39 protein-coding genes (2 of these 39 cut by a window edge) are annotated in these 57,671 nt (G+C 45.2%); 27 read left to right on the top strand and 12 right to left on the bottom strand.

Annotated features, from left to right (window positions below):
* A protein-coding gene (locus D0X99_RS15555; RefSeq protein ID WP_119478773.1) for an SDR family oxidoreductase crosses the window boundary here: on the bottom strand, nucleotides 1-364 show its start. 509 nt of this gene lie to the left of the window's left edge; the window shows 364 of its 873 coding nt (coding positions 1-364); its start codon is at nucleotides 362-364; the stop codon falls past the left edge of the window.
* 78 nt (nucleotides 365-442) lie between these two features.
* Between D0X99_RS15555 and D0X99_RS15550 the strand changes: the two genes are divergently transcribed.
* A complete protein-coding gene (locus D0X99_RS15550) occupies nucleotides 443-1,243 on the top strand; it encodes a hypothetical protein (RefSeq protein WP_119478772.1) in 801 nt (266 codons plus the stop codon).
* Nucleotides 1,244-1,292: 49 nt separating this feature from the next.
* Here D0X99_RS15550 and ahcY read toward each other — a convergent pair whose 3' ends face one another.
* Nucleotides 1,293-2,612: an adenosylhomocysteinase gene (ahcY, locus tag D0X99_RS15545; protein ID WP_119478771.1), complete on the bottom strand. Its 1,320-nt coding sequence runs from the start codon at nucleotides 2,610-2,612 to the stop codon at nucleotides 1,293-1,295.
* 76 nt (nucleotides 2,613-2,688) lie between these two features.
* Complete coding sequence (locus tag D0X99_RS15540) at nucleotides 2,689-3,453, bottom strand: biotin--[acetyl-CoA-carboxylase] ligase (protein WP_119478770.1); 765 nt, start codon at nucleotides 3,451-3,453, stop codon at nucleotides 2,689-2,691.
* A 58-nt stretch (nucleotides 3,454-3,511) separates the two neighbouring features.
* Here D0X99_RS15540 and rsfS point away from each other — a divergent pair, with 58 nt between their 5' ends.
* The 4 genes from rsfS to D0X99_RS15520 all read left to right on the top strand — a co-directional run bounded on the left by rsfS (nucleotide 3,512) and on the right by D0X99_RS15520 (nucleotide 7,665).
* Nucleotides 3,512-3,859, top strand: a complete 348-nt coding sequence (rsfS, locus tag D0X99_RS15535; RefSeq protein ID WP_119478769.1) for a ribosome silencing factor — start codon at nucleotides 3,512-3,514, stop codon at nucleotides 3,857-3,859.
* 66 nt (nucleotides 3,860-3,925) lie between these two features.
* Entirely contained in the window at nucleotides 3,926-5,986 is a 2,061-nt protein-coding gene (ftsH, locus tag D0X99_RS15530) for an ATP-dependent zinc metalloprotease FtsH (RefSeq protein WP_119478768.1), read from the top strand.
* Nucleotides 5,987-6,061: 75 nt separating this feature from the next.
* Nucleotides 6,062-6,838 carry a UDP-2,3-diacylglucosamine diphosphatase gene (locus D0X99_RS15525; protein ID WP_119478767.1) on the top strand — a complete coding sequence of 259 codons (777 nt, stop codon included), beginning with the start codon at nucleotides 6,062-6,064 and terminating at the stop codon, nucleotides 6,836-6,838.
* Nucleotides 6,835-7,665: a hypothetical protein gene (locus D0X99_RS15520; RefSeq protein WP_119478766.1), complete on the top strand. Its 831-nt coding sequence runs from the start codon at nucleotides 6,835-6,837 to the stop codon at nucleotides 7,663-7,665. The genes D0X99_RS15525 and D0X99_RS15520 overlap by 4 nt, the downstream gene beginning before the upstream one ends.
* Nucleotides 7,666-7,760: 95 nt before the next feature.
* On the opposite strand, the gene D0X99_RS15515 is transcribed toward D0X99_RS15520, so the two are convergent.
* The gene (locus tag D0X99_RS15515; protein ID WP_119478765.1) at nucleotides 7,761-8,186 is read right to left on the bottom strand and encodes an FKBP-type peptidyl-prolyl cis-trans isomerase; all 426 of its coding nucleotides are present in this window, start codon (nucleotides 8,184-8,186) and stop codon (nucleotides 7,761-7,763) included.
* A gap of 181 nt (nucleotides 8,187-8,367) precedes the next feature.
* On the opposite strand from D0X99_RS15515, the gene D0X99_RS15510 reads away from it, so the two are divergent.
* The 6 genes from D0X99_RS15510 to D0X99_RS15485 all read left to right on the top strand — a co-directional run bounded on the left by D0X99_RS15510 (nucleotide 8,368) and on the right by D0X99_RS15485 (nucleotide 25,397).
* Entirely contained in the window at nucleotides 8,368-9,750 is a 1,383-nt protein-coding gene (locus D0X99_RS15510; protein WP_119478764.1) for a sigma-54-dependent transcriptional regulator, read from the top strand.
* The gene (locus D0X99_RS15505) at nucleotides 9,740-11,083 is read left to right on the top strand and encodes a sensor histidine kinase (protein WP_119478763.1); all 1,344 of its coding nucleotides are present in this window, start codon (nucleotides 9,740-9,742) and stop codon (nucleotides 11,081-11,083) included. The genes D0X99_RS15510 and D0X99_RS15505 overlap by 11 nt, the downstream gene beginning before the upstream one ends.
* A gap of 110 nt (nucleotides 11,084-11,193) precedes the next feature.
* Nucleotides 11,194-12,726: a glycosyltransferase family 39 protein gene (locus tag D0X99_RS15500; RefSeq protein ID WP_119478762.1), complete on the top strand. Its 1,533-nt coding sequence runs from the start codon at nucleotides 11,194-11,196 to the stop codon at nucleotides 12,724-12,726.
* 60 nt (nucleotides 12,727-12,786) lie between these two features.
* Nucleotides 12,787-15,579 carry a formylglycine-generating enzyme family protein gene (locus D0X99_RS15495; protein WP_119478761.1) on the top strand — a complete coding sequence of 931 codons (2,793 nt, stop codon included), beginning with the start codon at nucleotides 12,787-12,789 and terminating at the stop codon, nucleotides 15,577-15,579.
* A gap of 566 nt (nucleotides 15,580-16,145) precedes the next feature.
* Nucleotides 16,146-22,778, top strand: a complete 6,633-nt coding sequence (locus tag D0X99_RS15490; protein ID WP_233553739.1) for a S8 family serine peptidase — start codon at nucleotides 16,146-16,148, stop codon at nucleotides 22,776-22,778.
* 432 nt (nucleotides 22,779-23,210) lie between these two features.
* A complete protein-coding gene (locus D0X99_RS15485; RefSeq protein WP_119478760.1) occupies nucleotides 23,211-25,397 on the top strand; it encodes a tetratricopeptide repeat protein in 2,187 nt (728 codons plus the stop codon).
* A 206-nt stretch (nucleotides 25,398-25,603) separates the two neighbouring features.
* On the opposite strand, the gene D0X99_RS15480 is transcribed toward D0X99_RS15485, so the two are convergent.
* Entirely contained in the window at nucleotides 25,604-28,045 is a 2,442-nt protein-coding gene (locus D0X99_RS15480) for a S9 family peptidase (RefSeq protein ID WP_394336584.1), read from the bottom strand.
* Between the two features lie 128 nt (nucleotides 28,046-28,173).
* Entirely contained in the window at nucleotides 28,174-29,133 is a 960-nt protein-coding gene (locus D0X99_RS15475) for a glycosyltransferase (RefSeq protein WP_119478758.1), read from the bottom strand.
* A 190-nt stretch (nucleotides 29,134-29,323) separates the two neighbouring features.
* Between D0X99_RS15475 and D0X99_RS15470 the strand changes: the two genes are divergently transcribed.
* The 4 genes from D0X99_RS15470 to D0X99_RS15455 all read left to right on the top strand — a co-directional run bounded on the left by D0X99_RS15470 (nucleotide 29,324) and on the right by D0X99_RS15455 (nucleotide 34,767).
* Nucleotides 29,324-30,193 (top strand): UDP-2,3-diacylglucosamine diphosphatase, encoded by an 870-nt coding sequence (locus D0X99_RS15470; protein WP_119478757.1) that lies wholly within the window; start codon nucleotides 29,324-29,326, stop codon nucleotides 30,191-30,193.
* A 92-nt stretch (nucleotides 30,194-30,285) separates the two neighbouring features.
* Nucleotides 30,286-31,401 carry a glycosyltransferase family protein gene (locus D0X99_RS15465; RefSeq protein ID WP_119478756.1) on the top strand — a complete coding sequence of 372 codons (1,116 nt, stop codon included), beginning with the start codon at nucleotides 30,286-30,288 and terminating at the stop codon, nucleotides 31,399-31,401.
* Between the two features lie 116 nt (nucleotides 31,402-31,517).
* Nucleotides 31,518-34,190 (top strand): MGH1-like glycoside hydrolase domain-containing protein, encoded by a 2,673-nt coding sequence (locus tag D0X99_RS15460; RefSeq protein WP_119478755.1) that lies wholly within the window; start codon nucleotides 31,518-31,520, stop codon nucleotides 34,188-34,190.
* The gene (locus D0X99_RS15455) at nucleotides 34,162-34,767 is read left to right on the top strand and encodes a ribonuclease HII (RefSeq protein ID WP_119478754.1); all 606 of its coding nucleotides are present in this window, start codon (nucleotides 34,162-34,164) and stop codon (nucleotides 34,765-34,767) included. Before D0X99_RS15460 ends, D0X99_RS15455 begins: the two co-directional genes overlap by 29 nt.
* 51 nt (nucleotides 34,768-34,818) lie before the next feature.
* Here D0X99_RS15455 and D0X99_RS15450 read toward each other — a convergent pair whose 3' ends face one another.
* The 4 genes from D0X99_RS15450 to D0X99_RS15435 form a co-directional block, all read right to left on the bottom strand.
* Entirely contained in the window at nucleotides 34,819-35,256 is a 438-nt protein-coding gene (locus tag D0X99_RS15450) for a hypothetical protein (protein ID WP_119478753.1), read from the bottom strand.
* Nucleotides 35,257-35,391: 135 nt separating this feature from the next.
* Nucleotides 35,392-36,780 (bottom strand): NAD(P)(+) transhydrogenase (Re/Si-specific) subunit beta, encoded by a 1,389-nt coding sequence (locus tag D0X99_RS15445; RefSeq protein ID WP_119478752.1) that lies wholly within the window; start codon nucleotides 36,778-36,780, stop codon nucleotides 35,392-35,394.
* A complete protein-coding gene (locus D0X99_RS15440; RefSeq protein WP_119478751.1) occupies nucleotides 36,777-37,064 on the bottom strand; it encodes an NAD(P) transhydrogenase subunit alpha in 288 nt (95 codons plus the stop codon). The genes D0X99_RS15445 and D0X99_RS15440 overlap by 4 nt, the downstream gene beginning before the upstream one ends.
* 11 nt (nucleotides 37,065-37,075) lie before the next feature.
* Nucleotides 37,076-38,200 carry a Re/Si-specific NAD(P)(+) transhydrogenase subunit alpha gene (locus tag D0X99_RS15435; RefSeq protein ID WP_119478750.1) on the bottom strand — a complete coding sequence of 375 codons (1,125 nt, stop codon included), beginning with the start codon at nucleotides 38,198-38,200 and terminating at the stop codon, nucleotides 37,076-37,078.
* A gap of 392 nt (nucleotides 38,201-38,592) precedes the next feature.
* Here D0X99_RS15435 and D0X99_RS15430 point away from each other — a divergent pair, with 392 nt between their 5' ends.
* A complete protein-coding gene (locus D0X99_RS15430; protein ID WP_119478749.1) occupies nucleotides 38,593-40,059 on the top strand; it encodes a Gfo/Idh/MocA family protein in 1,467 nt (488 codons plus the stop codon).
* Between the two features lie 388 nt (nucleotides 40,060-40,447).
* The gene (locus D0X99_RS15420) at nucleotides 40,448-44,824 is read left to right on the top strand and encodes a fibronectin type III domain-containing protein (protein WP_158587711.1); all 4,377 of its coding nucleotides are present in this window, start codon (nucleotides 40,448-40,450) and stop codon (nucleotides 44,822-44,824) included.
* 194 nt (nucleotides 44,825-45,018) lie between these two features.
* On the opposite strand, the gene D0X99_RS15415 is transcribed toward D0X99_RS15420, so the two are convergent.
* Entirely contained in the window at nucleotides 45,019-46,305 is a 1,287-nt protein-coding gene (locus tag D0X99_RS15415) for a DUF3472 domain-containing protein (RefSeq protein ID WP_119478746.1), read from the bottom strand.
* Between the two features lie 158 nt (nucleotides 46,306-46,463).
* Here D0X99_RS15415 and D0X99_RS15410 point away from each other — a divergent pair, with 158 nt between their 5' ends.
* From D0X99_RS15410 to D0X99_RS15370, 9 genes are all read left to right on the top strand, one after another.
* Nucleotides 46,464-47,504 carry a zinc-dependent alcohol dehydrogenase family protein gene (locus tag D0X99_RS15410; protein ID WP_119478745.1) on the top strand — a complete coding sequence of 347 codons (1,041 nt, stop codon included), beginning with the start codon at nucleotides 46,464-46,466 and terminating at the stop codon, nucleotides 47,502-47,504.
* A 12-nt stretch (nucleotides 47,505-47,516) separates the two neighbouring features.
* Entirely contained in the window at nucleotides 47,517-47,714 is a 198-nt protein-coding gene (locus tag D0X99_RS15405) for a hypothetical protein (protein WP_119478744.1), read from the top strand.
* Between the two features lie 136 nt (nucleotides 47,715-47,850).
* A complete protein-coding gene (locus D0X99_RS15400; protein WP_119478743.1) occupies nucleotides 47,851-48,357 on the top strand; it encodes a heme-binding domain-containing protein in 507 nt (168 codons plus the stop codon).
* 159 nt (nucleotides 48,358-48,516) lie between these two features.
* Complete coding sequence (locus D0X99_RS15395) at nucleotides 48,517-49,521, top strand: Gfo/Idh/MocA family protein (protein WP_119478742.1); 1,005 nt, start codon at nucleotides 48,517-48,519, stop codon at nucleotides 49,519-49,521.
* Between the two features lie 90 nt (nucleotides 49,522-49,611).
* Nucleotides 49,612-49,956, top strand: coding sequence for a hypothetical protein (locus D0X99_RS15390; protein WP_119478741.1), 345 nt, complete (start codon nucleotides 49,612-49,614; stop codon nucleotides 49,954-49,956).
* 31 nt (nucleotides 49,957-49,987) lie between these two features.
* Nucleotides 49,988-50,398, top strand: coding sequence for a DUF1801 domain-containing protein (locus D0X99_RS15385; protein ID WP_119478740.1), 411 nt, complete (start codon nucleotides 49,988-49,990; stop codon nucleotides 50,396-50,398).
* Between the two features lie 122 nt (nucleotides 50,399-50,520).
* Entirely contained in the window at nucleotides 50,521-51,720 is a 1,200-nt protein-coding gene (locus D0X99_RS15380) for a cation:proton antiporter (protein WP_119478739.1), read from the top strand.
* Between the two features lie 110 nt (nucleotides 51,721-51,830).
* A complete protein-coding gene (locus D0X99_RS15375) occupies nucleotides 51,831-52,724 on the top strand; it encodes a hypothetical protein (RefSeq protein ID WP_119478738.1) in 894 nt (297 codons plus the stop codon).
* Between the two features lie 374 nt (nucleotides 52,725-53,098).
* A complete protein-coding gene (locus D0X99_RS15370; RefSeq protein WP_119478737.1) occupies nucleotides 53,099-54,487 on the top strand; it encodes a DUF6600 domain-containing protein in 1,389 nt (462 codons plus the stop codon).
* Nucleotides 54,488-54,608: 121 nt separating this feature from the next.
* Here the strand turns inward: D0X99_RS15370 and D0X99_RS15365 are convergent, their stop codons facing one another.
* The gene (locus tag D0X99_RS15365; protein WP_119478736.1) at nucleotides 54,609-56,147 is read right to left on the bottom strand and encodes a sulfatase family protein; all 1,539 of its coding nucleotides are present in this window, start codon (nucleotides 56,145-56,147) and stop codon (nucleotides 54,609-54,611) included.
* Nucleotides 56,148-56,388: 241 nt separating this feature from the next.
* Here D0X99_RS15365 and D0X99_RS15360 point away from each other — a divergent pair, with 241 nt between their 5' ends.
* Nucleotides 56,389-57,671, top strand: partial view of a VPS10 domain-containing protein gene (locus D0X99_RS15360; RefSeq protein WP_119478876.1) — the 5' end (the start) only. The gene runs 1,852 nt beyond the window's last position; 1,283 of the gene's 3,135 nt are visible here — the first part of the coding sequence; the start codon lies at nucleotides 56,389-56,391; the stop codon falls past the right edge of the window.

Raw genomic sequence — 57,671 nt, 5'->3', positions numbered from 1 at the left:
CCAAAACTGTGTTGAACGCATTGGTAGAAAGTCGCTCTGTCGGACTGATAAAGTTCCCCGCTGCATTATTTAGCACCACATGGATCTGCCCTAATTCAGATTTAGCTTTTTCCCACATGGCTTCGACCTGTGCAATTTCCCGTACATCACAGGCTACTGGAATAACTTTACCTCCTTTAATGGCCATCATTTCTTTGGCAGTCTCCTCAAGGACATCAAGCTTTCTGGAAGTGATGACCAGATTGGCACCTAGAGATAAAAAATACTCGCCCATTGATCGTCCTAGTCCTGTACCTCCGCCTGTGACAAGAATGTTTTTACCTTTGAGGGCATCATCACGCAGCATTCCTTCTGTAAATTTCATTGCTTTGAATAGTTTCGTTAATGACCAAGTTAGCAATCAGGCCCGGTAATTGAAAGGAAACTCCCAGATGCTCTTCCCATGAAAAAAATTTATTTCCTTCTTTCTTTTTCAATACTCTTTTTTTCCTGTTCAGAGGATGTTGGCAGGGAAATCAATACTGAGTTGACTAAAGAAGCTTCCCAATTTTTTCAATTCTCTGAAGCGATGTGGGAAACAAATTACTTAGGGAATATTTCCTATCAGGACTATTTCAGAATTAGCTCTGCTGAGCTTCCGGGTTGTCCTACGATCATTCGGAGTCTCAACTCACGAATTGTACAATTGGACTACTCCAATCCTCTGGAATGTGAAAAAGAAAATAAAACACCTCGAAACGGAAAGATAATTTTGGATTTCACCTTGTCCAATTCCCCTACTCCAACCTGGTCCTTAACCTTCGAAAATTACACCTACGAAGGAATTAAAATTCAGGGATTCAAACAGTTTAAATCGCTTACATCCAATGAAAATGAAGAATTTTTTGAAAATGTTACAGTAGAACTGGATGGGAATTTGGGGTTTAGCTCCAAGGGAACACTCAAACATTCCGTGTCTCGCTCAAGTTTCAGACCATTCGGTCTAAGTTCTAGAGGAAGAATTGAAGGAAAAAATCCTGTCGGAAGAGATTTCTCCTTAGTGATAACAGAATCAAAAGAGCAACTTTTTTCCTGCTATCGAGATGGTTGGGAACTTCCACAAACCGGAAAAGAATCCTGGATTGTATCACGTGGAGCCACCAGCAGTTTGGAGTACAAGGTCAGTTTTCAGGCAAGTTCAGATTGCAATCCTGTGGTTATTTCAACCCTTCCCGACGGAAGAACTCTTCAACTCAATCCATAAAAAAAAAGGCCCGGATTTCTCCGAGGCCTCTCTTGGTAATTTATCTTTTTTAGTATCTGTAATATTCAGGCTTGAAAGGTCCTTGAACCTCCACACCGATATATTGAGCTTGATCTTTGGAAAGTGTATCTAGCTCCACGCCCAATTTTGCCAAGTGCAATGCGGCAACTTTTTCATCCAGGTGCTTTGGCAATACGTAAACACCAGGCTGATAGCTCTCATAATTCTTCCAAAGCTCCAATTGCGCCAAAGTTTGATTGGTGAAGGAATTGGACATCACAAAAGATGGGTGACCAGTGGCACAACCTAAGTTTACCAATCGGCCTTCAGCCAAAATCAGGATTTCCTTTCCGTCAATTTCGTACAAATCCACCTGAGGCTTGATCACATTCTTGGTGTGTCCATAGTTTTTGTTCAACCAAGCCATGTCGATTTCATTGTCAAAGTGGCCGATGTTACAAACAATAGCCTTGTCCTTCATGGATTTGAAGTGCTCCGCTGTGATGATGTCTTTGTTACCAGTCGCTGTTACTACGATATCAGCTTCCTTCACAGCATCGACCATCTTTTTTACCGCATAACCATCCATAGCAGCTTGCAGCGCACAGATTGGGTCAATTTCAGTCACAATTACTCGGGCACCTGCACCTCTCAAAGAAGCCGCGGAACCTTTTCCAACGTCTCCATATCCAGCGACAACAGCAACTTTACCGGCCATCATGACGTCAGTGGCTCGACGGATTGCATCTACCAAAGACTCCTTACAACCGTATTTATTGTCAAACTTCGATTTTGTTACGGAGTCATTGACGTTGATCGCAGGCATTGGAAGCGTGCCGTTTTTCATTCGCTCATACAATCTGTGAACACCAGTCGTGGTCTCTTCAGAAAGACCCCTTATTCCAGCAACCAACTCAGGGTACAGGTCCAATACCATATTGGTCAAGTCACCGCCGTCATCAAGAATCATATTCAAAGGCTGTCTTTCTTCACCGAAAAACAGAGTCTGCTCGATACACCAGTCGAATTCCTCGGCTGTCATGCCTTTCCAAGCATAAACCTGTATTCCTGCAGCAGCAATCGCAGCGGCAGCATGATCCTGAGTGGAGAAAATATTACAGGAAGACCAAGTCACCTCAGCTCCCAAAGCCACCAACGTTTCAATCAAAACTGCGGTCTGTATAGTCATGTGAAGACAACCAGCAATTCTGGCTCCCTTCAACGGTTGAGATGGGCCAAACTCCGCTCTCAAAGCCATCAAACCAGGCATTTCTGCTTCTGCTAGTCTGATCTCTTTTCTCCCCCACTCGGCCAGAGAGATGTCTTTTACCTTGTACTGAATGAATTTTTCAGATTTAATTTCTGACATGTTATTGATAGTTAAAGAATTAAAATCTTTTAATGGGCGCAAAGTTATCGCATTAAATTGGGAATAGAAAACCTACTTAAAGATTTGGGAAACTAATCTCCTTCAAATCAAAAAGCCGAAGAAAACCATTTCTGAGCTCCATTTGGAGCTTTCCATCCTTTGAAACGCCTAAAATTTTTCCTTCAAACGCTGTGGATTCATCCTTAAAAAAAGCCCATTCTTCCCTTAAATATAAGTGCAGCAGATAATCTCTTCGGATGTCTTCAATTTTGCCTTTTTTCAAAGAAATATAACCTTGCTCCAAATGAGCAATTAGCATCCTGAAAAGTTCCTCCAAATCAAATTGTCCTCCGGTGACCTTTGCCAAAGATGTTGCTTTGGAAATACCAAATTGGCGCTGATTGATATTTAAGCCGATACCTACTACTGCAAATTCCCAAGCAGAGGAACTCAGAATGTTCTCGATTAATATACCACCAATTTTCCCACTGCCTGGAATCACCAAATCGTTTGGCCATTTCACCTTGAGATCTGGGAGGTACTCCTGAAGCAATCTTCGGATACTGTTGGAAACCATCATATTAAGATTAAACTGTTCCGAGATATCCAAAAAATGGGGTTCAAGAATTAGTGAAAAAGTTAAATTTTGGCCTGACTCCACCTCCCAAGAGTTACCCCGCTGACCCTTACCCCGCGTCTGATTTGCACAGATGACTATCGAACCTTCTTTTGCCTTGCCAGAACGGATCAACTCCAAAGCCTTGTCATTGGTGGAGTGACACTCTGGCAGGAAAAGCACATCTTTCCCCAAAAAAATCGTGTTGGCAAGAATTTTATACATTATTTTTCGGTTGAGGTGGTAAGCAATATTTAACCACAGCGTAAAATTAAATCAATATATGACAGCAGAAGCGCTGAGCAAAGTGATCATAAAAGGGATGGAAGAAAAAAAGGCTTCTGATATTGTGGTAATGGATCTTCGGAAAATCAAAAATTCAGTAACTGACTTTTTTGTTATTTGCTCAGGCAGCTCCGACACGCAATTGGATGCAATCAGTAAATCAATTGAAGAAGAAGTACACAAAGCCGGGGAGACTCCTGCCTGGCGAATGGAAGGAAAAGCAAACGGGCAGTGGATTTTGATGGATTATGTCAATGTTGTGGCCCATATTTTCCTCAAAGACCAACGGGAATTTTACGGTCTTGAAGAACTCTGGGGAGATGCCAAAATCACCCGAATCAAGTAAAATCCGGATAAACTTTAGATAGGTTAATCCGTTTTAGCATAAGTTTACAGAATTACCATAAATGCGATGAGCGAAAAAAATAAGAATAAAAACTTTGTTCCTAAAGCACCTCAAAAGCCCAATTTTCAGCTTTGGCTGATCATTGCTGCGGTGTTGGTTCTTTTGGGATTGACATGGATTCAGCAAAGAGGAGCCGTTATAGACATTACCCAAAAGCGATTTGAGGACATGTACCTGGCAGGAGATGTAGCCAAGGTTGACATCATCCGCAATATGAATCGGGTGGATGTTACCCTAAAGCCGGCTGCCCTCCAAAATCCAAAATACAAAACTGAACTTGAAGCTAACTCAGCTTTTTCCAATCCGGCTGGTCCGCACTATTCCCTTCAGGTAACAACTTCAGATAAGTTCCAGACTGATTTTCAAGCGCTTGAAGAAAAAATGCCTGAAGATCAAAGAATTGGAGCTTCAGTCACCAATGAAGAAAACTGGAGCAGCTACTTTGGAAGCTTTGGCTTCCTGATCCTTTTGTTCGTATTCTTCTGGTTTATGATGCGGAGAATGGCCGGACCATCTGGACCGGGAGGACAGATTTTCAATGTCGGGAAATCAAAAGCTCAACTCTTTGATGCCGAAAACAAAGTCAAAATCACATTTGACAATGTCGCTGGCCTTGACGAAGCAAAAGAAGAAATCCAGGAAATCGTAGAGTTCCTGAAAAACCCAGGCAAGTTCACCAAACTGGGAGGTAAAATCCCGAAAGGCGCATTGCTGGTAGGACCTCCGGGTACCGGTAAAACTTTGCTTGCCAAAGCGGTTGCTGGCGAGGCAGGTGTACCGTTCTTCACACTTTCAGGTTCTGATTTCGTAGAAATGTTTGTCGGCGTAGGTGCTGCCCGAGTGCGTGACTTGTTTAAGCAAGCCAAGGAAAAAGCGCCATGTATCATCTTTATTGATGAAATCGATGCCATCGGTAGATCCAGAGGCAAAGGACAAATGCCTGGTTCGAATGACGAACGCGAAAACACCCTGAACTCCCTGTTAGTGGAAATGGATGGATTCGGGACCGATTCAGGAGTTATTGTTCTGGCTGCAACTAACCGACCAGATGTATTGGACAGCGCGCTGCTTAGACCGGGACGATTTGACCGACAGATTTCCATTGACAAGCCGGACATTGTGGGCCGTGAGGCAATATTCAAAGTTCATTTGAAGCCTATTAAGATCTCCGAAGATGTAGATGCCAAGAAATTAGCAGCCCAAACTCCAGGATTTGCAGGCGCCGAAATAGCCAACGTGTGTAACGAAGCGGCTTTGATTGCTGCCCGTAGAAATAAGACTGCTGTGGACATGCAGGACTTCCAGGATGCAGTGGACCGTGTCATTGGAGGTTTGGAGAAAAAGAACAAAATCATTTCTCCAGAGGAAAAGAAAATCGTAGCCTATCACGAAGCAGGCCACGCAGTGGCAGGTTGGTTCCTGGAGCACGCTGATCCTTTGGTCAAGGTGAGCATAGTTCCTCGTGGAGTTGCAGCCTTGGGTTACGCACAGTATTTGCCAAAAGAGCAATTCCTGTATCAAACCGAGCAGCTTATCGACGAAATGTGCATGACTTTGGGTGGACGTGCTGCCGAAGAAATCATCTTTGGAAAGATCTCCACGGGAGCGCTGAGCGATCTGGAGCGAGTGACCAAAATGGCCTATTCCATGGTTTCAGTGTATGGTATGAATGACAAAATCGGAAACGTTTCCTTCTACGATTCCAAAAGCGAAGGTTATCGAATGACCAAGCCATATTCAGAAACTACTGCAGAAACGATCGATGAGGAGGTAAGAAAACTCATTCTTTCTGCCTACCAGCGCACCAAGGAATTGCTGCGAAGCAAGCTTACCGAGTTGGAAACTTTGGCTAAAGAGCTTTTGGAAAAAGAGATTCTTTTCCAATCTGACTTGGAAAAACTGATCGGAAAGAGACCTTTTGAGAAAGAGACGACTTACGAAGCGTTTACCAAAAAGAAACCTTCCGAAAAGAAAGTGGAAGAGCCAATTGCAGATCTTTCCTCCGGCCATGATGCAACAGTGGAAGAGGCAAGTGATCAGGTTCCTTTTACCGAATCGAAAGAATAAAATTGAAATTCCCTCCTAAAGCCCCGAACGAATCGGGGCTTTATTATTTTTGCCCATTGATTTTATCTTTAGCGCATGCAAGCTGAGCCCCTGGACTTCCCCTTAAAAGGTAAAAAACTTTACTTTGCTTCTGACTTTCACTTGGGAGCACCCAATGCAGAGGAAAGCAAAATCAGGGAAAAGCGAATCATCCGCTGGCTGGATTCGGTCGCAGAAGATGCTGCAGCAATATTCCTGGTGGGCGACATTTTTGATTTTTGGTTTGAATATGGGGAAGTAATTCCGAAGGGTTTTATCCCCTTCATCTCCAAAATTTCACAGCTTCGTGACCAAAAAATCCCGATCTTTTTTTTCACCGGAAATCACGATCTCTGGATGAAAGATTACTTCACTAGTGAGCTCGGAATCCCGGTCTATCACCATCCGATAGCACTTTCTGTGGAAGGAAAAAAAATCCTCGTCGGGCACGGAGACGGACTTGGTCCTGGAGATCAATCCTACAAATTCCTGAAGAAAGTCTTTACCAATCCGGTTGCTAAATGGCTCTTTCGTTGGTTTCATCCTGACTTGGGTATCAAACTGGCCAAGGCTTGGTCTGGACACAGTCGGATCACCAATATCGCCAAAGACGAAAATCATTTTCTGAACGACGATGAATGGCTGTGGCAATATTGTAAAGAAATTGAGGCCCGATTCCATCACGATTTATACATATTTGGACATAGACACCTCCCTTTGGAACTACCTGTCGGAGTAAAGTCCACTTATTATAACCTTGGCGAATGGGTCACCCAAAACACGTATCTGAAACTGGATAGCAGTGGAACCCAACTTTTGACTTTTGAGAAATGAAGCGTTTTCTGGTATTTCTTTTTGTTTTGGTTTGCTCGGGTGTTGCAGCTCAGAACCAACTCGGATTGGAAAAACCATTGGGCGAAATCCAAGTGAAAAATCTGGACCTCATTTCGATTGACACCCGGGATCAGATATTTGCCAGTACCACTTCAGGAGACATTTACCTATTTGATCAAAACGGAAAGCAACTCAATCTTTTCTCTCCAACCCGGCAGGGAAGACTTCATCAACTCGAAGCCTCCTGGACGGTGAATATTTTCAGCTTTTCTTCCGACTTGCAAGAATACCGTATTCTGGATCGCTTTCTGAATCCATTGGCAGAAAACAGCTTTGTCCTGAATGATATCATTCTCCCCAAGGCGGCTACCCTCGGAAACAACAATGTGATCTGGGTGTGGGATGAATCGGATCTGTCGCTTAAAAGCCTGGATTATCAGCGAAATCTGGTCCTTCAGACCCAACCGCTCAATCTGATCCTTGATTCTGAAAATCTATCCGTCTCTGAAATCCGGGAATTTAAAAACCGGCTTTTTATGAATGTACCCCAAAGCGGAATTTTCATTTTTGACAATCAGGGGAATTTCCTTCAAAAAGTGGATTTGAAGCTGGATCAGCGATTGTGTTTTTTCAACGAACGCTTGTTTTGGACCGAAGATGGAACACTAAAAATGTATGAATTAACTTCCAAGACCAAGTTTGACCTCGGTCCACTCCCATCGCCAAACTCCAAATTGGTCCAAATCGGAAGGGAAATAATCGTCTTTGGGGAAAAGGACCTGGTTAAGGTATACTCGCTTCCTAAAGAATTGAAGGAACTTAAGTAATTCTTTTGGCTCTTGGAAGACTTGACCCCATCAAGTCGGCAACAAAAAAACCGACTAAGTTTCCCCAGTCGGTTTTATGTTATTTCAAGTTTCAATCAATTGATTGCAACCAATTCAATATCAAAGATCAAGTCCTTTCCAGCCAGCTGATGATTGGCATCGAGGATGATTTTTTCGTCGTCCACATGAATGATCACCACCGGCATCGGCTGTCCTCCGCCTCCCTCAAGAACCAGTTCCAAGCCGATTTCCGGCTGAATGTGAGGTGGCACCTGAGTACGTGGCACATCGATCATCATATCTTCTCTGCGCTCGCCATAGGCTTCCACTGCAGGAATTACTACCGTTTTTTTATCTCCTATGACCATACCATATACGGCAGCGTCAAACCCTTTAATCATATTTCCATCGCCAAGCGTGAAGCCCAGCGGTTGTCGGGATTCTGAGCTGTCAAATACGCTTCCATCATCCAGTCTTCCTGTATAATGAACCTTGACCGCATCCCCTTTTTTTGCTTGCATGAGTTTTCAAATTAGTGAACAGCAAAGGTAGGGATTAAAAATCGGACACCCAACCGGACAGTTATGTCCGAAAACAGTATATTTTCGTACAAAATCGGACACTTTTTCATGAAAATCCGTCCCAAAACCCCTTATTTGTACTTGGCATCATTTTCCCCCTGTAAAGGCAAAACAAGCAACCATGGAAGTTCAGACATTAGGCAAAATCCTCATCATCGACGACAACGAAGACTTGCTCTTCGCCGCCAAAATGCTTTTGAAGAAGCATGCCAAAGAGGTTATTATTGAAAAAGATCCCAGGAGAATCCCTTTTCTGATCAATAACAACAGCTTTGATGTGATTCTCTTGGACATGAATTTCCGTGAGGATACCACTTCCGGAAAAGAGGGATTCTATTGGCTTAGTCAGATTAAGGAAATCGATCCCAAAGCAGTGGTCATCCTAATCACGGCTTTTGGTGACGTGGAAATGGCCGTTCAGGCCCTCAAGGAAGGCGCAACCGACTTTATCCTTAAGCCTTGGCAAAACGAAAAGCTCCTGGCCACCCTCCACTCTGCGGTCAAACTCAAAGAAAGCTACAACGAAGTAGACAAGCTCCAGAAAAAGCAAAAGCAGCTTCAGACGGATCTGAAAAAGCCATATGCCGACATTATCGGAGCTTCTGCTTCTATGAAAAATATCTTCTCCATCATCGACAAGGTAGCCCAAACAGATGCAAACGTATTGATTTTGGGAGAAAACGGAACGGGTAAGGAACTCATCGCGCGAGCGATCCACGACCGATCTCTCCGTAAGGATGAGATTTTTGTTGGGGTTGACATGGGGGCGATCACCGAGACACTTTTTGAGTCAGAGCTGTTTGGACATAAGCGGGGAGCTTTTACAGACGCCAAAGACGACCGCGCAGGCCGTTTTGAAGTGGCCGACAAAGGCACGTTGTTTCTCGATGAAATCGGAAACCTGTCGATGCCGCTACAATCCAAGTTGTTGACGGTTTTGCAAAAAAGAGAAGTCACGCGGATCGGCACCAACAAAGCGATTCCGGTGGATATTCGTCTAATTTGTGCCACCAACATGCCTGTGCATGAAATGGTGCAAGACCACACTTTCCGTCAGGACTTACTTTACCGGATCAATACGGTGGAAATCTTTCTACCTCCGCTACGCGAAAGACAGGACGATATTCCGACTTTGGCCAATCATTTTCTGAAACAATATTCCCAAAAATACCGCAAGAACTTCACTGGGTTCAAACCGGCGGCCATGGAATTACTCCAGCGCTATCAATGGCCGGGAAATATTCGCGAACTCCAGCACGCCATAGAGCGGGCAATCATCATGGCCGAAGGGAATGAACTGGACACCCGCGATTTCTTTTTCCTGTCGGCAAAACCTGCTTCTGAAAAAGTCCCTGCTGCTGTCACCCTCAATCTCGATGACATGGAGCGCAGTACCATTCAGCGGGCCATTGACAAAAACGGCGGTAACATCTCCAAAGCGGCAAAGGAACTTGGCTTGACCCGGGCTTCGCTTTACCGAAGATTAGAAAAATATGGATTATAGGGTAGGATTGCTGGGCCGGATTGCTCTGGTAGCAGCATCACTTTTTTTGCTTTCTTACGGGATCATTGATTCCTGGGGAGTCTTTATGATCTCCCTATTCCTGATTTTGGTGATCTTTCAGATTATTTTTCTGATCCGTTACTCCGAAAGCTCCTTCAAAAAAGTCCGCCTTTTCCTCGACAACATCAAGCAGGACAAGTACACCCAGCTCTATCCAGTCAAGTTTGACGGGACGGAGACAGACGACTTGCACATTGAGTTCAATGCAATTTTGGCGAAGCTGAAAGAAGATCAAGCCGAGAAAGAGGCCAACTTCCAATATTTCCGCTCAGTCTTCAAGCACCTGAGCATCGGACTGATCACCTTTGGGGAGAACGGGGAAATCCAAATCCTCAACGTAGCTGCCAAACGAATCCTGAATGTGGATGAGCTCAAAAACATTTCCGAGATCGAGGGCATCAACAAGGAACTCCACCTCGCCATCCAAAACCTACGAACCGGTGGCAGCGAACTCATCAAAATCGCCCATCCCGATGGCATCATGCAGCTTTCCGTCTATGTGATCGAGCTGCTCATGCGCGGAGAGCGATTTAAGCTGGTGTCCCTTCAAAACATCCAATCCGAACTCGAAGAAAAGGAAATGGAAGCCTGGCAGAATCTGGTCAAGATCCTCACGCACGAGATCATGAACTCCATCGCTCCGATTTCTTCCCTTGCCGGCACGCTCAAAAACGAGCTGGAGGACAAGATAGAGCACAACGAACCGCTAAATCCTTCGGATATGGAGGACTGCATGATGGGCATCAGTACGATCGAAAAGCGAAGCGAAGGATTGATCAGCTTTGTGTCTGAGTTCCGCAGTCTGGCACATATCCCCGCTCCCAAGTTTGGCAGCATCGGGATTTCCAGACTTTTCGACCAATTGGAAATTTTGCTTCAAAATCAGCTGGAAGCACAGGGAATTACCCTGAAAAAGGTATTGAACCCCAATGAGCTGATCCTTTTTGGAGATCAAAACCAGATCGAGCAGGTCCTGATCAATCTCCTTCAAAATGCTATTCAGGCTTTGGAGGATTCCGAGGTAAAAACGATTACCCTACGTGCCTATATCGACGAGGCGGGAAAGATCATTCTGGAGGTCTCCGATACTGGCAAAGGCATCGAAGAAGAAGCTTTGGGCAAGATTTTCATCCCCTTCTTCACCACAAAAAAGAAAGGATCCGGCATCGGGCTCAGCATCTCCAAACAGATCATGCGTCGCCACAAAGGCAATATCCAAGTCCGCTCCAAACTCGGGGAAGGCACGACGTTTAAGTTGATTTTTAATGGGTAAGCGGAAGTAGGCAGTCCTCTGTGGATTGGCGAAGGGAGTGGGATGATTAGTTTTGTTTGAAGCTTTTAAATTGAAAATCCAACGATTCACATGATTTGAGAATTGCAAAGATGAATAAATCCCGATCCCTACTTTTGCTCTTCATCCTCCTAAAGTTTGCCTTCCAATACCTTGTCGTGCATCCGGACTTTGAGCTTCAGCGGGATGAGTTTTTGCATTTGGATCAGGCCGATCACCTGGCTTGGGGGTATTTGTCTGTTCCTCCCCTGACTTCCTGGATTTCCGTGTTGATCCGGGGATTGGGTAATTCCGAGTTTTGGGTGCGTTTTTTCCCGGCACTGGTTGGAGTGCTTACCCTCTGGGTGGTTTGGGATTTGGTCAAACGATTGGGCGGTAACCTCTTCGCCCAAAGCCTCGCTGCCATTGCCTTGCTTTTCTCAGCCCTGCTTCGCCTGAATATCCTTTTTCAGCCCAATTCCATTGATATCCTGGCTTGGACTTTGGTCTTTTACACCGCTGTCCGCTTTTTCCAAACCAACTATTCCCAATGGATTTACCTGCTGGGGATTAGTTTTGCGCTTGGGTTTCTGAACAAATACTCGATCGTATTTTTGGCATTGGGACTTTTTCTGGCCTTGCTGGCTACCCCTAAACGAAGCATTTTCCTTAACAAGCACCTCTATTTTTCACTTCTGCTTGGCTTGGCCTTGGTCACTCCCAATCTGATTTGGCAATGGCAAAACGGCTTTCCGGTGATGGCGCACATGAGTTTGCTGAGCAAGTACCAACTGGTCAACAACAGCCGTTTGGGCTTTCTGAACGAGCAAATCCTGTTTTTTTACCCTTCCCTCTTTATCTGGGTTCCCGGTCTTGTCGCCTTGTTGGCTTTTCCCCGGTTTAACCAATTCCGGTTTATCTTCTGGACTTTCGGCTTCACCCTCGCTATCCTCACCTACTTCCAATCCAAAGGCTACTATGCCATCGGGCTTTACCCGGTTTTGCTGGGATTTGGAGCCGTTTGGGTTGCTGATTTTTTGGAAATAGGCTGGAAAAGGAAACTAAAGCCCCTGGCCCTGATCCTTCCTCCGGCGCTTTTTCTTCCCGCCTTGCCATTGATTCATCCCTTTTATTCACCTCAAAGAATCCAGGAAAACCCACCGGCATATTCCAAACTGGGTCTCAACCGCTGGGAAGACGGAAAAGAACACCCCATCCCTCAGGATTTTGCCGACATGCTAGGCTGGAGTGAACTGGCACACTTGGTAGACTCGGCCTATTATCTGATGCCCAAGGATGGACGGACGCTGATCATCTGCGACAATTACGGGCAGGCGGGAGCGATCAATTACTACTCCAACATCCCGGAATTGGAAGCCCTGACCATGAATGCCGATTACCTGTATTGGTTTGATCTGAGGGAAAAAGTGGATAACCTGATTCTCGTCTGGGAAAAAGACGAACAGATCACAGATCGGGAAACCGGCTTTTTTGAGGAATACCGGGAAATCGGAAAAATCACCCATCCGCTCGCCCGGGAAAAAGGTACCACTGTTCACTTCCTTCGGAAAGCAAAAGCGGATATTAATGCAGTATTGAACGAAGAAATCGCAGAGGAGAAAAAGGTGTGGGAAGGCTCCCGCTGAAATAATGATTTTCTGATTAAGAGGGACTTTTTCTAACTTGGCTTTGAACCTCAGCCTCTCATGAAACGCTCCTTATTCTTCTTTTTCTGCTTCTTTTATTTCAATTCTGAATTGGTTTTTGCCCAAAAAACAGTCTCATCAATTTCCCTTGACCCCCAAAATCAACTCCGTTCGATTCGTATCGGACAACAGGATTACCAACCCCAGGAAGCTACGCCCATTATTTCCTTTCAGGTAAATGAAGAACATTTTTCAAGCACCAACCTTTCTCCTTCTATCGATTTATTTCTAAAAGAGCTGATTCGCCCCGACGGGGAACTGGAATGGATACTCACCTTCACCAATACCTCCCAAGACACCATCCAACTGCACAATGTGCATCCTTTTTCCCTTGAAGGAACGGAAGCGCTGATCACGGGACAAGGCAAACATCCGCTTTCCCGTACCCATCTTTTCCTGCCCAATCGAATTCCGGTGAATGTGATTGTTCCGGACAATGCGTGGGAATTGGGCTATGCAGGACTTACGCTTTCGGAAGGCCAAAAGATCGCTGCCCTCACCCGGCGTGATCGCGAAAGCATCCAAAACGGCACGCGAAGACGATTCGAAACTGTCCTTTTTCCGGGAGGAAAAGTGAATTACCATCTCTATGCGGTAAGTTATTCGGGGGAATGGCAGGCGGGGTTGACACGGATTTTTCAGGAGAAAATGCTCTTCGATCTGACGGATTTTGACAATTCACTTTTTGAGAGGGAAGATCTGAAGTGGATCCGTCACAGCTATGTGATGCACTTGATGTATGCCTGGGACAAATTCTATTACGATTTGGAGAAAGGAGAATACACGCTGCAGGACTTTCTGGAGCGGGGCAAAAAGCTGTACGGTGGAGACGAAGTGATCAGCATTTGGCCAACTTGGCCGACCCTCGGACTGGATCAGCGAAACCAGTTTGACCTCTTCAAGGACCTTCCCGGAGGATTGGATGCAATGAAAAACCAGGCAGCCTTGAGCCGGGCAAAGGGGACGAAATTCTTTGTTTGCTACAATCCCTGGGACGAAAGCACCAACAGCAAAAACCATTTTGAAGGATTGTATGATCTGATACTGGCCACGGATGCAGATGGAGTCGTGCTGGATACCAAAGCAGAAGCCGGAAGGGAATTTCAGGATGCAGCGGATCGGGTCAAGCCGGGCGTGGTAATGTACAGCGAAGGGATGGCGATTCCCAAGGCCATGCCGACCATCGTTTCCGGAAGGGTGCACAATGCGCTCTACTACCCGCCCATGCTCAACCTGAACAAGCTGATCAAACCGGAATTTGCCATCTTCCGGGTAGCTGAATTATTTAAGGAAAAGATTCGAAGGGAATTCGCCACGGCCTTTTTCAACGGCTACGGCACCGAACTCAACATCATGGCTCCTGGTCAGCCGGACTGGGTAGAGGAGCAATATGCCTTTTTGGGAAAAACCAGCCGAATCCTGCGGGAAAACACCTTCAATTTCACGGCCAGAGGCTTTACTCCCTTGATTCCTACCACTACCGACAGCCTTTGGGTAAATGAATGGAAAGGCGATGAAAAAACGATTTACACCATTTACAGCATCCGTCCTCAAGGTTTCAAGGGATTGCTTTTCGAAGTGGAGCCAAAGGAAGAAACGCACTTTGTGGATCTGTGGCATCACCGACTCGTGGAACCCACCGAAAAAGAGGGCAAATGGTGGATCGAAGCGATGACCGAATCATTTCCCATCTACGAACTCGGCACCAACAATGAAGGTGCGGTCGACTGTATCGCCCAATTTCCGGTAATCCTGGAGGCTAGTTTGGACGGGGATTTTATTGAGCTGAACAGTAAAAAATCAACCGGAGAAATTCGGGTTTGGGCAGGTCATCCAGCCTATGACAAATCACCTTTGCTCCTTTCCGCCAAGCAGCAGCGAATTGGAATTACCGAGCATTTTGGGCGGTATGAGGGGGATTTTGTGATTCAGTTTTTGGAAGATGGGATTCTGATGGACGAGACGATCGTCTATCTCAAACCCGGGACTCCGAGGAGGATTTCAATCGCAGAAAAAACAACCATAGCGAAAGATACTGCCGCAGGAATGGTCCGAGTAACCGCCGGAGCCTTCGAGTTCAAAACCACAAGCGGAGATGCCTTTATTCCTTATCCCAAGCAGGAGGAAGGGAAAGTCCTTCAATTCGAGTCCTTTTGGATAGACAAACATCCCGTGACCAATGCCCAATTCGAGGCTTTTTTGAAGTCAACCAAGTATGCTCCAATAGACTCAGCAAATTTCCTGAAGCATTGGGAAAACGGTAAAATCCCGGCAGGTCAGGAGAATTTTCCGGTCGTCTATGTCAGCCTGGAAGATGCACAAGCCTATGCCCGATGGGCTGTAAAAAGATTACCGACCGAAGCCGAATGGCAGTTTGCTGCTCAGGCCGGACAAAGCGGAAAGGAATGGCCTTGGGAGCAAACTACGCCTGTGACCCGAAGGCTGGAACCTGTGACCGAAACGTTGACTTTTGTGCATCTGGAGGGAATCGACTCCACCCTGGTCAATTTAGGGAATGGGCGAATGGATGCGGTCGGTAGCTATCCCAAAGGTGCCAATCCACTGGGAATCGAGGATTTGGTCGGTTCGGTCTGGCAACTCACCCAGGATGAATACCACTCCGGAAGTCACCGCTACATCATTTTGAAAGGTGGATCCTATTTCAAGCCGTCCGGCAGTTGGTGGTATGTGCAAGGCGGTCCAAGGGAATTGACTCATCGGCAACAACTGCTCCGGGTCAGTCCCGGTTTTGAGCGAAATGCAACGGTGGGATTTCGTTGCGTGAGGGATTGAGGATCCACAGCAGACCTGCGAACAGGAGATAGGGGCTCAGAGGACGCACAGACAAGGATATTTTCCTCACAGATCACACAGATTTTCACAGATAAATGAATCTGTGTCCATCTGTGAAATCTGTGAGGGATTGTTTTTTACCAGAAAGAAAAAATCGCCAAAAAAACCACGCTGCTTTAGGCCTTTGAGTTATTTTTCAGGCCACCAAGTCATCAAATCGAATCATTTCCCCCGAGGTTCATAAAAAGGCTATTATCCTCTCAGTGAATTTAGATTCTTCAGGCATTCGAATCCTCAAAACAATCTTTAATAATTCTTGAAAAAAGGGCTTAAATCCGAACTAATTCCCTGTGTTTCTTTACATTATTCCAAGTTTTTTTTTATTCTTAGAAATTAAACACAAAAAAAATCATATCTTTTTATTCGTCTTTCGAAGAAGCTATTCTGTATTTTATTCTTTTTCTGAGAAAGAAAATTTAAGTAAACGGGCGGGATTCTGAATACTGTCAAAGTCCTTTACATTTTAAAAGTTTTTATTACCCATTTTCATTTTAAACTAACTTTCAATGCGTAAATTCTTACTATTAGGCTCTAGCCTATTATTCGCATTCTTGCTAAGTGTGAATTTTTCTTACTCCCAATCAATAACGCTTGAGCAAGGACAAAACGGCGGAATTGACAAAGACCCCATAAGCCCGATCGTTTGGGCAACGGGAAATTCCAACTCCGGAAACAGTCATTTTTTAGAGGGGCAATCCATTCCTTACCGAATGACGATATCCAGATTACGACCTGGACCTAATACGGTAGTAATCGAATGGGATACCCGAACCGGTAGCAAAAGTGCTATAGACTACATCACGAGTTTTGACCGGATTTGTGAGACAGTAATCCCCAACTCCGGAAATCCTAGCTTCTTTCCGATACCAGCACCCTCGGGCATTCCGCAACCTGTTGGAAGTTTTAGCAAACTGAAAGATTCTGAAAAAAGAATGGCTATTTATGGTGGGACGATCACTGCCATTCAATATCTAATACAAGAGAGCACTAGTTCGGCAAGTGCAATCACCCGTGTAAGTATCACTTTTAACGTAGTTGGGGCTAACGGTCCAAATAATACGGCAGTTATTGCCTGGGGTGGACACATTGCCAGTGCACAAGACTGGGGCGATGGAAATTCTGCTTCCAGCATCAGTGGATCACCTTACCATACCCGAGTAGTTTCTATCAATGGAACTTCGGTAGGAAATCAAAACCGTTCTGTACAAGCTGCCTCTGGCATAATTGACCCTAACCCGGATTGTACAATCATTGGGGCATCGGATTTATGTTCCGGCACTTCGGCATCTTATTCTGTACCTGCTGGAGCATTCTCCTATAATTGGTCAGTTACAGGAGGTGGAGTGATCCTTTCAGGTCAAGGCACAAATTCCATTCAGATTAATTGGACTACTCCGGGGACTGTTTCAGTTTATGTAGATAACACAGGAGCCTGTTTGCCAACTCAATGTAGCCTAAATGTAAATGTAAATCCTGTACCCATTATCACTGTGACAGATGCTGTCCTCTGCAGTACTGTAAGTGGGGGAAATACAGCCATAGCCAATTTGACTGATTATGCATCAGTAGATTTTGGTAATCTGATTTTCAAAAAAGGCGGAGTACAAATAACCACACCTGATTCCATCCAAGTAACAAACGGCGACATAATTGAGGTTACTTCAGAAGGTAACTGTGGTGCACCAAAGACATTTACAGTAAGTGTGAGTCCTCTTCCCACTATTACTGTGACAGATGCAATCCTCTGCAGTACTGAACCCGGAGGAAATACAGCAATTGCCAATTTGAATGACTATGCATCAGTGAATACAGGAGGATTAATCTTCAAAAAAGCAGGAGTAGAAATTGCTACTCCTGGATCCATCCAAGTGTCAGACGGCGACATTATCGAAGTCATTCCAGTGGGTGATTGCGGTACTGCGAAGACTTTTACAGTAACTGTGAGTCCTCTACCCACTATTTCAGTGACAGATGCAGTCCTCTGCAGTATTGAAAACGGAGGAAATACAGCCATAGCCAATTTAAAGGACTATGTATCAGTCGTTGGTGGGGAATTGGTTTTCACCCGTGGAGGAATCACAATTGGTACACCTGATTCAGTTTTGGTAACCAATGGAGACATAATTGAAGTTTCTACCTCTGGAAATTGCAGTGTCTCTGGTACAATTAAAGTAACAGTCAATGACCGGCAAATTTTCGGCATCTGTTCTCAGGGAAAAATGTATGAGCCAATTGGATCTGAGCTAAAAGCACTTTATGAAATATTCCGAAGAGGCCAAACTGTTCAGTCCAATGAAATCTTTTACATAGATCCCGAAAGAAATGAAGTTTTGATCGAAGTGATCTATTTCAAGGATCAATTTAGTGCTGTCAAATCTTTACTTGAAAGTCTGGGATTTGTAACTCCTACCGAGGAAGAATTGAAGCAAGACCCCAATTCCTTGATCGTTGCTGGTTTTATCCCGATTGGTAATTTGTTGGAACTGAACAATAGTGCCTATAATGAAATAATCAATTACGTACGGCCTGCCATCCCCGGGATACCCAATAAAGGGGCAACTACCTCACAAGGGGATCTGGTGATGCGATCCAACTTGGTACGTGCTGGATACATTCATTCCGAAGGAGATCAAGCTATAGACGGAACCGGCATTAAAATCGGAGTTCTTTCAGACAGCTATAAGACGCGAACGGATGCAGGAGTCAATCCTATACAAACAGACATTGACAACGGAGACGTTCCCAATGACTTGTATTTCTTCCGGGATTTGCCAGGAAGATTTGGAAAAGGAACAGACGAAGGCCGTGCCATGCTGCAGATTGTTCATGATGTAGCTCCAGGCGCACAACTTGGGTTTAGAACAGGTGTGATCACAGCGGGAGATTTCGCACAGGGAATCCGCGACCTTGCGTTAGCAGGAAGTGACATCATTGTAGATGATATTACCTACATCACGGAGCCATTCTTTAGTGATGGAAAAGTCGCAAAAGCAGTCAATGAAGTTGCCGCAAAAGGAGTTTCCTATTTTACTGCTGCTGGAAATTTTGGTAATAAATCCTTCGAAGGAGTATTTAATCCGGTTCAAGACCCATCAATAAGTTTACCGTTGAAGTTTGGCGAATGGACTGATGGTGGACGGGTCCATCAGTTCAGCGATGGAAAAACCACACAATCCATTAAAGTTTTTCCAGGAAAAGATGGTCCTGCAGTCTATATGATCGCACTTCAATGGGATGATCCGCTCTATTCCATTGATCAGGTAGGTAGTGAATACGATCTGGACATCTACCTTAAGGATTATGGGGTGCCGCTTTTCGGATTTAACAGAAACAACTCAAATGGGGATCCGCTTGAAATTCTATCCTTCACTGTCACAGAAGAAACAACTATCAATCTGGTAATTGCCAGAGAATGTGGAACCTGCTCAGATCTGGATTCCAACAAAGGAATCAAATTTAAATATGTGGTATTCCGTGGAGAACTTGACCCCAACGATCAAAACGGCATCAACTCTTCTACTGTTGTAGGACACGCAAATGCCGAAGGAGCAATGACCGTAGGAGCTGTTCTATATGCTAACACCTCAGCTTTTGGATTTGATCCTGCCTTAGTTCCTGCTGGAACCGATCCTTTCACCGTAGCGACCTTCTCCTCAAGAGGGGGAACTATGACGAATGGTGATGTTCGTACCAAGCCGGATTTCACCGGTCCAAATGGGGTAAATACCACGGTAGATCTGTTTGCCCCCGAGTTGGAAGGGGATGATTTTCCAAACTTTTATGGTACATCTGCCGCAGCGCCGCATGTAGCTGCAGTTGCAGCATTAATTAAACAGGCACGACTCAAATACTATCCTACGACCAGTCCAGAAGGTTGGCAGAGCGAAGTAGGGGTAAGTTTGCCTGCAGACATCCGCAGGGTATTGAAGACAAGCGCTGAAGATATGCATGACCCTGGTGATGATTTCAAATCCGGTTCAGGACTTGTCCGGGCTGATCAGGCTTTACTTCAGCTTGCTGCACCAAAACCTGGAAATCTTGAACTGGTTTATGGCGCAGGCATCACTCCAGGGGATACCGAATTTACTCTGGTTATCAAAGGAACCAACCTATATGAAGGTTCCGAGGTACTTCTCAGGGATGAACCGGTCACCTCAACCTATAAGGAAGACGAGGAGGGTGTCGGATATTTGGAAGTAACAATTCCAGCCTTTGAAGGAAATCCTGGTGTCACTGTGGTAAATGATCCTATTTCCGAAACAGGCAAAGATGGAGGAACTGCAGGCCCTGCCTATTTCTTTGATCCGACCAAAAAGACTATCGCCATTCGCGCAGATGATCAGACCAAAAAGTATGGTCAAGTCTTTGATCCATTCACTGCGAGTATTTATGAACGCCAGGATAATGCTTGGGTAAAAAGCACACTAATGCTCGAGGACGTTGGGCTTACCTTGAATCCTGTGGATGAAAACAGTCCTTTGGTTCCTTTGACACTTTCAAGTACAGTCACTGGTTCATCAGCAGAAGTGGGAAATTATGTGATCACTGCTTCACATCCACAAACAGATGTAGCTTTCTCCGACTTCTTCAATTATGTAGGAGTGGTTCAAGGAGACGGCACTTTCCTCTATGATGGACTGAATAATGCTCTAGGAAACTATGGACCGGGTATCCTTAAAGTGGAACCCCTACCTATCACCATCAAACCGGTGGATTTGACTGGAGAATCCTCTTTGAAGTATGGGGAATCCATCAGCGAAAACTTGAAGTATGAAGTCATCATTCCTCAGGAATTCATCGAATCGGATGGAAAACAGCTAATCTCAGACTTGGATAAGCTTAAAAATGAAATCCTGGCAGATTACTTACAGCAACTTGAACTTGCCAAACAAACAGATGACACCACGCTTCCGTTGGGAATTTTCAACGGAAAGACGATTATCAATAAGGCAAGTCTCAACAACAAAAGCTTCATGGTGAGTGCCAAAACCATGATCAATGCCAGAACCATGGTCAATTCTAGGACTATAATAAATAGCAGACCAATCATCAATTCCGCATTTGACGTTCCTGCCAGCTCGTTTGCTGATTATTTGGAGAGCCAAGAGAACCAGGAACTCAAGCCTGTATCGATCAACGGCAGAACCATGATCAATGCCAGAACCATGATCAATGCGCGAACAATAGTGAATGGAAGAACCATTATCAATGGAAGAACCATTATCAATGCCCGCACGATGATCAATGGCAGGACCATTATCAACTCGAGAACAATCATCAACAGTACCGAAGGAGGCAGTGTAAACGAGGACAATACCCTGGTAATTTTTGGTGAAAAAGATCTCGAATTGGCAACTGAAGGAGAAAATCAATCAATTGGAAAGTTCTATGATTTCGGCGAAGAAGTAGGGGAAAATGACGAGTCCTTTAACCTCGAATTCTTCGCGATTAACATGGTCACAGGAACAGATGTTGGCAACCATTTCATCATTCCGGGAACTTATGAATCCAGAAACTTCAAGGCCACTTATTTGCCTGCCGAATTGTCCATCATTCCAGCTGAACTGACAGCAACTACTTCAGCCAATCCAGGTGAAATCACATTTGGTGATGCCACACCTGAATTTGCCACTGCAATTGCCGGGTTTGGATTGAGTACATCTTTCAAGGATGAAACTGGTAACCCAATAACTTTGAAGGACACTGTGGAATCTGTGGTGAGTTCCATCACTTATTCACTTCTAAAAGGAAGTACTTCAACCCCTGTGAGTGTACGAATACCGGGAGGTTCTTACCAGGTTGATCCTATAATCACCTTGGTCTCACCTTCAAACTACGAGGTAACTACCATCAACCGGGGCAATCTTATTGTGAAACAAGCAACTCCGACTGTCACCATAACGGTACCGGCTAGCCCAATCGAATTTACCGGAGAGCCAATTGCTGCCACTGCAACTGCCTTTGGAATAGGCGAACCTGCAGAATTGCTTGCTGCTGACCTGATCACATTTAGTTATGTAGGAACCGGAAAAACAAGTTATGGTCCAACTGCTTCAGCACCGATTTGGCCGGGAACATATAGTGTAACCGCAAAATTTGTGGGTAATGAAAATTACCTAGAGGCAACTTCAGAACCTGCTTCCATAACTATCGTGGGATGTATCAATGAAGCTCCGATAATAGGAAGTTCTGAAACTGCCAAGGGCAGTGGAAACACAAGCAATCCGGCTGTTATCAAAAAACCGATAAATACTACAGCTGGTGATCTTTTGATTGTTGGTTTAATGTTTGAAAAAGGTCAATCCCCTGCTGTGACACCACCTCAAGGCTGGAAAGAGATTCGACGAACTAACCAGCTCAATCAGGTTGCTATGATCACCTTCTATAAGGTCGCGACTGCCAGTGAACCTGCAACTTATGGATTCAGAATCAGTCAAAGTCCAAAATGGACAATGGGTATTTCGAGAATTAGTGGTGCAGATGTAACACACAAAGACGGGCCGATAGTTTCCCATAGCGGCGCATCGGGCTCATCTGCCATGGTAGCTACCGCACCATCCCTTACTACCGTAGACTGCAATACCCTAGTGATGGCATTCTTCACCAACAAGCAGAATGCAACTTGGACACCACCTTCAGGATTCACTGAGGTTTATGACGACCCAAATAATCAGCAAGGGCTTACCTCTAATATGATGGCCTTCACTATCCAAAATGATCCAGGACCAACAGGTAATCTTAGTGCTACCGCTAGTGCAGGAGAAAGCTGGGCTGCACAGGCTATTGCCATTAGACCTAAGGCAAAAACTTTGGCAAACCTAAGAACCGTGCCTTCTGAAAATCTTGAAATAAATTCTGCTACGTTTGGTGAAGAGGAATTGGGAGAAATTAAAGCATATCCTAACCCTGTGATAAACAGACTTAACATTACTCTGGAAGGACATTTGGATGTTGCACCTACTGAATCAACTTTGATCTTGTCTGATGCTTTAGGTAGAAATCTCCCTTGGAAAGGAACCTGGCATCAAGGCGAAAGCCGAATTGAATTGGATTTCTCTCAGTTGAATACCGGAATCTATTTCATCAGTATTCAAACCAGGGATGGAATTAAGACCATCAGAGTAATGAAGAAATACTAACGACTTCTTCAATCCTTAGAAAAAGAATGGACTAAACTCCATTCTTTTTTTTTGTCCTTACGGTTAATTCAAAGGCTTGGGAAAAATTAAAACTCAAAAAAATGGTAAGCTCATAATGTCAAATCCGAAGGCTGGACAAGACTGGGCTAAAAGAAAATTAATGGTAGAATTTGTTAAATTTGATCAATACCCTAATAAGAATTATTAGTTTTTGTTGGGCTTTGGCAGATGTCTGAATAAATGTTGATCTTGGATTCGGACAAAAAAAGATTGATAGCTCCGTGAAACACAGAAAAAATAAAATGCAAATCCAGTTATTTCATAATAAACCCTAGGCAATATTGATTATCCTTGAATCCATTCCTTTTTTTAGCAAGGCAAAAAAGAGCACGGTAGTGTTAAAAAAATAAAACCAAGCAGACTTTATCAGATATGAATTTTTTAAGACAATTACTCTTGTTGATTTTACTGGCTTCTTTTTTTTCAACGAAAGGTCTGGCTCAGATCTCCAGAACTGACAGCCTTTTGAATGACCTAGAGAAACTGGAAAAAGACAGTACCAAAGTATCACGCTATTTGGATTTAGGCCTTGAGTACCTTGGTTCTGATGTAAAGAAGGCACTTTTTTATTTTGATGAAGCAATCAAATTAGGAGAAGAAATAGAATACAGCCCCGGACTGGCTAAAGCTCATAATGCAAAAGGAAGAGCATTTGCCCAACAAGGTCAATTTCAGGATGCGATTCTAAGTTTTCAAGAGGCACTTAAATTATTTCAGGAGACCAACAATAAAACAGGAGAAGCAAATATTCTTAGTAATCTTGGCTCCATTTACTACATGCTGGGAAATAGCTCAAAAGCTTTAGAGCTCCACTTTGAGTCTTTGAAGATCTCGGAGGAACTGGATAACAAATTAAGAATTGGCACTTCCTTAAATAATATTGGAACGGTCTATCTCAAAAATAGAAACACGTTCAAGGAAGCTCTTTCATTCTTCAAAAAATCCCTGGCAGTATTTGAGGGCATAGCTGAAAAGCAGGGAATGGCGACGGCATCCATGAATATTGGGGAAGTTTATTTCATTGAATCCAAGTACGATTCCTCCATTTATTACCATGAAATTGCATTAAAATTATCGGAAGGGACAGTCGACGCAACCTTTCCCCTCACCCAACTAGGAGAAATCAATGCTTCCTTGGGCAATTTCCAAAAAGCATATAATTACCATACGCAGGCAATAGAACTGGCAGAAAAACAGGATGCAAAGTTTGAGCTGACTCAAAGCCTAATCGGACTGGCAAAAACCCAAAAAAAACAGCGGGTTTTTGAGAATGCAATCAGCACCTTGGAGCGGGCAAGGTTACTCGCCATTGAAACTGAGGCCAAAAATGAGTTATTGGACATTTATCAAAATCTTGCAGAGATCAACGCGCTAAGCGGTAATTACAAAGCTGCCTATGAGAGTGAAATCAATTCAAAAAATGTAAAGGAAGAAATCGAAAAATCCAGCACGGAACAAATGATCCAGCAGCTTCAATTCGAATTTGAATTGAACAAAAAGGAAGCTGAAATTGAATTGCTTCAAAAAGACACTGAGTTAAAAAATGCCGCCGTTTTCAATCAACGACTTATCATTTTTGCTTCCTTTTCAGGCTTGTTCATTTTCATATTAATCAGCATTTACCTCTTCCGCAACAACCTAAGTAAGCAAAAGGCAAATCAGATTCTTCAAGAACAAAAGGAAGAAATTAATGCCCAACGGGAGAAAGTGGAACTCGCGTTGGATCAATTAAAATCAACCCAGGCTCAATTGATCCAATCCGAAAAAATGGCCAGTCTCGGTGAACTCACAGCCGGAATTGCCCATGAAATAAAAAACCCGTTGAACTTCGTAAAAAACTTTTCAGAAGTCTCCATCGAGTTACTCGATGAAATGAAGCAAGAACTTGCAGAAGGGAACCTACTCGGTGCCAAGGACATCAGTGAGGATATTAAAATAAACTTGGAAAAAATCAACCAGCACGGCAGAAGAGCTGATTCAATAGTCCAAGGCATGCTGGAACACAGCCGTTCCAGTGTAGGTGACAAGGTAGATACTGACATCAACAATCTGGTTGAAGAATTTCTTCGACTGTCTTACCACGGGATACAAGCTAAAAACAAAGACTTCAATGCAATTTTTACGACTGAATTTGATCCTCATTTGCCAAAAGTTGAAGTAGTATCTCAAGACATTGGAAGAGTAGTGTTGAACCTAATCAACAATGCATTCTATGCAGTAAATGAAAGGAGTAAAAAAGGCGAAAAATCATACCAACCAACAGTTTCCGTATCGACAGCACTGTATTCCAGTGAGGTAAAAGAGGGAGACACAGGTAAAGGTAAAACCGCAGTACCTGATAGCATAAAAATCACGGTCAAGGATAATGGTTTAGGTATACCAGAGTCGATCAGAGAAAAAATCTTCCAGCCATTCTTTACCACAAAACCTACCGGACAGGGAACTGGATTGGGACTTAGCTTGGCATATGATATTGTGAAAGCTCACGGTGGGGTGATTGAGGTAAATTCAGAGGAAAACAAGGGAACTTCCTTCTCTGTCATCCTTCCTCTGGCTTAAGGATCTGCTTTTAATTTCAAAAGCAACGTTTGAATAGACCGAAATCTTGACAGGCTTAAAAATCCTTCGGTTACATCATGTGCAGTTGCCACTGCAATGGCATACAGTTACTCATCATTTGGAAAATTCAGCATAATTGGATTAAAATAAAGGAGCCTTTGAGGTAAAACCCCAAAGGCTCTTTTCAGAATACTGACTTGGCTTTCTTATTTGTCTTTCGGTTTATCCCGCTGCATCTCCACCATATCCACCGATGGCGGGGTATGATCTCCGAGTAGGTGCGCCACAAAGTAATCCCCCATTTTCCAGAAGAAATACTCCGTCATGTCTCCATAGCCGTGCCGTTGACCAGGAAGAATCACAAACTCAAATCGCTTACCTGCTTTGATGAGGGCATTGGCCATGCGGATGGTTCCGGCTGGATGTACGTTGTTGTCCACGTCACCGGTACTGAGCATGAGGTGACCTTTGAGGTTTTTGGCCAAGTCCGGATTTTTCTCAATCTGATACACAAAGGTGGTATCTCCACTTGGTAGGATCCGCTCCTGCACTCCGTGATGTTTTTCCGACCACCAGCGGTTGTAGATGTTGTTTTCGTGATTTCCGGCAGAGGATACGGCCACTTTGAACACATCCGGATAGACCAGCATCGCTGCGGTAGACATAAATCCACCTCCGGAATGTCCGTGAATCCCCACCTTGTTGCGATCGATAAAAGCATGGCGATCCGCCAACTGATCCACGGCTGCCTTTTTATCTGCCAAACCGTAATCTCTCAGGTCACCATAGCCATAGTTGTGATACCACTTGGACCGGGCAGGATGTCCTCCTCGGTTACCTAAGGTTACCACCACAAATCCAAATTGCGCCAGTCGATCGGTTCGGTCCATACCGCGACCAAATGACTTATTTACCGCCTCGGTTTGAGGACCAGGATACACGTACTGGATCAGCGGATACTTTCTTGTGGAATCAAAATCATATGGCTTGTACATCACTCCATAGAGGTCTGTGATGCCATCGTCCGCCTTGAACTTGAACGGCTCGGGAAACTTATACCCCGCTGCAAAAAGTTGGCTCAGGTCAGCTGTTTCCAAATCCATGATTTTGGCGCCGTTGCGGTCGTAAAGAATCGAAACAGGTACGGTATTCACTCGGGAAAAATTGTTAACAAAGAAAGAAGCGTTGTCATTGATGCTGATTTCGTGGTTGAAGTCACCTTTGTTGAGCAAAGTCACTACACCACCATCCAAGCTCACACTGTAAAGGTGCTCGTAGTAGGGATCTTCCCCTTTTTCACGGCCATTTGCAGTAAAGAACAATCTTCTTGTTTTGGCATCTACTCGTGCAGCACCGGCTGTATGATAGGGTCCAGAAGTGAGTTGACGCTTGAGCGAACCGTCTTTTCCGTAGAGGTAAAAATGACCCCAACCGTCACGTTCTGACCACCAGATCAGCTCGTTTCCGACGATTTCCAATTTTTCAAAATCAATGTAGGTATTGCTTCGCTCATGGATGACGACCTCTTTTTGATTGGAAGCCAGATTCCATCTGACAACATCCACTTGCTTTAGATCCCTTGAAGTAAGTGCGAAGTAAAACTCGTCCATATCACCCAACCAAAGTGTGGGTCTGAATTCATCGTCACGGGTATTGGCTGCAGGCGTAGTAGACCAAAGGCTGACTGTCTGATCTTTGAAGGTGGCAATCGGAAGTTTCTTCAGTTCTTTGGAATCAAACGAGTAATGCAACAACTCGCTTTGTGGCTGTTCTTTTTCACCCGGCATAGCATACTTGTAGGTCTCCAAGGTTGGCCGTGGGTCTCTTGTATTGTGGATCACCCACAGGTCTTTCACCTTCCGCTGATCAGTGCGGGTGAGGATAAACTGCTTGCTGTCCGTGCTCCAAAGGATTCCGGCACGCTTGCGGTCATTCTTTTTCTTTTCCACTTCCTCATTGTCATCGCCGAAATTGCCTCCACCATAGGAAAAGTCCTTTTCTCCATCTGTAGTCAACTGGTTTTCCACGATGGTGGAATCTTTGGCATCCTTAACTGCCTTAAGGAAATTGGCTTTATCCATCCAATAGAGGTTGAAGTTTTTGACATAAACCACTTTGGAGGAGTCAGGAGCGATATTCGCCCAGGCGAGGCGCTCTGGATCTTTTTCAGTTTCGATCTCAGTAAGCTGCTGGGTGGTCAGGTTGAACCGGAAGGTATGAACCTTCTTTTCCAGCGAATCCTTGGGACTTTTATTTTTTGCCTTGATCTCTGCCCAGTCTTTTTTGAGCACATCGGCAGTGCTTTTCACCTTGAATTCGATCGTATTTTCATCCGAAAGCAGCTTTAGGTCGTCTAGCTTTAGGTGATGACCATCGAAGGGGTCTTTTACCGCTTTCGTGATCTCAGCTGCCAATTTATCCCTATCAAACATCGGGGATTTAGTCCGACGGACAGGATCCACCACGTACCAATTTTTCCCATCACTGGTCTCGTATTCATACCAGAACCGGTCAGATTTTTTCATCCAGTGCGGGTCCACGCTGGTGGAAAAAACCATTTTCTTAAGCTTCTCAGGTGAAAATCGAGCAGCAAGCTCGTAATTTCCTTTGTACACAGGCTCTTGGGAGTAGCCTGCGCTAAGGGACATAAAAAGCCCCCATACCAATAAAATTCGCCTCATTATCTCAAAGTTTAGAAGGCGAAACTAAGCCAAGATGGTACTTGACAGAAAACCATTGGTATAAAAAAAGCGGGTTTTGACCCGCTCACAGATTATTAGATCTGCCAGGATTCCTTAGCCACTTTTGGGACGACTTTGGTCATCAGCCCTCCGACCAAGAATAAATGATAATAAAACACCATCGTCCCTATCACGAGTGGTACCTCCCAAATGGGAATATGGGCTTGTTTTCTCTTTTTGAAAGTATTTCTAAAAACCTTTTTAAGCAGTCCTCCATAGGATCTTAAAAAAAGCGGCATCCAATTCCCTGGGTTAATTTCAGTCTGGGTAATTGCTACATACTGGTCTCTCCCTTCAGCTAAACCCCTGTTGAAAAAATGACTCCACCCATTTGGGATTGGATGGGTAGCTCTCGCTCCCTGATGAACGAAAAGGCGAATTCCATTCTGCTGCATCTGCTTCCACAAAAACAAATCAGAGCCGCGGGTCATCCCTTCAGGCATTTTGGGATAGGGAAACTTCAACATGATTACCCGATCCACCATAAAATTATTGGAATGAATGATGGAGACTTGATTCAGGTTTTGATTGTCATCCGGAAACGGAAAAAACCAATTAACTGAAAAGGCCCTTTCCAAAAAGGAGTCACTGCCAATGTGAGTTAATCCTGAAACCAAATCTCCAGGACAGGAAGCATGGGCTTCCATTATTTTATCCAACCAACCATCCTCGGGTATTATATCACTGTCTACAAAAAGGATTTTTCTTCCTTCTGCCAGCTTTGTTCCTTCATTTTTCAATTCAAAATAATGGGCATCCAAAGCATCATGGTATCGGATCGGATCCATTGGCTCAAGCCCAAAAGATGAAATTGTCCTGTCGATGAAATCCCTGATAAACTCTTCGCTGACTTGATTTGAATTGAATAGAATCAATAATTCAAATTGCTCCGGCCTCGTGGCTACCTGCCTAAATACAGAAACAATCATCTGCCGTGTCCGACCGAGTTCAGACAACAAGGCATTTTCCCATTCTAACACAATGCTGATATCCATCGATAGGCTTTTAAGAATGATTTTCCTTCAAATTACTTCTTTCGGTTGTTTGATACAATCAGGGTTTTCACCTTTCCTTAACTTTTTCTTCATTTTAACAGAATAAAAAACTAAAATTTAAACAAATCCTTAATAACCTAAACATCATGGATTTACATCGACAGCCTAGCTTTCGATTAAAACCTACAGAGTGAAGACCCACTACAAAACCATCGTCGTTTCTGACGTTCACTTGGGTACCAAAGGATCCAAAGCCAAAGAAATCGCCCGTTTTCTCAAACAGTACCGATGTGAAAATCTAATCCTCAACGGAGACATCATCGACGGCTGGCAACTCAAAAAATCAGGAAGCTGGAAGCGCAAGCATACCCGGTTTTTTAACCGAATCCTGAAAATGATTGAAAATCACAACACCAACGTATTTTATCTCCGGGGAAACCACGATGATTTTTTGGAGCAAATCCTCCCGCTGCAGATCGGTCGCCTTCATATCCAAACGGATATGATTTATGATTCTCAGGGCAAAAAGTACTTCATTACTCATGGGGATGTATTTGACAGCATTACCACCAACTTACGCTGGATCGCCTACTTGGGGGATATCGGTTATACGTTTTTGCTTTGGATGAACCGGGTGGTCAATTTCTACCGATTCAAGGCTGGTTTGCCCTACTTTTCTCTTTCCCAGTATGTAAAAGGGAAAGTCAAATCGGCTGTTTCCTACGTCGATGATTTTGAGTCCGAACTTGCAAAAATGGCCCGGTCCAAGGGATGTGAAGGCATCATTTGCGGCCACATCCACAAAGCGGAAAACCGAATGATTGATGGTATCCACTACCTCAATTCGGGAGACTGGGTAGAGACAATGAGTGCCTTGGCAGAGGATCATGAGGGCAACTGGCAATTGATCTACTACAACGAAATTGATTTTAAAGGAATCCAACTTGATGAGCAGTCTATCGGCAGCTCAGAAGAAGTGGAAAGCTCGGTGATCCCGCTGCGCAAAGTTTCTTTCGAATTGCCAAAAGATGACCTGACTCCACCTCATTTTCGACTGTAATATGAAATCGAGCATGACGCAAACGATCTTAGTAAAAAAAATATCATCCATGCGAGATTCCATGTGGCATATAAAAAGCAAATTATAAACACATGAAATTCATTTTTATCGTTCAGGGTGAAGGCCGCGGGCATATGACCCAAGCAATTGCCTTTTCCCATTTGATCCGGTCTCAGGGACACGAACTTTCCGCAGTAGTGGTAGGAAAAAGTAAACGAAGAACAATCCCGGATTTTTTCCTTGAAAAGATAGGAGCCGAAACCCTGTCCCTCGACAGCCCAAACTTTGAATCTGATGGAGTAGATAAGCGGATTCTTTTGGGAAAAACCATTTTCAAAAACACATTGAACCTTCCGAAATTCTGGAAAAGTCTCAGGCAAATTCATGCTTTGATCCAAGAAAAGGAGCCTGATGTGGTGGTGAATTTTTATGAGCTTTTGGGGGGATTTTATCATTTGATTTTTCAGCCAAAGGCCATCTTTTGGGCGATTGGGCATCAATATCTGGAAGCACATCCCGAGTTTCACTTCGCTCCAAATCGGCGATTGGAGAAATTTCTTTTCCGACTGAATACCCGGATTACAGCTTTAGGGGCAAGGGAGCGCTTGGCGCTTTCGTTTTTACCCAAAGAAAATACAGACAAAATCCGCGTAGTTCCACCGCTTTTGAGAGAGGAAGTCACCCGCTTGATTCCAAAAACCGAGAATTTTTATCTGGCCTATATGGTCAATCCCGGCTATGCAGGTGAAATTATTGAATTTGCCAAAATCCACCCTGATGTTAAAATCAAAGCTTTCTGGGATAAAAAAGGAGCCGCTGAAGTAGAAACACCCCTTCCAAATCTTAGCTTTCACCGGGTAAATGATCGGTTGTTTTTGGATGCGATGGCAGATTGCAAAGGGCTGGTCTGCACAGCAGGATTTGAATCCATCTGCGAAGCCATGTATTTGGGCAAGCCGGTGATGGTCATACCGGTAGACGGACAATATGAGCAAGCCTGCAATGCACTTGACACAGAGGCTTCGGGAGTGGGAATAAAGTCGAAAAAATTCGATTTCAATCGACTTGAGACCTTTGGGACTGATTCTTCATCCAAGTCGATTGAGGCCATTATTTGGTCAGGAAAGTGGCCTACGATAGTCAAAGGCCTGATCAACCACTACTCACCTAAAGATGTCATCCTTCCTGTAACCCCATCATACACCTAACATAAACATTGAACTGCAAAAAAATTAAAGCTCCGTTCATAAACACTCTTTGACATTTTGAACTTTAATTCCGTGAAAGTGATAATTTCGACCCTTGCTCAACGGAGAGAAAGCAAATGTCAGCTGAATATATACGATTACAGGAAGATAAGGAGCGGAAGAAGCATTGGAAAAAGTGGGGCCCCTATCTCACAGAAAGACAATGGGGAACTGTCCGTGAAGATTACAGTCCGGATGGCTCAGCTTGGGAAAACGTAACCCATGACGATGCTCGGAGCAAAGCCTATCGCTGGGGAGAGGAAGGAATCGCCGGAATCTCTGACCACCAGCAGAAACTTTGCTTGGCTTGGGCATTCTGGAATGGAAAGGACCCATTTATCAAAGAGCGTCTTTTTGGGCTGACGGGAAACCAAGGGAACCACGGAGAGGATGTCAAGGAAATCTACTATTACCTCGACAGCACCCCTACTCACAGTTATATGAAGATGCTTTACAAGTATCCTCAGGCTGAATTTCCCTACCAATCCCTTGTCGAAGAAAATCAAAAGGCTGGAAAAAGTCATACTGAATTTGAGCTGATCGATACCGGGATTTTTGATGAAGACCGCTACTTTGACATCTTCATCGAATACGCCAAAAACGATTCTGAGGATATTATAGCCATTGCTACCATTCATAACCGGGGACCCGAGAAAGCAAAAATCTGGGTAATGCCGACTGTGTGGTTTCGAAAGACATGGTTTACCGGACATGAACCCTTCATGCCCAAAATCAGCAAGCTCAACGAACATGCTTTCAAAGCTTTCAATCCAAAATCAGGGAATTACATCTTTAACTTTTGCGGGCAACCTGACCTGAAATTTTGTGACAATGAGACCAACCGCGAGCGTCTATATGGGATTCCAAACGAACGGAAATTCACCAAAGATGGCATCAATGACTATGTCATCAAAGGCGACAGTACCAGACTAAATCCTGCCAATTCAGGCACAAAAGCTGCCGCGATCTATGAACTGGAAGTACCAGCTGGAGGGCATGTATCGGTACAGCTCCGGATGCAACACCAAATCGAGGAAAACCCCCTCGAGTCCTGTCATAAAAGCCTGGAAACCCGAAGAAAAGAGGCGGATGAATTCTATGAAACAATCCAACACCGGGTTACCGATCCAGATCTAAGATCCATACAGCGTCAGGCATTTGCAGGTTTGATGTGGTCCAAGCAGTTCTACTACTACGATGTCAACCGTTGGTTGGAAGGTGATGCAGGACGCTATCAGCCTCCAAAACAACGAAAGGAAGGCCGGAACAAACACTGGCGTCACCTTCAGAACTACGACATCATTTCAATGCCGGATAAGTGGGAATACCCATGGTATGCGGCATGGGACTTGGCTTTTCACTGTATTCCAATTGCACGGATTGACCCTGAATTTGCAAAGAGTCAACTCCTGCTCCTGCTCAATGAGTGGTACATGCATCCCAACGGGCAAATTCCGGCCTATGAGTGGAATTTTTCCGATGTGAATCCTCCTGTGCATGCCTATGCTATCCAGCGAGTCTATCAGATTGACAAGAAACTGAACGGGGGCAAAGGCGACCGGGAATTCCTGGAACGGGCCATGCACAAGCTCATGCTCAATTTCACCTGGTGGGTAAACAGAAAGGATTCAGAGGGTAATAACATCTTCGAAGGAGGTTTCCTCGGGCTGGATAATATTTCGCTTTTTGACCGAAACCACGCCCAGTATTACCAAGGAAAACTCGAGCAAGCTGACGGTACTTCCTGGATGGCGATGTTTTCGCTCAATATGCTGAGAATCGCATTGGATCTTTGTGAGTTCAACACAGTGTACCAGTTTAGTGCTACCAAGTTTCTGGAGCATTTTCTCTACATCGCGGGTGCGATGAACAATATTTCCTCGGAGCACATTTCGCTGTGGGACGATGAAGACAACTTTTTTTATGATGTCTTTCACTATCAGGGAAAAGAACCAAAAAAACTGAAAGTTCGGTCAATTGTAGGCTTAATCCCACTCTTCGCAGTAGAACCCATCCGGGAGGATTTGTTCGACAACCTTCCGGAGTTCAAAAAGCGCCTTGAATTTTTTCTGAGGGAAAAGCCAAAACTTGCGGCCTTGGTATCCAGCTGGATTCAGCCTGGTTATGACAAGCGGAGACTCTTTTCCCTACTTCGCGGTCATCGGATGAAAAGCGTCCTCCACCGCATGCTGGACTCCGATGAATTTTTGAGTGAATATGGGATCAGATCTCTATCCAAGTATTTTGAAAAGCACCCGTATTCGATGAAAATCAACGGGGACACCCTGTCTGTCAAATATGCACCAGGTGAATCCGAAACCCGGATGTTTGGGGGAAACTCCAACTGGAGAGGTCCGATCTGGTTTCCGATCAATTACCTGATCATCGAATCACTGAAGAAATTTGATTTCTATTATGGAGGTGATTTCTCGATAGAATACCCAACCGGATCAGGGAATTACCTGACTATGGACATCATCGCCAAAGAGCTTTCGCTTCGCTGTATGAAGATTTTCATGAAGGACAAAAATGGTCACCGTCCGGTTTACGGCAAGCGAAAGAAATTTCAGGAAGACCCGCATTTCAAAGATTACATCCTGTTTTATGAGTATTTTCATGGGGATACGGGGATGGGATTGGGTGCTTCGCATCAGACCGGGTGGACTGCCTTGGTAGCTGAGATGATTCACAAATATTGCAAAGCCAGCGAACCGCATCACGATGCCTCTACTCCCCTATTTAGAAGCTAATCGAATCGAAGCCGGATGTGACGAAGTAGGCAGAGGCTGTCTGGCTGGCCCTGTAGTGGCTGCATCGGTTATTTTGCCGGCAGATTACCATAACCCCTGGATCAACGATTCCAAAAAGCTGAGCAAAACCAACCGGGAGGAACTGATTGAAGAAATTAAAGACAAGTCAGTAGCTTGGGCGATCGCAGAAGCAACCGTGGAAGAAATCGACCGGATTAATATCCTGAACGCTTCATTTCTGGCGATGAAGCGGGCGATCCTTCAACTGAAAATGAAACCCGAGCATCTTTTGATTGATGGAAATCGCTGGAGGTCTGATCTGGATTTCCCATTTACATGCGTGGTAAAAGGAGACGGAAAGATTGCCAGTATAGCAGCTGCTTCCATTTTGGCTAAAGTTTATCGGGATGAATTGATGGAAAATCTCGCCCTGGAATTCCCCCAATTTGCTTGGGAGCGAAATGCCGGATATCCCACCAAAGCGCATAGGGAAGGAATCGAAAAATATGGAAGTACGATTTGGCATCGAAAAAGCTTCCAGTTACTTCCAGCCCAATTGAACCTGGGATTTGAATAAAAAAAGCCGCAAGGGAGTCCCTCGCGGCTTTCGGCTTATTTTAAGGGTGTTTTATTTTTTGATTCGTTGAAAGGTGAGTTTCCCAGTGGAAGCATTTTGACTGATGGGTTGTAGCACCATTTTGTCCTCTGAAAATTCCACAATTTTTGCCAGTCGGTCACCTTTTTCTTCGTGGATCACCAGCATATTTCCTTCGGTCAACTCGATTTTAACTTCTTTTTGTACAATAGTCTGATTTTCAAAATCGGTGAATTTCAGCACGTCCCCTTCCTCAAACTGGTAAACCGTATTTTCCAATCTGAACTTGATTCTCGCATCCATGCTGGCTTTCTCATTTGGAGTTGCATTTTGGTATTGAGGAGAATGGACAATCTTTGCAATTCCGTCAAAATGAATCAATTGCCAGCTACCAACCAATTGGCTGTACTGGACCTGATTCCAAACTAAAACCAGAGTAAACAGAAACGATGAGATAAAGGATAGATTCATACGCTACTTAAGGCAATTATTCTGCCAGATTGTTTGGCAATTTAATGCCGGAAACCTGCTTTTCATGATGAGCAAACCTAAACTCTTTCCTGGAATTGATTTTCATAAGGTAAACCAAGGTATTTCCTTTGTAAATCAACTCATCTCTTTCATCTCTCCCACCACTTTGGTAATCGTCTGCTTCGCATCTCCAAAGAGCATCAGACAGTTAGGATAGCCAAAGAGCTCATTTTCAATTCCTGCATAACCTTTACCCATGCTTCGCTTGGATACAATTACAGTTTTGGCTTTGTCGGCATTCAAAATCGGCATCCCGAAAATGGGACTCTGGGGATTGGTTCGGGCAGCTGGATTTACTACGTCGTTGGCACCGACCACAAATACCAGATCCGTATTGGAAAAGTCATCGTTTATGGCTTCCATTTCGATCAGTTTGTCGTAGCTGATGTTTGCTTCCGCCAATAGCACATTCATGTGTCCAGGCATACGGCCTGCCACCGGGTGAATGGCAAATCGGAAATCAATGTTCCGCTTTTCACATTGTTCCATCAATTCCCGGATCACGTGCTGGGCCTGAGCAACAGCCATTCCATATCCTGGAACAACTATGACGGAAGAAGCCGAATCAAACAACATTGCAGTCTCTTCCACACCGATTTCTTTGATCACAACTGCCGGACCCTCTTGTCCTCCTGTAGCTACAGTCTGTCCAAAACCTCCCAAAAGTACGTTGGTCAAGGAGCGGTTCATCGCCTTACACATGATCTGGGTGAGGATAATACCCGAAGCCCCAACCAGAGATCCTGCCACTATCAAGACGTTGTTGTTTAGGATAAAACCTGTGGCGCAGGCAGCCATTCCGGAGTAGGAATTCAAAAGGGAAATCACCACTGGCATATCTGCCCCACCGATCGGAATAACCGTCAAAATTCCCAATAAAAGAGAAATGACGACCAAAATAAGGATTAAGGTAAGGTTGGTTGGATCGAGGAAAACAAACACAGAGGCTGCAATAAATGCAATCAGCAGAACCAAATTCAGCAAGTGCTGTCCGCTAAATGTGATGGGTTGGCCCGATACTTTCCCGTCCAATTTGAGGTAAGCAATCATCGATCCGGTAAAAGTGACCCCACCGATCAAGACTGAAAGAATAATACTGGTCAGATTGACTGCATCGAGCGATTCAAGCGAGGTGCTGCTTTTAAGGAAATAATCAGACAACCCAACTGCGAAAGATGCCAAACCTCCAAATCCGTTGAACAAGGCGACCATTTCGGGAATTTTGGTCATCGGAACTTTCGTGGCATAGTAGAGGCCGATGACACTACCGATCAGGATACAGATGAAAATCTCCAGAAAGGTCACCACCTCGATGGTCAGCATCGTGGCTACGATTGCAATCAGCATCCCTACGGCGGAAAGTATATTTCCTCTTCGGGCATCTTTGGTTTTACCGAGATACTTGATCCCTATTATGAATAGCACAGAGGCTACCAGATAAGCAATTTGAATTACCGTGCTCATTTCTTCTTGAACATTTTAAGCATACGATCAGTAACAGCATATCCTCCGACCACATTGACAGTAGCAAGGACAAGGGCAAACATACCCAGCCATTTGCTCAGGGTGGTATAGCCCATTTCATTACAGGCAATCAGGGCGCCTACGATGGTAATCCCTGAGATCGCATTGGAACCGGACATGAGCGGAGTATGGAGCGTCGGGGGCACTTTGGAAATGAGTTCGAATCCCAGATAACTGGCCAGGACCAGAACATAAATCAGTATGATAAGAGCTGATACAGTCATGGTTTGAATGTCTATTTAGTGAGGATACTTTTGGTAAAGGCGTGTACCAATTCACCCTGATGAGTGATCAGTACACCTTTGGTGATTTCTTCTTCAAGGTCTAGCTTGATTCCGTCTTTTCCTGCCAAATGCAGCAAAAGCGTACTGATATTGGTCGCATAGAGTTGACTGGCATTGACTGGAAGTAGAGAGGGTAAATTCGATTCACCGATGATGGTGACGCCGTACTTGACCACGGTTTTGTTTTTTTCCGAAACAGCACAGTTACCACCGGACTCTACGGCCATATCCACGATCACCGAGCCGGTTTTCATGCTTTTGACCATCTCTTCTGTCACCAGGATCGGGGATTTTTTACCCATGACCAAAGCCGTAGTGATGACCAAGTCCGCATCTTTGATTTTATCACGGATGAGCTGTTGCTGTTTTTCCAAAAATTCGGCAGAAACTTCCTTGGCATAGCCACCTTCGACTTTCACCGATTCAGCGCCTTCGACAGTAAGGAATCTACCTCCCAGGGATTCCACCTGCTCTTTGGTTTCTGGCCGCACATCACTGACCTCCACGATTGCTCCCAACCGCTTTGCAGTGGCAATGGCCTGCAAACCAGCTACACCCGCACCGAAAATCAGGACTTTGGCAGGAGTGATGGTTCCTGAGGCCGTCATCATCAAGGGAAAGATTTTACCTAAATGATTGGCCCCGAGAATCACGGACTTGTAACCGGCCAAGTTGGCCTGCGAAGAAAGCGCATCCATCTTTTGTGCACGGGAAATCCTTGGCACTGCATCCATGGAAAAGGAAGATATCGACTTTTTGTTGAGCGCCTCGATCACCTCAGGATGCTGATAGGCATACATGTAGGAAATGCATGCGCTACCTGTTTTCATTTGAGCGATTTCCTCCAATGTAAACAGGTTGACCTTGAGCAGAATGTCTGCGGCAAACACCTCTGTGGCTGAACCCACTTTGGCTCCCGCAACGAGGTAATCCTGATCCGAAAAGTAGGAGCCTTCCCCTGCACTGGATTCGATGATTACCTCAAATTCCTTCTTCTTGAGTAGCTTGACCACATCAGGACTGAGCGCCACTCTTCTCTCAAATTCCTTGGTCTCTTTGATAACTCCGACTGTCATTTTATAGGGCTGTTCTAGGCTATTGCAAAATTTATTTTTGACAATTATACTTCAAAGTAAAGGAAAGCTTTGCAGTTCAGGTAATCACGAAACGCTCAGTTTTGGCTAAAATCAGCTGGTTGCACCTTTTTTCAAAACGAAAATGGCTAAAAACAGACCATTGGCTAAACCGCAATCGATTTCTTAATTTATCCTGATTTCAAGCTTTTTTTTTGATTATGCAAAAATTCAAAAGCAAATTGATTATCTATCCTTGGGTGTAGGGCCTGAAAAAATCTTGGGACTAAAATAACCTTTCATCATGATTTAGCGGTACTCCTGCAAAACCCTCTTCCACAGGACACATTAATTTTTAACTTGTAATACTATTAGTTCTCAATTAACCTTAACCCATGAAAAAACCCGAGCAATCCTCTTCGGGGCAAACCCGGAGGGACTTTATTAAAAATGCGGCAATCGCATCTTCATTTTTCATCGTACCGAGACACGTGTTAGGCGGTGCAGGCTACACAGCGCCTTCAGACCAACTCAACCTGGCTGCTATCGGAGCTGGAGGTAAAGGCCGAAGCGATATCTTGAATGCTTCCGTAAACGGCCGTGAGCGAGTTGTTGCTCTTTGCGATGTTGACTTTTCTGGAACTGCAAAAGACTCTGTAAAAAGCTTCCCTAATGCCAAACTGTATGCGGATTACCGCAAAATGCTGGAGGAGCAAAAGGACATTGACGCAGTGACCATCTCTACCCCGGATCACGTGCATGGACCGGCTGCAAAGTTTTGCATGGAAAGAGGCAAGCACGTCTATGTGCAAAAGCCGATGACGCATAACATCCGAGAAGCTCGAATGCTGACCCAATTGGCCCGAGACAAAAAAGTCGTGACACAAATGGGAAATCAAGGTGCTTCCAATCCCCTTCTGGATATGGTCAAAGGTTGGATTGATTCAGGAAGAATTGGAAAAGTTTCTAAAGTACAGGTGTGGACAAATCGTCCCGTATGGCCACAAGGAGGTCCACTTCCTACTCCGGACGAAAGTAAAAAACCGGCTGACCTGGACTGGGATCTCTGGTTGGGCCCCGCCAGCTTCAAACCTTACACTCCGGCTATGCATCCTTTCAGCTGGAGAGGCTGGTGGGATTATGGAACAGGAGCCTTGGGAGACGTAGGATGTCACTTGATGGATATCCCTTTCCGTACGCTTGGACTTCATTATCCGACTGATGCGGAATGCTCTGTAGGCTCGGTTTACTCCGGCATGTGGACAGCAGATTACAACCCAGAAGGATGTCCCGCTTCTTCTTTTATCACGCTTCATTATGCACCTACCGCCAAAAATCCAGTTCCTCTGGAAATGACTTGGATGGACGGAGGGCTTCGTCCTGCCCACCCGGATATCATCCCTGCCGACCATAATTTGGGTGGAACCAACTCCGCAAATGGAGTATTGATGATCGGTGAAAAAGGGATCATCTCTCACAACATCAACGACAGTTCACCATTGATGCCTAAGTTGTATCTATATGACGGCACTCAGGAATTTGGTCCGGATCGAATCGAAGGCACTGAGCCGGAATATGGACATCAGCGCAAATGGGTTGACGCTTGTAAGGCAGGATTTGGCTCTGCAGAACACAAAGGCCTGACTTCCTCCTTCGACTACGCAGGACCAATGACTGAAACCGTTCTCATGGGCAACTTGGCGATTCGCAGCTATATGCTGAGAAGAGACAATGGCAAAGGTCAACAGGAATTCTTTGGCCGTAGAAAGCTCCTTTGGGATGGTGAAAATATGCGAATCACCAACTTGGAAGAAGCCAACCAATTCGTTGGCAGAACCTACCGAGCAGGGTTTGAAGTTTGATCCAGTTAGGCTGTGATCAGTATTAAGTGATCACTGACCAATTCATATTTTCTTATCGATAAACCGTGAGTTAAAACACTCACGGTTTTTTTATTCCACTCTATCCTGAGTTTAATTCCTGCCTTCAGATGGAGCCCGACACCAATTATTTTTTTACCTGATAAAAATATTTTCAACCATCCTTTCCAACAATGGAATTTTATCCCCCTCAATAAAAATGGATTTGGAAGACAATATTTAGCCAGTTATTACGATTCTAGAATTTTATTCCATTTAATAGAGATTAATAACTAAAAACGTCTAAAAATAAGAGATTTGCAAAATATTATTTCAATCAGTTACTTTGATTCTATCACCAATTTTTTTTCTTAAAGAACAAACAATGAAAATGCGAAATCTAATCCTTCTTACCTTCTCACTTTTAGTGTGGATGGTAAATTTCAATCCTGCGATTTCCCAAGGTCAATCCGATGCCAACCGGGTCAATATTTGGGAATTGATGGAGCGCCGGGATCTCCGACTTCAGGAAATCGACGCTATTGCGAAGCGCTTCTTTGATGCAGTAGGCCGCGAACGCGGAACCGGATACAAACAGTACGAAAGATGGAAATACGAACAGCAATTTCATCTCGATGCCAATGGTTACATTCTTCCTGAAGGCTATGACCAACAGCAGTACGAACTCACAGCACCTGAAACTCAATCAACAACAGGCTGGACAGAAATTGGCCCCAATTACTGGAACAGGACTTCCGGTTGGAATCCCGGAGTCGGAAGAATCACCTCGATTGCTGTTTCTCCATCCAACCCTTCCATAATTTACATCTGTACGCCGGGAGGAGGAATGTGGAAAAGCTCCCAAGGAGGCAATCAGTGGATTCCTCTTTCTGATTACGACAACAGCATGATGTCTATGTATGCGGTGGCAGTACATCCCACAAACCCAAATATTGTCTTTGCTGGAAAAAATAACGGACAAGTAATTAAAAGTATAGACGGTGGATTTACCTGGACAGCTGCCAGTACAGGGGCAGGTACGATTTGGAAAATCAATTTCCATCCAAACGATCCCAACATCATGTTTGCTGTTGGTACGTCGGGGATCAGCAAATCCATAAACGGTGGTACCTCTTTTACTTTGAAATCCACAGTAAGAGCGGAGGATATTGAATTTTTACCGGCCAATCCAGATGTCCTAATAGCCTCGTACAATGCCATCCAGCGCTCAACGGATGGAGGAGAAACCTGGGCAACTCTTGGCAGCACCCAAGGAGTCAGCTTTTCAGCCCGAACTTTGGTTTCTGTTTCTCCAGCCTCTCCCCAAAGGATTTACGCAGTACAGGCTAATGGAAATGTTTTCGGACGAATGCTTCGCTCAGACGATGGAGGAGCCACTTTTTACACCACAGTTACGGGCTCATCATCAACTGGGACCAATTATTTTGGATACGAAACCAACGGAACGGGAACCACGGGCCAGGCTAGCTATGATATGGCTATGACTGTAAACCCTAACAATGCCGATGAAGTCCATATCGCAGGAATTATTTGCTGGAAATCCACCAACGGAGGGTACTCCTTTTCTGCCACCACCGCTTGGTCTCTCCCTAACTCATTGGGATACAATCATGCAGATGTCCATGTTCTGGAATGGGTTGGCAACGCCATTTACTCAGGTTCCGATGGAGGCATTTACAAAAGCATTGACAACGCAGATAACTGGACAGACCTAACCAGAGGATTGGGAATCCGGCAGTTATATAAAATTTCCAACTCAAAAACCAATTCTGCATTGGTAATGGGAGGAGCACAGGACAACGGTACCAGCATTTACAAAACCACTGGATGGATCGATTGGCTTGGAGCAGACGGAATGGATTGCATGGTCAGTCCCTTGGATGCCAATTTGATTTGGGGAACCAGTCAGTACGGTAGCATGTACCGAACCAGTAACGGAGGTTCATCCTATAGCAGCATAACCGAACCGACCACTGGAAACTGGGTTACGCCATTGGCTATTGAGGACAACACCAATACCATCTATGCCGGTTGGAATGGAGTCTACCGATCTACTGACTTGGGAGTAAGCTGGACAAAGCTATCCGGCACAACTATTACGTCCAATCTCAACACGCTAGCAGTAGCCCCATCCAACTCTCAGTACATTTATGCATCTGTCGGCACTACTCTTTATGTGACCAAAGACGGTGGAAGCACCTGGCTAACTTTCCCACAATCAGGATCAATTACGCAGGTGGGGATTCATCCTACAAATCCGGCAAAAATCTGGATTACAACCTCCACTACTGCCAGTAGATTGCTTTACTCCGAAAATTCAGGAGAAACGGTCACCAATATTTCTACAGGATTGCCCAATTTGGCTGCCCGAAGTGTGGCAGTGGAAAACTCCAGCAGTGATGGAGTCTATGTAGCTATGAACATCGGGGTGTACTACAAAAACAACCTGATGACTTCATGGGTCAACCTGACCGAAAACCTTCCTTTGGTCGCAATCAATGAGGTAGAAATCGTTCCTTCAGCAGATAAAATCCGAATCGGAACTTATGGAAGAGGGATATGGGAAAGATCAACTTACATCGCCTGCCCAAGTCCGTCTGCACTGAGTACGACTCAGGTTGGACCTACTTCAGCAACGCTGAATTGGGGGGGCGTTTCAGGTGCTAGCGGTTATTTGGTAGAATACAAGCTTAGCTCAGCACTGACTTGGAACATTGCGGCTTCCTCCACTACCTCTACCACAATTACCCTTACGAATCTTGATCAGGAAAGTACTTACCAGTGGCGAGTTAGCACCTTATGCGGCACAGGAAGCAGCGCAGCCAGTGAAAGTCAATTCACCACTGGAGCATCTTGCCCGGTACCGCTTGGATTGCAGACAAGTGCTATTACAAAATCTTCTGCAACCTTGAGCTGGACCGCTGTGGCGGGAGCTACTTCTTACGAACTGGACTATCGTGCACTTGGTGCTCCTGACTGGACTAATTTGGGAGTAGCCATTCCCCAAAGCCAGTTTGATTTGAGCGGATTGACCGAAGGCATTGCCTACGAGTGGAGAGTTAGGGCTGTATGTTCCACTGAATTCGGAACATATGCTCAGGCACAATTCACAACTGCCATAACCTGCCTCGCTCCAACCAGTCTGAGTACTTCAGGAATCACTTCCAACTCAGCTCAATTGAACTGGACTGCCGTGACAGGAGCTACTGGCTATGATTTGGAGTTTAGAGCCTTTGGCAGCAGCAATTGGATTCTTGCTGGGACTAACTTGGCAGGAAATACCTTTGCATTGACAGGATTGAGCGGTGAAATCACCTATGAATGGAGAGTTCGTACCAATTGTGGAAGCCTAAGTGGAACAAGTGAATTTGTGGTTTCAAGTTTCACCACCTTGGCACAAGTTTGCCAGGACATCTATGAGTCAAATGAAACAAGGGCTACCGCAAAGGTCATCAGCACCACACCAATCAATGCAAGAATCGGAAGCCTGACTGATCAAGATTGGTTTGAACTTCCGATCGGAAGCGGAAAAGCCACTAACCTGCGGGTAAGTCTCAGCAATTTGCCAAGTAATACGTTCCTTTATTTGTACAGTGCAAACGGAACCCTGTTGGCATCTTCCGAACAAAGCGGCGCAACAGGGCAGACTTTGGTTTATAACTCAACCACCAACCGGATTTCTTACTTCATCCTTGTAAAAGGCGATGGCGCAAGCTTCTCCAACAATTGCTACACGCTACTGGCTGAGACCAATACCAAGGCATTCACCAATCCTCTGGCATGCAACCCGCCAACAGGGCTTACCGCATCCTCGATTGATCTGAATTCCGCAATTGTCAGTTGGACTGCTACCACCAATGGCCAGAGTTACCAAGTAGAATACAAACTCGGTACGGCAACGACTTGGACAGTGGCTGCTAGCCAGACTCCTGGGACATCCCTAACCTTGACCGGACTGTTGGAAGGCCAATTGTATAACTGGAGAGTCAGAACCAACTGTTCTGCTTCGACCAGCACCTATGCCCAGAGTTCCTTTACTACTGCCAGCAGTACCTGCGTGGATAACTACGAAAACAACAACACGCGGGCAGAAGCCAAGACCATCTCCACGGGAGTTGGCATCAACGCCACCATTTCCAATTCTTCGGATGAGGACTGGTTTGCATTTACCTCCGGAAAAGGAAGGTCTGCCAACCTGAGAATTACCCTTGATGGGCTTCCAGTCAATCTGGATCTATACTTCTACAATTCCACAGGCCAATTGATCGGTACTTCAACCAATTCCGGTATCAGTCCGGAGCAAATTGTATTTAACAACGCACAAATAAATTCCACCTATTTTGTACGTGTGATCAGTGCCACTGGTGAAAACTCCAACAGCTGCTACAGCCTCTTGGTGGAAAACAATTCCAAAGCTTTCCCTGTCGCCTATAGGGAACTTCCGGAGGAGATATTTGAGACTGTTGAAAAGCAAAACACCGAAACTCAGGTTGAAAACGAAGCGGTTCGCCTTTATCCCAATCCAACACGGGACAAAATCTCTCTGGAGTTTTACTCACCGATGGCTCATTCAGCTACAGTCGAACTTCTGGACATGACAGGAAAACCAATCCTTTCCACATCAGCAGAAATCAAAAAAGGTGAAAACTTGATCGTTCTGGATGTCAGTGGGGAAAAACCTGGAATGTACTTGCTGAGGCTTCAATCCACGCGAACCCTGCTCAACCGAAAAATCATGATTCAATAAAAAAGCGAAGCGGGAAGGCTTTTGACTTTCCGCTTTCCTTCCTGATTTCGGAGCAATACTTATCAAATATTGATCGAGATAAAACCGTGAGTGGAAAAGCTCACGGTTTTTTTATTTTATGTTGAGCTATTGAAAGAAACTGAAAGTACTAATTCCCCAGACGTGGACCGTTAACTGTCGACTATGGACTTTTTTCACTTCAATTTCCCAAAGTCAATTTCTGGTTTTTTCCCCTTCGCAGTTCTCCTATGCATGCTTTGAAGCTCGGTAGGATGATTAAAAAAGCCTCCGTTTTTCAGAAAAAACTTACCAGCCTCCGATCCTCCCGCATAGTCTTTTCGGTAGCCTCTTTTTGCGATATCATCCCCTGTAAATTTGGCTTCAGTCAGTTCGACCCAATTACCTTTGGCATCTGCCACCCACTGATTATCATAGAAAACCCGCCTTTCCAAATGACCTGATTCCGGGATGAAATTTTCCAAAAAGGAATGAGGTCTTTTGTACCAAGTGTCTGTTTTTGGCCTCAAAAAACTTGCAATCAGCATCCACTCTCCAACTTCGGGAGCAAAGAAATAGGCGGTATAAATCGTATTTCCTTTGCCGTCGGGCTCCACGGAATTGAGGAAGCGATAAGTATTCCCAGCTTTCCAATGGTATCTCAGGTAGCTTTGGCCTCCCGACCCCTCATTTCCAAACTCGCCCGTGTAGACATCAGCCCCTTTTTTCAGCAGTTTGATTTTTTGGTCTTCGGGAATCGCATTGGGATTGTCGGTGGAAAAGGGACTCCAAACTGAGAAAAGCACTCTTCGCTCAGCTGCTGAATTGACCTGAATCCCGAAATACCCTTCCCCAAAACCATTGGCCATAAAGTAGGATCCAATCGGGTCTTCCCCTTCCGGAACTGTCATTTCATTGTAGAACCATTTGAAATTTACCGAATCCGGAAGTGTATAACTTAAATGTACGGATGGCCCACGCCTTCCCCAGTAAAAGCGACTATCGACATTATCTTTGACAAAATCCAACATCAATTCCTCCCCGTGACTAATTCGAATACTTTTTATTTTCGAAAAGTCCTGCCCCATTTTTAATAACCCCTTTAAACGCACCTCATTATAACCCGAAACCAAGGTGAATTTTCCTACAGCAATAAATCCGGAATTTCCTGCCGAAAGCTCAACTTCATGGGTGGTACCGTTTAGCGAAATTGAAATCCTGCTTTGGCCTTCCTGAGGTAAAATCCCGATTTCCAGAAAAATCTCCTTGCTAGCCTGAGACTTAAAGAATACTCCAAATTCACTGTTGGAATTTCTCCAGGATTGAATTCCTTCCGCTTTGATTTCCTCCCTGCCTTCTCCCATGGTTTGAAAAGCATTTCCTCCCAAAGGAATTTCAATGGAGTTTGAAGATTGACCGAAAGCAGGGCCACTAAGCCAAATCCAGAAGGAAAAAGCGACAAGGACAGAAAATCTGAATTTCATCGGGATGGGGATTTGAGCCAAAGATAGGCAGTGTAGGCAGTAATCAATCCATGTTTCAACTTGGGAAAAGGCTCTTCAAAACCAATTTCCTCCGAAAGAAAAATCCCTGTTAATCTCCCCGTTTTTCTGTGTAAATCTGCGAAAAAATTACCCTAACGATGAAAGCCCTTTTAGTCGAATCTTTTCAGCAAAGACCCGTCATTGCAACTGTCCCGGATCCTGAAGTGCCGAATGGAGGAGTGGTTCTTGAGGTAAAAGCCACTGGCCTCTGCCGAAGTGATTGGCACGGTTGGATGGGACATGACTCGGATATTCGATTGCCACATGTACCCGGTCATGAATTTGCCGGCGTGATTCGGGAAGTGGGTAAGGGAGTCAAAAACTGGAAGGTCGGCGACCGGGTGACCGTCCCCTTCGTCTGTGCTTGTGGCACTTGTCCTACCTGCCAAAGCGGTAATCAGCAGATCTGTGACGATCAGTTTCAGCCGGGATTCACCCATTGGGGTTCTTTTGCGGAATATGTCGCGGTCCATCGGGCTGAAACCAATTTGGTTAGACTTCCGGATTCGGTGAGTTTCGAGGCAGCTGCCAGTTTGGGATGCCGATTTGCCACCTCCTTTCGGGGGATAGTTGCTCAGGGAAAAGTCAGCGGCGGACAATGGGTTGCAGTTCATGGATGTGGAGGCGTCGGGCTTTCGGCCATCATGATTGCTGCGGCTTTGGGCGCTGGTGTCATCGCTGTGGATATTTCGGATGAGAAACTTGCCTTAGCCAAAGCAGCAGGAGCCACATTCCTGCTCAATGGAAAAACAACAGACATTCCAGCTGCCATTCTTGAATTGACCAAAGGCGGTGCTCATGTATCTGTGGACGCTTTGGGCAGCAAAATCACCTGCTACAATTCCATCGCCTGCCTAAGAAAAAGCGGAAAACACATCCAGATCGGTTTGATGGCAGGAAGTGAGACCAATCCTTCTATTCCAATGCATTTGGTAATTGCCAAAGAACTGGAAATTCTCGGTTCACATGGCATGCAGGCACATGCTTATCCTGAAATGATGCAAATGATTTGGGAAGGAAAAATCGCACCTGAGAAACTCATCGGAAGGCGTATCCATTTGGAAGAAGCAGTGGAGGCCTTGATTGCCATGGATTCCTTTCAGGAACAGGGAATGCTGATGATAGATCGGTTTGAATAAAAACAACCTAGTATGGAATCAAAAACCCGATGGTTTTTCCAGTCCGTTTTGGGCTTTTTACTTACCGGAACAGGGCTCTGCATGACAGTCGATGCAGGTTTTGCAAGGTACTCAGGGGAGGCCTGGTTTTGGTATGGGACTGTTTCACTGATTGTGTTTCAGGCAGGTTTGTGCCTACTCGTAGACGGACTTCGGTTTCGACAGAAATAAAAATATTTAAGGGAATCTTAATCCTTTAAAAAAGATTTCTTCGGCCTTTTTACGGAAATTGGAGTGTGAATTATTGAAAAATGGCATTAAACCAACTTATACACATCCAGTCTAATCCGCATTAACCCTCCCAGCTATGATTAAGAAAATCACCCTTGGACTTGTTGCCCTCCTTGTCCTAATCCAGTTTATTCCTGCCGAAAAAAACGAGAGCAACGATACCGAATTTGACATCACCAAAAGCTACAATGTCCCCGACAATGTGGCTATGATTTTGAAAGGAGCATGCAATGACTGCCATACAAATCTGACCCGGTACCCGTGGTACAGCAACATTCAGCCAGTCAAATACATGCTTGCTGACCACGTAAACGAAGGTAAGGAACACCTGAACTTCTCCACCTTTACCAAAATCCCGCTTCGGGTTCAAAACCATAAGTTTGAGGAAATCATCGAAATGGTCGAAGAAAAGGAAATGCCGCTGGAGTCCTATACCTATTTTGGCCTTCACCCAGAGGCTAACCTCACCGGGGAGCAAAGACAGGTATTGGTCGACTGGGCCAAAGAACAAATGGCCATGCTTGCCGCAACCTACCCAGCAGACAGTCTGAAAATGAAACCCAGACCAGCTCCAGCAAATTAACAATCTGATCAAAAAACTAGCCCGGATGAAAATTCGGGCTTTTTTATGAATTAAGCTTTTTGAAAATCGGGTAAAGCGGGAAAACTGGGCCGAGGAACATCCCGACAACTTTATGTTTCCACCACTTTCCAAGCTTCCAATCTTTTCCTACTTTCCGAAATGAAGAAAATCTCTGATTCCGAAGTCCGCTGGGGAGTCCTGGGCGTAGGAAATGTCTGCGAAGTCAAATCCGCCCCGGCGATGAACATCGTCCCAAACAGCAAACTGGCCGCTGTAATGCGCCGGGATGAGGCCAAAGTCAAAGACTATGCGGAACGCCACAAGGTACCAAAATGGTACACCTCGGCAGAAGCCTTGATTCAGGATCCTGAGATCAACGCCATCTACATTGCCACCCCTCCCAATGCCCATTTGGAGTTGACACGGTTGGCGGCAGCCGCAGGAAAACCGGTATACGTGGAGAAACCAATGGCCCGGACTTACACGGAATGTCAGGAGATGATCGCAATCTGTGAAAAAGCCGGAGTTCCTCTTTATGTGGCATATTACCGGAGGTCATTGCCTCATTTCAACCGGATCAAAGAACTCCTGGATGAAGGCGCTATTGGGGAAATCAGATCGGTTCATATCAATTTGAAGCAAGTGGTAGAACCCGAATTGATCGCCAAACTCGAATTTAATTGGCGGGTTCATCCGGAGATTTCCGGAGGGGGCTACTTCTTCGATCTCGCTTCCCATCAACTGGACCTTTTGGATTTTTTCTTTGGGAAAATCACCCATGCCTCAGGTTTTTCGGCCAATCAGGCCAAAGCCTACCAAGCAGAAGACATCGTGGTGGGCAGCTTTGTCTTCGAGAACGGAGTTTTGGGTACCGGCAACTGGTGCTTCACTTCTTCCCATTCTGCCGAAAAAGACGAGATCATAATCGACGGCAACAGAGGCCAGATCCGGTTTGCCACCTTTGGAAAAGGTGAATTCACGCTTATTCAGGACTTTCAGGAACCCAGAAATTTTCACCTTCAACTCCCCCACCACATCCAACAGCCTTTGATCCAAAGCATCGTCGAGGATTTATTGGGTAACGGTACTTGTCCAAGTACAGGAATTTCCGGAGCGAGAGCCAATTGGGTGATGGGTGAATTGGTGAAAAACAGAATTTCCTGAAAATCAACAACCCGACTTTCTTTTCAAAGCTTAGATTCAATGCCATGACTAATTCAGATTCTTAACTCAAGTATTCAATTTTTATTCCTCATGAATATCTTGGACTCCTCACTTTGGACTGAAGTTGCACTGGTCAGCATCTTGTTTTTGCTAGGGAATATCTATTTGGGTCACTTTGAAGAAAAAACTCCCAAATGGAGAAAAGTGCTCAAGTACGTGTTGACCTTGGTATTGGTCTGCGGGCTTTCCCTTATTTTCAGCCGGACAGTGGCCTTGATTTTCCTGGCCTCCACTTTGATTCCTGTTTTTTACATTCACCTGATCTGGCTTCCCAGCAAAGGAATCAATGGCTTGACCGGAGAACCTCGGGAGAAATATTACGAACTCCGGGGCTGGAAAAAAGATGATTCAAGTAAAAAGGATAAGCTACTCTGAATTGAATTCTCCATCTTAACCTTAATAAGAAATGAAGCACTCCAATTTTTCGATCGCCGTTACTGAGTTTTTGGATCAGAGTAACCTTCAAAGAAGACCGGAAATCGAATTGCTTCGAGAGGTGATTCTGGAAACTTGTCCTAACCTTTTCGAATCCATCAAATGGAACGGCCCGAATTATTCCGATGATGGCAAAGACAGGATCTCGATGAGGATTTTCCCAAACAACCAACTGCAGCTGATTTTCCATTTGGGTGCAAAATCCACAAAAATTGTTGAACCATCGCGGATTCCGGATTCTTTAGGACTGTTAATATGGAAGTCGGCAGATCGGGCTTTAATAGATTTTCCCAACTCAGACAGGATATTGTCCACCAAGACCTCATTAGCTGAAATCATCCAAAACTGGATCCAACTCAACAAAGAAATCGGGGCTGAATAGATCTGTACAGGAGTACATCCTGAAATATAAACGACTTCGTTTTCCAAAGGCAAAGTCATTTTCCACGGTTTCCTAAGTCATTTTTTCATCCAAAGCCCTAACTTTCCATAAAACCCTGCAACATGCACGAGCAACCGATTATTGTTTTTATGGCCCTGTTGATTTTGGGCTATGGTTTTTTTTCAAAAAAGGCTGAAAACTCGATCATCACCGCTCCGATGGTCTTTCTGGTCATTGGATTATTGGTCAGCTTTTTTGATCTGGAATTATTGGAGGAAGGCCCCAAGGCAGGCTTTGTAAAGCCCCTGATGGAATTCACCCTGTTGTTGGTACTGTTTATCGACGGCTCGACTATTGACCTGAAAAGCCTTACCAAAGACAAAGGATTGCCTATTCGGCTTTTGGGAATCGGCCTTCCACTGACTATGGTGCTTGGGGCGCTAATCGCCATTCCGCTTTTCCCCGATGTCAAACCACTGATTTTGATCCTGATGGCCTTTATCCTATCTCCAACAGATGCGGCATTGGGTCAGGCTGTTGTTACAGGAGAGCAAGTTCCACGCAGAATCCGACAAACTATCAATGTGGAAAGCGGCTTAAATGACGGGATTGGACTTCCTCCGATTTTGGTTTGCATCGCCTTACTTTCCGGCTCTGCCGGGGAAGGTTTTGACAGTAATTATTGGATGGGTTTTGTAGCAAAACAGTTCATCTATGGTCCGCTGATCGGAGGCTTGATCGGTTGGCTGGGTGGAAAATTGGTGGAAATGGCGTTCAAAAAAGGAATGATCACCACCGTCTATCAGATGCTAGCATCCGTTGCCATCGCCGTATTGGCATTTTCAGGGGCTGAATTCTTCGGAGGAAACGGCTTTATCGCAGCCTATGTAGCTGGCATGCTGTTGGGGACCAAAACTGAATTGCTTCGGGAACGAATGAAAGAATTTGGTGAAGCTGGGAGTCAGATCATGATCCTGTTTATTTTCCTGTTGGTCGGAATGATCCTCGTTCCCCTTTCCTATAAACTCTGGGATTGGAGAGCTTTGGTTTATGCCATTCTCAGCCTGACGGTCATCCGGATGGTTCCGGTGGCAATCAGTTTGATTAGATCAGGTTTGGATCAAAAGACCATATGGTTCATCGGGTGGTTTGGTCCTAGAGGTATCGCCTCCGTGCTTTACATGCTGATGGCAATCATTCAACTTGGCGTCGAAGGCTACGAGCAAATGGTCAGTATCATCACGCTGACGGTACTCTTGAGTATTTTCCTACACGGGATTTCTGCGGTGCCTTTGTCCGGAATCTTCAAACGAAAGTATTGATCTAGGTTTCTTTCCCAATAAGCCGAGAAGAAAAAACCCTTCCGTCCATTGGGGTAGTTTTTCCGTCGAAATCTTTCCATTAACTTGATGTCAGCCTTATTTAGCTACCTATGAATCGATCTTTTGCACTTGTTTTTTTCATTGGGATCATCACATTTTCCCAGATGACTTTTGGCCAAAACCTGAAAAACCGAATCCAACCTGGCAGAATGTATAATGCGGGAGATTCAATTTATACGCCCCGATATGGATTCAGCGGAGTAATCCCCCAAGGTTGGGTAGGAGTACTTCCCCGGGAAACAGAAGTTTTTCTCCTGAATTCCTCCACTGGGACGTTCGGTGAAATCTTTGTTTTCGGAAGAGAAAAGACCGATTTGGCACAACTCGCCGAAACCTGGAAAGCCGGAGTCAACATTTCAGAAACTGTCACACTAAAAGCCACAGACCCCAAAATCGAAGGCGACTTGCTATTTGCGCACGCTGAAGCTGCCGGAAATTACCTTCCACCAAAAAATTACCGTGCATTTGCAGCTACCCGATGTGGTGAGGCTTGCATAACGGTTTTGGCTATCTCCTTGGAAGAAAATGCAGAATTGGCATCTGCCTCTGTATTGGAATTTCTGAAAACCGCTCTCCTGTCTACCCCCCGGGAAATCGACCCCTATGAGGGTTTTGACTGGAAGGGATTCCTGTCAGGCAAGCTGTTGATTTCCTATGAAGGATTTATTGACGGAAAGCAGCAAACTAAAATTAACCTTTGTGAAGACGGCAGCTTCCGGGCCGCAGTATCGAAAAAAGGCATTATGAAAGACAACAACCCAGACTACAAGGGAACTATGAAAGGACAATGGACAGTAGATGGGAAAAACTCGGAGGCCGTACTGACATTTACCTTTGAGAAAAAGGATCTCGCCCCATTTGTGGTCAACTTGAAGTTTGTAGAGGAAGAACTCTACGCCAACGGGGAACGGCACTATGCCAGCCAGACTGAAAAATGTGATTAACCTGAAAAAAAATTTCTCCCGACTTTAAAAAAATTCGCCTCGGCCACCCCAGCCGGGGCTTTTTATTTTGAGTTAGATAAAATACATTTTTTAAAATTTCTAGATTAATAAAAAATCTTATTATATTTTTTTAATTAAGTACAATAATAACGGTTCCATTTTTTAAAATTAACAAAACCAAATACTCCACTTCATCGAATAAATATTCAAGAATGGCCCGATTTTGGAAATAATCCATGCAACCTTTCGTTTAAACTTCACATCTTAAACTCAAACGCCTATCGAATAAAAAAGAGAAACCTAAAAAATCCCTAGTCCATAAAAAACACCGACCAACCCAATACTTAACCACTTTATACTAAACCACAATTACCATGAAAACACACCTCATCAATCGAGGATTGGGCAGCCTGGTACTGGGAGTATTACTCTTGGCAGGCATGATCGCTCCGCAGGAAGCGGAAGCGAAAAATTACCGGGGAATAAGCTTTCAGGTTTTCTACGATGAGCTTTCTCCCTACGGAGACTGGGTAAAGGACGCCCGATATGGATACATCTGGTTACCTGCAGTCCGGGAGGATTTTCACCCTTACGGTACCGAGGGACACTGGGTCATGACCGAATATGGCAATACTTGGGTATCCTACTACGACTGGGGCTGGGCTCCGTTCCATTATGGACGCTGGTATTTCGATGACTATTTCCAAAGCTGGGCCTGGATTCCGGGCTACGATTGGGGGCCTGCCTGGGTCAACTGGAGAACCGGCGGCGGGTATTACGGTTGGGCTCCCTTGGGACCAGGGGTATCCATCAATGTGAGGGTGAATATTCCAAGTTTCCACTGGGTATTTATTCCAAATCACAACATCTATCATCACCACGCCTACCGATACCATGCGCCTCACAAAACCAAGATCAAAATCTACAACCAAACCACGATCATCAACAACACTGTGGTGTACAATAACCAAACCTATGTAGGTGGTCCTCAGCGCAGGGAAGTGGAAAGGGTGACCCGAAGTGTGGTGCCGGTGTACCAGCTTCAGGCAAGCAATGCCCCTGGAAGAGCTGCTGTTTCCAGAAATTCAGTGAGTATGTATCGACCTGAAATGCAGGAAAGCCGCAGCAGAACTACCGAGGCAAGACCTACCAGAGTCCTGGATGCCCAGCAGGCAAAAACCGGTCGTAGCAACCGTGAAGTGTACTCCTCTTCCCCTTCCAGAAGCGCAAATACAAATGGAAATTCTGGAGTTTCGGGAAGAAGCGAGACCTCATCCGGAAGAACTGCCACACCTACTACCCGTGGGGAAAATGACAGCTTTGAGGTAAAACCTGCTCCAGCGGACACGAAAGGAAGAGGTACCACCACTGCACCATCACGTACACAGAGTGGAAGCAGAGAGGCAGCTCCATCCAGAACTTATGAAAGCAGACCTTCGGCACCATCATCCGGCCAGCGAAGCACTGCCCCAAGCAGATCCGGAGAAGTGAGATCAGAAGGAACCCGAACTCAATCCCAGGCTCCTTCACGAGGAACGGTGCAGCAATCCCGATCCGCTCAGGCCCCTACCAGAACACAGGCTCCTGAGGTGAGAAGAAGCGAACCTGCGAGAGCTTCACAGCCTTCCCGAATTGAGAGCAGCAGGTCTTCTTCAGAGGTGAAAACCACCGCTCCGGCAAAAAAAGAGAGTTCTGCAAACACCAGATCCACTGGCACACCAAGCGGTGGTCGCGGGGGAAGCAGCAGAGACCGGAACAATTAATGCCTATAAATCAACAGCCCGAATGGAATTCCCTTTGGGCTGTTTTTTTGAAGAGCTCTTTAGCTTTTTGATCCGTACAATAGCTGTGGAGGGAGATACCAAAGGAGTATTGAGCCTGGGATCAACGATTGGAAATATCCGTTTCAAAAATCTTCAATGCCCCTTCGTCACCATAGTCCAAAATCAACTGCCGAAGTTTTGCTTTGAGTTCTTTTTCCACCTCGGCATAGTCGGCCTGACCATAGAGATTCCGCATCTCGGAAGGATCTTTTTCCAAGTCAAAAAGCTCCCAACTTTCTACCCTTCTATAAAAACGGATCAGTTTGTACCGATCGGTTTTTATCCCGAAATGCGGGGAAACGGAATGCGTGCCATACTCATAGTAATGGTAATAAAGCGCTTCCCTACCCTTTGATCTTGGATTTTTCAACATTGGCAAAAAGGACTTTCCCTGCATTCGTTCGGGGATCTTGACTCCAGCCGCTTCCAATAGTGTAGGCGCCAAATCCAGATTCATTACCAGATGATCCGATACCATCCCCGCAGGGACAACTCCCGGATAGCGCATCATCATCGGCGTGCGAAAAGACTCTTCGTACATAAATCGCTTGTCAAACCAACCGTGCTCTCCAAGGTAAAACCCTTGATCAGAAACGTATATCACGATGGTATTTTCATCCAGATTTTCAGCATCCAGGTAATCCAGCAGTCTGCCGATGTTTCGGTCCATGGACTCCGCTGTAGCCAGATAATCCCGCATGTACCGCTGAAATTTCCATTCGGTGAGGGCATTCCCGCTCAGGTTTGCTTTGGCCAGTTCATCCCGGATGGGTTTGTAATAAGCATCAAATTCCTCACGCTGAGCCGGGGTCATTCGGGTCACGTTTCCATCCTTGGAATCATTCGCATACATCTTCAGATCGTAATCCATCACCATCGTTTTGGAAATGCTCATATCCTGAGCCTTGGCAGCCTCACGTCCCTCGTAGGAATCGTAGAAATTTGGAGGAAGGGGAAATACCACATCATCGTATTTCCGCAGGTCCTGCAAATCAGGCATCCAGGTTCGGTGTGTGGCTTTGTGCCCTAGAATCAAACAAAACGGCTTTTCAGGATCTCTTTTCCCCAGCCAGGATTCGGCAGCATCCTCGATCAGATCAGAGACATAGCCTTCCTTTCTGACTCGCTTCCCATCCATCTGGATGAAATCAGGATTGTAATAATGTCCCTGTCCTGGCAAAATCTCCCAGTAATCAAAGCCTTTGGGATCCTCACCCAAATGGTATTTTCCTATCCAGGCAGTTTGGTAGCCGGCCGACTGAAGGTGATTGACAAATTGATCCTGGGAGGAATCGTAGGAGGAATTATCGTTGTCCAGAAAGCCGTTGACGTGGCTGTAAGTACCGGTCAAAATAGCTGCCCGACTGGGCCCGCAAATGGAATTGTTGACATAAGCCCGATTGAAAAGAACCCCTGATTTTGCAATTCGGTCGATGTTTGGGGTCTTGGCGATTTTGCTTCCATATGCGCTGATGGCCTGCTGGGTATGATCATCGGAAATGATCAGGACGATATTCGGTTGAGTACTTTTTCCCGGGTTTTGGGCAAACGCACACACGGTCCAAAGGAAAATCCAAACCAATAAAATCGGATGCTTCATAGATCAACTTGCTGAGATTATTCTCCAACTTGGCTTTTTACCGGGATAATTTCAAGCCGAAAGTGAAAAGCGGTAATAATCCTTCCAGGGACATTGGTCACCGCTGAGGATATTCCTTATCTTTTGAATTGAAAAAACCACCGCTTAAAAATGAAATCAAGCAGGACTAAAAAGCTACAATCCAAGATGATTAAAGCCACTGCGAAGATTCCATATGGCCACTCAAAAAAATTATAATCATATGAAAAGACTTTTATCCCTGCTGCTGTTATTCAGCAGCATCACTGCATTTTCCCAAACATACGACTCCTCCCTTCCCATCAAATACCGTAACATCGGTCCCTTCCGGGGAGGTCGGTCGGTAACGGCTTCCGGCGTGGTCAATGATCCGTTGACCTACTATTTCGGTACCACCGGAGGCGGAGTATGGAAGACCTCCGATGCCGGACAGCGCTGGCACAATATTTCCGACGGATTTTTTACAACGGGTTCAGTGGGCGCCATCGCCGTGGCAGAAAGCAATCCCAACATCGTCTATGTAGGCATGGGGGAGCATGCTCCTCGGGGCGTGATGACCTCCTACGGAGACGGGGTTTACAAATCCACCGATGCAGGTAAAACCTGGAAAAAACTGGGACTGGAGAAAACCCAACACATCTCCAGAATCCAAATCCACCCGACCAATCCTGACATCGTTTATGTAGCCGCTCAAGGAGCACTTCACGCTCCCAACGAAGACCGGGGCGTGTTCAAATCCATCGACGGAGGATTGACTTGGGAAAAAGTCCTGTTTGTAGACTCCAAAACCGGAGCAGTGGAACTGTCCATGGACATGAATACCCCGGAAGTGCTCTATGCTGCCATGTGGGAGCATCAGCGCTTGCCTTGGCAGGTTATTTCCGGAGGTCCGGGTTCGGGCTTGTACAAATCCACCGATGCAGGGAAAACCTGGAAGAAAATCCACAAAGGCCTTCCTGAGGAAAAAGGAAAAATGGCCATTTCCGTTTCCCGGGCAAATTCAAATAAAGTCTATGCCCTGATCGAAAGCGACACCGAAAAAGACCTCGGCGGACTCTTTGTCTCCGATGACGCCGGTGAAAGCTGGACTTTGATCAACAAGGATAACGAACTTACCCAACGTGCATGGTACTACATCGAAGTATTTGCCGATCCCAAAGACGAGCATACTGTATATGTCCTGAGTGCTCCTGCAGTCAAAAGTATCGACGGAGGCAAATCCTTTACCCACTTGGGAGAAACCCACAGCGATCACCATGATCTCTGGATCAACCCGGTTAATCCGAAAAACCTGATCATTGCCAATGACGGCGGCGGAGCGATTTCTTTCGATGAGGGCAAGACTTTCTCTACTCAGGAAAACATGCCGACCACCCAGATGTACCGCATCAACGTGGACAATCAGTTCCCCTACCGCATTTACGGGGGCCAGCAGGACAACACTTCCCTTGTGATTTCCAGCATAGCATTGGGCCGGGGCGGCATTTCTCAGGAGCATTGGAACTA

The sequence above is a fragment of the Algoriphagus lacus genome, from assembly GCF_003583985.1.
In the GTDB taxonomy this organism is placed as follows: Bacteria; Bacteroidota; Bacteroidia; order Cytophagales; family Cyclobacteriaceae; genus Algoriphagus; species Algoriphagus lacus.
The sequence above is the reverse complement of the archived record's forward strand: the minus strand, read 5'-3'. Positions and strand labels throughout refer to the sequence as shown.

Coding starts and splice junctions, on each gene's coding strand:
- D0X99_RS15365 (WP_119478736.1), bottom strand. CDS start 56,147: ATGAAGCATCCGATTTTATTGGTTTGGATTTTCCTTTGGACCGTGTGT.
- D0X99_RS15385 (WP_119478740.1), top strand. CDS start 49,988: ATGAAGCACTCCAATTTTTCGATCGCCGTTACTGAGTTTTTGGATCAG.
- D0X99_RS15440 (WP_119478751.1), bottom strand. CDS start 37,064: ATGACTGTATCAGCTCTTATCATACTGATTTATGTTCTGGTCCTGGCC.
- D0X99_RS15370 (WP_119478737.1), top strand. CDS start 53,099: ATGAAAACACACCTCATCAATCGAGGATTGGGCAGCCTGGTACTGGGA.
- D0X99_RS15430 (WP_119478749.1), top strand. CDS start 38,593: ATGAAAAAACCCGAGCAATCCTCTTCGGGGCAAACCCGGAGGGACTTT.
- D0X99_RS15480 (WP_394336584.1), bottom strand. CDS start 28,045: ATGTCCCTTAGCGCAGGCTACTCCCAAGAGCCTGTGTACAAAGGAAAT.
- D0X99_RS15465 (WP_119478756.1), top strand. CDS start 30,286: ATGAAATTCATTTTTATCGTTCAGGGTGAAGGCCGCGGGCATATGACC.
- D0X99_RS15445 (WP_119478752.1), bottom strand. CDS start 36,780: ATGAGCACGGTAATTCAAATTGCTTATCTGGTAGCCTCTGTGCTATTC.
- D0X99_RS15395 (WP_119478742.1), top strand. CDS start 48,517: ATGAAGAAAATCTCTGATTCCGAAGTCCGCTGGGGAGTCCTGGGCGTA.
- D0X99_RS15380 (WP_119478739.1), top strand. CDS start 50,521: ATGCACGAGCAACCGATTATTGTTTTTATGGCCCTGTTGATTTTGGGC.
- D0X99_RS15435 (WP_119478750.1), bottom strand. CDS start 38,200: ATGACAGTCGGAGTTATCAAAGAGACCAAGGAATTTGAGAGAAGAGTG.
- D0X99_RS15405 (WP_119478744.1), top strand. CDS start 47,517: ATGGAATCAAAAACCCGATGGTTTTTCCAGTCCGTTTTGGGCTTTTTA.
- D0X99_RS15410 (WP_119478745.1), top strand. CDS start 46,464: ATGAAAGCCCTTTTAGTCGAATCTTTTCAGCAAAGACCCGTCATTGCA.
- D0X99_RS15420 (WP_158587711.1), top strand. CDS start 40,448: ATGCGAAATCTAATCCTTCTTACCTTCTCACTTTTAGTGTGGATGGTA.
- D0X99_RS15550 (WP_119478772.1), top strand. CDS start 443: ATGAAAAAAATTTATTTCCTTCTTTCTTTTTCAATACTCTTTTTTTCC.
- D0X99_RS15390 (WP_119478741.1), top strand. CDS start 49,612: ATGAATATCTTGGACTCCTCACTTTGGACTGAAGTTGCACTGGTCAGC.
- D0X99_RS15460 (WP_119478755.1), top strand. CDS start 31,518: ATGTCAGCTGAATATATACGATTACAGGAAGATAAGGAGCGGAAGAAG.
- D0X99_RS15525 (WP_119478767.1), top strand. CDS start 6,062: ATGCAAGCTGAGCCCCTGGACTTCCCCTTAAAAGGTAAAAAACTTTAC.
- D0X99_RS15495 (WP_119478761.1), top strand. CDS start 12,787: ATGAAACGCTCCTTATTCTTCTTTTTCTGCTTCTTTTATTTCAATTCT.
- D0X99_RS15415 (WP_119478746.1), bottom strand. CDS start 46,305: ATGAAATTCAGATTTTCTGTCCTTGTCGCTTTTTCCTTCTGGATTTGG.
- D0X99_RS15510 (WP_119478764.1), top strand. CDS start 8,368: ATGGAAGTTCAGACATTAGGCAAAATCCTCATCATCGACGACAACGAA.
- D0X99_RS15475 (WP_119478758.1), bottom strand. CDS start 29,133: ATGGATATCAGCATTGTGTTAGAATGGGAAAATGCCTTGTTGTCTGAA.
- D0X99_RS15515 (WP_119478765.1), bottom strand. CDS start 8,186: ATGCAAGCAAAAAAAGGGGATGCGGTCAAGGTTCATTATACAGGAAGA.
- D0X99_RS15540 (WP_119478770.1), bottom strand. CDS start 3,453: ATGTATAAAATTCTTGCCAACACGATTTTTTTGGGGAAAGATGTGCTT.
- D0X99_RS15375 (WP_119478738.1), top strand. CDS start 51,831: ATGAATCGATCTTTTGCACTTGTTTTTTTCATTGGGATCATCACATTT.
- D0X99_RS15500 (WP_119478762.1), top strand. CDS start 11,194: ATGAATAAATCCCGATCCCTACTTTTGCTCTTCATCCTCCTAAAGTTT.
- ftsH (WP_119478768.1), top strand. CDS start 3,926: ATGAGCGAAAAAAATAAGAATAAAAACTTTGTTCCTAAAGCACCTCAA.
- D0X99_RS15485 (WP_119478760.1), top strand. CDS start 23,211: ATGAATTTTTTAAGACAATTACTCTTGTTGATTTTACTGGCTTCTTTT.
- D0X99_RS15505 (WP_119478763.1), top strand. CDS start 9,740: ATGGATTATAGGGTAGGATTGCTGGGCCGGATTGCTCTGGTAGCAGCA.
- D0X99_RS15400 (WP_119478743.1), top strand. CDS start 47,851: ATGATTAAGAAAATCACCCTTGGACTTGTTGCCCTCCTTGTCCTAATC.
- ahcY (WP_119478771.1), bottom strand. CDS start 2,612: ATGTCAGAAATTAAATCTGAAAAATTCATTCAGTACAAGGTAAAAGAC.
- D0X99_RS15490 (WP_233553739.1), top strand. CDS start 16,146: ATGCGTAAATTCTTACTATTAGGCTCTAGCCTATTATTCGCATTCTTG.
- rsfS (WP_119478769.1), top strand. CDS start 3,512: ATGACAGCAGAAGCGCTGAGCAAAGTGATCATAAAAGGGATGGAAGAA.
- D0X99_RS15455 (WP_119478754.1), top strand. CDS start 34,162: ATGCCTCTACTCCCCTATTTAGAAGCTAATCGAATCGAAGCCGGATGT.
- D0X99_RS15520 (WP_119478766.1), top strand. CDS start 6,835: ATGAAGCGTTTTCTGGTATTTCTTTTTGTTTTGGTTTGCTCGGGTGTT.
- D0X99_RS15450 (WP_119478753.1), bottom strand. CDS start 35,256: ATGAATCTATCCTTTATCTCATCGTTTCTGTTTACTCTGGTTTTAGTT.